The sequence below is a fragment of the Ruminococcus sp. RTP21358st1_G6_RTP21358_211008 genome (assembly GCF_040908885.1).
Lineage (GTDB): Bacteria > Bacillota > Clostridia > Lachnospirales > Lachnospiraceae > Blautia_A > Blautia_A faecis.
On record NZ_JBDGDM010000019.1, the window covers coordinates 1 to 57,671 of the forward strand.

The 57,671-nt window shown below is 43.5% G+C and carries 46 protein-coding genes, 1 tRNA gene, 4 pseudogenes, 1 riboswitch and 1 other annotated feature (1 of these 53 running past the window's edge); of the genes and pseudogenes, 20 read left to right on the top strand and 31 right to left on the bottom strand.

Going from position 1 to position 57,671, the window contains the following annotated elements:
• Positions 1-222: 222 nt before the first annotated feature.
• Positions 223-295: transfer RNA gene (locus AB5Z12_RS09220), tRNA-Lys, on the top strand.
• Positions 296-705: 410 nt separating this feature from the next.
• Here the strand turns inward: AB5Z12_RS09220 and AB5Z12_RS09225 are convergent.
• Positions 706-792 (bottom strand): hypothetical protein, encoded by an 87-nt coding sequence (locus AB5Z12_RS09225; RefSeq protein ID WP_368357037.1) that lies wholly within the window; start codon positions 790-792, stop codon positions 706-708.
• Here AB5Z12_RS09225 and AB5Z12_RS09230 point away from each other — a divergent pair.
• Together AB5Z12_RS09230 and AB5Z12_RS09235 are read left to right on the top strand one after the other, a co-directional pair.
• Positions 762-1,034: a hypothetical protein gene (locus AB5Z12_RS09230; protein ID WP_173735395.1), complete on the top strand. Its 273-nt coding sequence runs from the start codon at positions 762-764 to the stop codon at positions 1,032-1,034. The genes AB5Z12_RS09225 and AB5Z12_RS09230 overlap by 31 nt on opposite strands.
• Entirely contained in the window at positions 1,007-2,167 is a 1,161-nt protein-coding gene (locus tag AB5Z12_RS09235; RefSeq protein ID WP_148463727.1) for a transglutaminase domain-containing protein, read from the top strand. Before AB5Z12_RS09230 ends, AB5Z12_RS09235 begins: the two co-directional genes overlap by 28 nt.
• Positions 2,168-3,020: 853 nt before the next feature.
• Here AB5Z12_RS09235 and AB5Z12_RS09240 read toward each other — a convergent pair.
• Positions 3,021-3,578: a C40 family peptidase gene (locus AB5Z12_RS09240; protein WP_148463726.1), complete on the bottom strand. Its 558-nt coding sequence runs from the start codon at positions 3,576-3,578 to the stop codon at positions 3,021-3,023.
• A gap of 304 nt (positions 3,579-3,882) precedes the next feature.
• Here AB5Z12_RS09240 and AB5Z12_RS09245 point away from each other — a divergent pair, with 304 nt between their 5' ends.
• From AB5Z12_RS09245 to AB5Z12_RS09265, 5 genes are all read left to right on the top strand, one after another.
• Positions 3,883-5,652 carry a DUF885 domain-containing protein gene (locus tag AB5Z12_RS09245; RefSeq protein WP_148463725.1) on the top strand — a complete coding sequence of 590 codons (1,770 nt, stop codon included), beginning with the start codon at positions 3,883-3,885 and terminating at the stop codon, positions 5,650-5,652.
• 230 nt (positions 5,653-5,882) lie between these two features.
• Positions 5,883-7,448: a CapA family protein gene (locus AB5Z12_RS09250; RefSeq protein ID WP_148463724.1), complete on the top strand. Its 1,566-nt coding sequence runs from the start codon at positions 5,883-5,885 to the stop codon at positions 7,446-7,448.
• A gap of 727 nt (positions 7,449-8,175) precedes the next feature.
• Positions 8,176-9,549, top strand: coding sequence for an SPFH domain-containing protein (locus AB5Z12_RS09255; protein ID WP_148463723.1), 1,374 nt, complete (start codon positions 8,176-8,178; stop codon positions 9,547-9,549).
• A 26-nt stretch (positions 9,550-9,575) separates the two neighbouring features.
• Positions 9,576-10,664: a hypothetical protein gene (locus AB5Z12_RS09260; RefSeq protein ID WP_118579330.1), complete on the top strand. Its 1,089-nt coding sequence runs from the start codon at positions 9,576-9,578 to the stop codon at positions 10,662-10,664.
• 13 nt (positions 10,665-10,677) lie between these two features.
• The gene (locus tag AB5Z12_RS09265; protein WP_148463722.1) at positions 10,678-11,568 is read left to right on the top strand and encodes a TPM domain-containing protein; all 891 of its coding nucleotides are present in this window, start codon (positions 10,678-10,680) and stop codon (positions 11,566-11,568) included.
• Positions 11,569-11,846: 278 nt separating this feature from the next.
• On the opposite strand, the pseudogene AB5Z12_RS09270 reads toward AB5Z12_RS09265, so the two are convergent.
• Positions 11,847-13,319: pseudogene (locus AB5Z12_RS09270) on the bottom strand (solute carrier family 23 protein); the annotation flags it as partial.
• On the opposite strand from AB5Z12_RS09270, the pseudogene AB5Z12_RS09275 reads away from it, so the two are divergent.
• A pseudogene (locus tag AB5Z12_RS09275) lies at positions 13,257-13,415 on the top strand (DUF6783 domain-containing protein). The pseudogenes AB5Z12_RS09270 and AB5Z12_RS09275 sit on opposite strands and share 63 nt — an antisense overlap.
• Positions 13,416-13,871: 456 nt before the next feature.
• A complete protein-coding gene (upp, locus tag AB5Z12_RS09280; protein ID WP_118579383.1) occupies positions 13,872-14,501 on the top strand; it encodes a uracil phosphoribosyltransferase in 630 nt (209 codons plus the stop codon).
• A gap of 79 nt (positions 14,502-14,580) precedes the next feature.
• Here the strand turns inward: upp and AB5Z12_RS09285 are convergent, their stop codons facing one another.
• From AB5Z12_RS09285 to AB5Z12_RS09300, 4 genes are read right to left on the bottom strand one after another with little or no spacing between them, the layout of a single operon-like run.
• Entirely contained in the window at positions 14,581-16,218 is a 1,638-nt protein-coding gene (locus AB5Z12_RS09285) for a SpoIIE family protein phosphatase (protein ID WP_243271365.1), read from the bottom strand.
• A complete protein-coding gene (locus tag AB5Z12_RS09290; protein ID WP_195409632.1) occupies positions 16,215-16,832 on the bottom strand; it encodes a GNAT family N-acetyltransferase in 618 nt (205 codons plus the stop codon). The genes AB5Z12_RS09285 and AB5Z12_RS09290 overlap by 4 nt, the downstream gene beginning before the upstream one ends.
• Entirely contained in the window at positions 16,829-17,689 is an 861-nt protein-coding gene (locus AB5Z12_RS09295) for a class I SAM-dependent methyltransferase (protein WP_368357036.1), read from the bottom strand. The genes AB5Z12_RS09290 and AB5Z12_RS09295 overlap by 4 nt, the downstream gene beginning before the upstream one ends.
• A 25-nt stretch (positions 17,690-17,714) precedes the next feature.
• Complete coding sequence (locus tag AB5Z12_RS09300; RefSeq protein WP_368357035.1) at positions 17,715-18,491, bottom strand: TatD family hydrolase; 777 nt, start codon at positions 18,489-18,491, stop codon at positions 17,715-17,717.
• 191 nt (positions 18,492-18,682) lie between these two features.
• Between AB5Z12_RS09300 and AB5Z12_RS09305 the strand changes: the two genes are divergently transcribed.
• Together AB5Z12_RS09305 and AB5Z12_RS09310 are read left to right on the top strand one after the other, a co-directional pair.
• Positions 18,683-19,075, top strand: a complete 393-nt coding sequence (locus tag AB5Z12_RS09305; protein WP_173769705.1) for a M20/M25/M40 family metallo-hydrolase — start codon at positions 18,683-18,685, stop codon at positions 19,073-19,075.
• A gap of 42 nt (positions 19,076-19,117) precedes the next feature.
• On the top strand, positions 19,118-19,927 hold the full coding sequence (locus AB5Z12_RS09310) for a peptidase dimerization domain-containing protein (protein WP_173769704.1): 810 nt from the start codon (positions 19,118-19,120) through the stop codon (positions 19,925-19,927).
• Here AB5Z12_RS09310 and AB5Z12_RS09315 read toward each other — a convergent pair.
• Complete coding sequence (locus AB5Z12_RS09315; protein WP_306797120.1) at positions 19,813-20,067, bottom strand: DUF6783 domain-containing protein; 255 nt, start codon at positions 20,065-20,067, stop codon at positions 19,813-19,815. The genes AB5Z12_RS09310 and AB5Z12_RS09315 overlap by 115 nt on opposite strands.
• Here AB5Z12_RS09315 and AB5Z12_RS09320 point away from each other — a divergent pair.
• On the top strand, positions 19,966-20,214 hold the full coding sequence (locus AB5Z12_RS09320; RefSeq protein ID WP_173769703.1) for a DUF6783 domain-containing protein: 249 nt from the start codon (positions 19,966-19,968) through the stop codon (positions 20,212-20,214). The genes AB5Z12_RS09315 and AB5Z12_RS09320 overlap by 102 nt on opposite strands.
• Positions 20,215-20,310: 96 nt before the next feature.
• On the opposite strand, the gene AB5Z12_RS09325 is transcribed toward AB5Z12_RS09320, so the two are convergent.
• The 3 genes from AB5Z12_RS09325 to metG all read right to left on the bottom strand — a co-directional run bounded on the left by AB5Z12_RS09325 (position 20,311) and on the right by metG (position 23,341).
• The gene (locus AB5Z12_RS09325) at positions 20,311-20,802 is read right to left on the bottom strand and encodes a molybdenum cofactor biosynthesis protein B (protein ID WP_195478498.1); all 492 of its coding nucleotides are present in this window, start codon (positions 20,800-20,802) and stop codon (positions 20,311-20,313) included.
• Positions 20,799-21,305 carry a cyclic pyranopterin monophosphate synthase MoaC gene (gene moaC, locus AB5Z12_RS09330; protein WP_118577929.1) on the bottom strand — a complete coding sequence of 169 codons (507 nt, stop codon included), beginning with the start codon at positions 21,303-21,305 and terminating at the stop codon, positions 20,799-20,801. The genes AB5Z12_RS09325 and moaC overlap by 4 nt, the downstream gene beginning before the upstream one ends.
• A 77-nt stretch (positions 21,306-21,382) precedes the next feature.
• Complete coding sequence (metG, locus tag AB5Z12_RS09335) at positions 21,383-23,341, bottom strand: methionine--tRNA ligase (RefSeq protein ID WP_368357034.1); 1,959 nt, start codon at positions 23,339-23,341, stop codon at positions 21,383-21,385.
• An 88-nt stretch (positions 23,342-23,429) separates the two neighbouring features.
• Positions 23,430-23,715 (bottom strand) — a binding site (T-box leader).
• Between the two features lie 188 nt (positions 23,716-23,903).
• Here metG and AB5Z12_RS09340 point away from each other — a divergent pair.
• Both AB5Z12_RS09340 and AB5Z12_RS09345 read left to right on the top strand, forming a co-directional pair.
• A complete protein-coding gene (locus AB5Z12_RS09340) occupies positions 23,904-24,302 on the top strand; it encodes a transcriptional repressor (RefSeq protein ID WP_118577930.1) in 399 nt (132 codons plus the stop codon).
• 228 nt (positions 24,303-24,530) lie between these two features.
• Entirely contained in the window at positions 24,531-25,076 is a 546-nt protein-coding gene (locus AB5Z12_RS09345) for an NADH peroxidase (protein WP_148463755.1), read from the top strand.
• 217 nt (positions 25,077-25,293) lie between these two features.
• On the opposite strand, the gene AB5Z12_RS09350 is transcribed toward AB5Z12_RS09345, so the two are convergent.
• From AB5Z12_RS09350 to AB5Z12_RS09360, 3 genes are all read right to left on the bottom strand, one after another.
• Positions 25,294-26,514: a hypothetical protein gene (locus tag AB5Z12_RS09350; protein WP_173718528.1), complete on the bottom strand. Its 1,221-nt coding sequence runs from the start codon at positions 26,512-26,514 to the stop codon at positions 25,294-25,296.
• A 317-nt stretch (positions 26,515-26,831) separates the two neighbouring features.
• Positions 26,832-28,091, bottom strand: coding sequence for a zinc ribbon domain-containing protein (locus AB5Z12_RS09355; protein ID WP_368357033.1), 1,260 nt, complete (start codon positions 28,089-28,091; stop codon positions 26,832-26,834).
• A 278-nt stretch (positions 28,092-28,369) separates the two neighbouring features.
• On the bottom strand, positions 28,370-29,074 hold the full coding sequence (locus AB5Z12_RS09360) for a serine/threonine-protein kinase (protein ID WP_148463804.1): 705 nt from the start codon (positions 29,072-29,074) through the stop codon (positions 28,370-28,372).
• A gap of 219 nt (positions 29,075-29,293) precedes the next feature.
• Here AB5Z12_RS09360 and AB5Z12_RS09365 point away from each other — a divergent pair, with 219 nt between their 5' ends.
• Positions 29,294-29,719, top strand: coding sequence for a helix-turn-helix domain-containing protein (locus AB5Z12_RS09365; protein WP_148463803.1), 426 nt, complete (start codon positions 29,294-29,296; stop codon positions 29,717-29,719).
• Between the two features lie 313 nt (positions 29,720-30,032).
• Positions 30,033-30,105, top strand: a riboswitch (Fluoride riboswitch).
• A 53-nt stretch (positions 30,106-30,158) separates the two neighbouring features.
• Positions 30,159-31,382 carry a sodium:proton antiporter gene (locus AB5Z12_RS09370; RefSeq protein ID WP_148463492.1) on the top strand — a complete coding sequence of 408 codons (1,224 nt, stop codon included), beginning with the start codon at positions 30,159-30,161 and terminating at the stop codon, positions 31,380-31,382.
• Positions 31,383-31,450: 68 nt separating this feature from the next.
• Here the strand turns inward: AB5Z12_RS09370 and AB5Z12_RS09375 are convergent, their stop codons facing one another.
• A complete protein-coding gene (locus AB5Z12_RS09375) occupies positions 31,451-32,392 on the bottom strand; it encodes an Rpn family recombination-promoting nuclease/putative transposase (protein ID WP_368357032.1) in 942 nt (313 codons plus the stop codon).
• A gap of 276 nt (positions 32,393-32,668) precedes the next feature.
• Between AB5Z12_RS09375 and AB5Z12_RS09380 the strand changes: the two genes are divergently transcribed.
• Entirely contained in the window at positions 32,669-33,865 is a 1,197-nt protein-coding gene (locus AB5Z12_RS09380; protein WP_173718532.1) for an iron-containing alcohol dehydrogenase, read from the top strand.
• A 66-nt stretch (positions 33,866-33,931) separates the two neighbouring features.
• On the opposite strand, the gene AB5Z12_RS09385 is transcribed toward AB5Z12_RS09380, so the two are convergent.
• From AB5Z12_RS09385 to AB5Z12_RS09405, 5 genes are all read right to left on the bottom strand, one after another.
• A complete protein-coding gene (locus AB5Z12_RS09385) occupies positions 33,932-34,927 on the bottom strand; it encodes a D-alanyl-D-alanine carboxypeptidase family protein (protein WP_226821653.1) in 996 nt (331 codons plus the stop codon).
• A 255-nt stretch (positions 34,928-35,182) separates the two neighbouring features.
• Complete coding sequence (locus AB5Z12_RS09390) at positions 35,183-37,690, bottom strand: glycoside hydrolase family 3 N-terminal domain-containing protein (protein WP_173718533.1); 2,508 nt, start codon at positions 37,688-37,690, stop codon at positions 35,183-35,185.
• Entirely contained in the window at positions 37,690-38,535 is an 846-nt protein-coding gene (locus AB5Z12_RS09395; protein WP_148463496.1) for a carbohydrate ABC transporter permease, read from the bottom strand. The genes AB5Z12_RS09390 and AB5Z12_RS09395 overlap by 1 nt, the downstream gene beginning before the upstream one ends.
• Positions 38,532-39,494 (bottom strand): carbohydrate ABC transporter permease, encoded by a 963-nt coding sequence (locus tag AB5Z12_RS09400; RefSeq protein WP_148463497.1) that lies wholly within the window; start codon positions 39,492-39,494, stop codon positions 38,532-38,534. Before AB5Z12_RS09400 ends, AB5Z12_RS09395 begins: the two co-directional genes overlap by 4 nt.
• A 163-nt stretch (positions 39,495-39,657) precedes the next feature.
• On the bottom strand, positions 39,658-41,025 hold the full coding sequence (locus tag AB5Z12_RS09405; RefSeq protein ID WP_173718534.1) for an ABC transporter substrate-binding protein: 1,368 nt from the start codon (positions 41,023-41,025) through the stop codon (positions 39,658-39,660).
• Positions 41,026-41,186: 161 nt separating this feature from the next.
• Between AB5Z12_RS09405 and AB5Z12_RS09410 the strand changes: the two genes are divergently transcribed.
• Positions 41,187-41,927 (top strand): helix-turn-helix domain-containing protein, encoded by a 741-nt coding sequence (locus AB5Z12_RS09410; RefSeq protein WP_148463499.1) that lies wholly within the window; start codon positions 41,187-41,189, stop codon positions 41,925-41,927.
• On the opposite strand, the pseudogene AB5Z12_RS09415 reads toward AB5Z12_RS09410, so the two are convergent.
• Positions 41,909-42,028: pseudogene (locus AB5Z12_RS09415) on the bottom strand (DUF6783 domain-containing protein); the annotation flags it as partial. The gene AB5Z12_RS09410 and the pseudogene AB5Z12_RS09415 overlap by 19 nt on opposite strands.
• Between AB5Z12_RS09415 and AB5Z12_RS09420 the strand changes: the two are divergent.
• Positions 41,978-42,106 (top strand): annotated as a pseudogene (locus AB5Z12_RS09420) (DUF6783 domain-containing protein). The pseudogenes AB5Z12_RS09415 and AB5Z12_RS09420 sit on opposite strands and share 51 nt — an antisense overlap.
• 118 nt (positions 42,107-42,224) lie before the next feature.
• Here AB5Z12_RS09420 and AB5Z12_RS09425 read toward each other — a convergent pair.
• The 10 genes from AB5Z12_RS09425 to AB5Z12_RS09470 all read right to left on the bottom strand — a co-directional run.
• Positions 42,225-45,068, bottom strand: coding sequence for a cellobiose phosphorylase (locus AB5Z12_RS09425; protein WP_173718535.1), 2,844 nt, complete (start codon positions 45,066-45,068; stop codon positions 42,225-42,227).
• Positions 45,069-45,118: 50 nt separating this feature from the next.
• On the bottom strand, positions 45,119-47,536 hold the full coding sequence (locus tag AB5Z12_RS09430; RefSeq protein ID WP_173718536.1) for a N,N'-diacetylchitobiose phosphorylase: 2,418 nt from the start codon (positions 47,534-47,536) through the stop codon (positions 45,119-45,121).
• Between the two features lie 155 nt (positions 47,537-47,691).
• The gene (gene rplA, locus AB5Z12_RS09435) at positions 47,692-48,384 is read right to left on the bottom strand and encodes a 50S ribosomal protein L1 (protein WP_118577943.1); all 693 of its coding nucleotides are present in this window, start codon (positions 48,382-48,384) and stop codon (positions 47,692-47,694) included.
• A 56-nt stretch (positions 48,385-48,440) separates the two neighbouring features.
• A complete protein-coding gene (gene rplK, locus AB5Z12_RS09440; protein WP_117852954.1) occupies positions 48,441-48,866 on the bottom strand; it encodes a 50S ribosomal protein L11 in 426 nt (141 codons plus the stop codon).
• A 68-nt stretch (positions 48,867-48,934) separates the two neighbouring features.
• Positions 48,935-49,450 carry a transcription termination/antitermination protein NusG gene (gene nusG, locus AB5Z12_RS09445; protein ID WP_173718537.1) on the bottom strand — a complete coding sequence of 172 codons (516 nt, stop codon included), beginning with the start codon at positions 49,448-49,450 and terminating at the stop codon, positions 48,935-48,937.
• Positions 49,451-49,466: 16 nt separating this feature from the next.
• Positions 49,467-49,691, bottom strand: coding sequence for a preprotein translocase subunit SecE (gene secE / locus AB5Z12_RS09450; RefSeq protein ID WP_173718538.1), 225 nt, complete (start codon positions 49,689-49,691; stop codon positions 49,467-49,469).
• Positions 49,692-49,716: 25 nt separating this feature from the next.
• Entirely contained in the window at positions 49,717-49,866 is a 150-nt protein-coding gene (gene rpmG, locus AB5Z12_RS09455) for a 50S ribosomal protein L33 (protein WP_117853039.1), read from the bottom strand.
• 222 nt (positions 49,867-50,088) lie between these two features.
• Positions 50,089-50,724, bottom strand: a complete 636-nt coding sequence (locus AB5Z12_RS09460) for a 4'-phosphopantetheinyl transferase superfamily protein (protein WP_173718539.1) — start codon at positions 50,722-50,724, stop codon at positions 50,089-50,091.
• Positions 50,725-50,952: 228 nt separating this feature from the next.
• Positions 50,953-51,255, bottom strand: a complete 303-nt coding sequence (locus AB5Z12_RS09465; RefSeq protein WP_118577945.1) for an STAS domain-containing protein — start codon at positions 51,253-51,255, stop codon at positions 50,953-50,955.
• A gap of 28 nt (positions 51,256-51,283) precedes the next feature.
• Positions 51,284-57,671, bottom strand: the 3' portion of a protein-coding gene (locus AB5Z12_RS09470; RefSeq protein WP_368357030.1) for an amino acid adenylation domain-containing protein. Its footprint extends 2,603 nt past the window's final position; only the last 6,388 of its 8,991 coding nucleotides appear in the window; its start codon lies off the right edge, out of view — the gene reads right to left on this strand; its stop codon occupies positions 51,284-51,286.

Consider the following 57,671-nt stretch of genomic DNA (forward strand, 5'->3'; position numbering starts at 1 on the left):
TTAGTCGCAGTTAGTCATTAGCTTGCCGGAACGTTGCGACGCGCGGCGGTGAATATACATTGTGAAATCGCGTCCGGAATAATGACCAACACACTAAATAGCAATCGTAAAAGTTTTCGAAAAAATTTAAAAAAATTATAAAATTCCTATTGACTTTTGTCCTACACTTGATATATAATACATCTTGCGTTGAGGAAATAACAAATCAACGAAATAGGAAATGCGCCTTTAGCTCAGTTGGTAGAGCACCTGACTCTTAATCAGGGTGTCCAGGGTTCGAACCCCTGAAGGCGCACTGAAAGCACTGTTTTTGCGGACAAAGCGATTGCCGCGGGGACGGTGTTTTTTTGTGCCCTTAAAGCCAGTAAAATCAACTCTTGCCGCTTCACATCCTTCTCTAATCAATCTCTCCAATCGTTCCGACTCCAGTTCCAATACCTGTCCACCCATAATCTCACCAATTCCTTTCTTCACCCGGAAGGATTCCTTGAAAATATAATCTGCAATTCTGTCAATCAATTCAATCAGATCTCGATAGTGTTTCTCTTTTCCCACATCCAGAAGTTCTTTCTCCAGTCTTTCCCCGATAAGTCTATATTCCTCCATCAATTGCTGAAATATGCTATCGTCTTCATCAATTTCTTTAACTCGGAAAACTCCGATATTTATCTTTTGTAAAGTAAAAAATCTCTTCCTCCTTATGCCCTATTTTACATGAAAACATTTTATTTTTCTATCCCAATTTTTCAGAAACCTAGAGCGTGTTTGAAAAATCATCCCAGCAATCTGCACGCCCCACTTTGTGGGAGATTTTGCCGAAAGCCTTTTTCAAACACGCTCTAATGCAAAATATTACTTTAAGCTTGAATCTCTTAAATAAAACCAATATACTCATATTAGAATTTTTCTGTATCGTCCAAGAGGTCGAAGCTGCTTCTGCAAAAATGAACAAACTTCAGGTTATACAAAAAATTAAGGAAGATCAGAAAACAAAGGAGGAGAAGAAATGCTTGAAAAAGGAAAAAAATTTTTAAACATCTGCTTAAGCACGTTCCTGTTGCTGTCAATAATATTCCTGTTCAGTGTACAGAATGTAAAAGCAGAGGAAGAAACGGATACGATCAATCCAGATGAAATCCAGATGTCAGTAGACAGCCTGCTCACAGGCATCAGCTCCAAAGGATTTCATCCAAGCAAAAGAAACTATCTTTCCATTCGTGCTGGAGTATCATTTAACACCGAACAGGACCTTGAGGGCACAGCCATCAATGTACGTCTTAGGATTCTAAACAAATCTGGTAAATATGTTTATGAAAAAACATACAAAAACATTGGCGGAACAAATTTCTGGGGCGATCCGGTCACTTCTTTTGAACATAAAACCATTCGCCTTGACTGGAACGGAAAACCCTCAAAAGGAAATGAAGCTGGGAAAAAGCCCACAGCCTACGCATCAAATGGCACTTACAAAGTTGAGCTTTTCTATTATGTAGAAAAAGACCAGATCTGCATAAAATCTGTCACCAAAACCAAAAGTTTTAAAGTATCTTCCAAAGCCCCATCCGGAAGCAAAGGTCTCGCAGCTTCCACCACAATTCCAGAATACACCGGAGTCGATACTGTAGACTACATGGCAGAAAAAATGATCCAGTCAGCCAAAATAAAGCTCACTATGAGCCAGGATGAAAAAGTTCGACGTATCTACCACTGGATGACTGTAAACTTCAAGCATAAACACGCCGATGAATTTGTAAAAGCCAAAAATTACTACGATCTCACCAGCACCAAAGCCCAGAAGCGGATTAAAAACTACAAGAAAAAGACTCTCCAGAACTACCAAAACGGCAAACTTATTTTCGGTGGCTCCTCCTGGTCATCCTTTATGGCTCCTTATATGCAGAAACGCGGCGGAGTCTGCAGCGACCAGGCCGCAATCTTTGTCATCCTCTGCAACCACGTAGGCGTAGATGCCGGTGTCTGCAACGGCTACTATAAGAATCTGGATGGCACCAGAGCCGGCCACAGTTGGAACTATGCCATCGTAGATGGTAAAAAATATTACTACGATGTAGACGTAGAAATCCAGAACTACAGTAAAGGTCAGGGCGATTACTACTGGTATAAAAAAACCTTAAAACAGGCAAAGAAAAATCATATCTTCCAGTAACGCCAAAATAATATCAAAAACATTATAAAGAAAGCCCTTTGCAGAGGAAATTTTCTCCGCAAAGGGCTTCTTAATATAATTCCATATTTTACCAGAATCTCATTGTAACTTCTCTATAGTTTTTCGGAGCTTCAGACAAAATATGCCCTGTAATGAACAATTTATTTTGTCAGACATTTTATGTTTTTTATCTCTAATTGTAATATTTTCCGCGAATATTCTATAATATTTTGATTTTGTAAAAGTCAATACCTTTTTGCCGATTTCTGTCGAATTTTACATTTTCATAACAATAACCAAAACATTTGTTTCGATTCCCATTATGTAAATCAACTCATCCACATGCTTTTCCATGTGGATAATGTGGATAACTTTGTGCATAACTTGATTTTTCAACATTTTTTCATATTTTTGAAAGTGGAAAACTTTCTACCTATTAATTCACCTATCCACATTTTTTTTAAGTCTTTGTGCAATCTGCTAATTTCAACACTTTTCGACATTTTCCCTTGCAAAATATCGTATTTACAATACCTTACAAAATACACACAAATCAATTTTATTCTCTCACCATTCCCCTTTGTATTGTGGCATGGTTACCGTTCGCAACCTTCACAGTAACAAGCTTCGCAATGCACAAAAATCATGCTTTGCATGATTTCGCGCCGCAATTCTCGGGTTTTCTGCGAACCTTGTTCAAAAAAGCACCTCGCGGAATGTTATCAGCGAATAACAACGTGGCAGACTCCCGTCACTGTACAAAAAGGCCGGGGAAACCTTCCCCGGCTGTAAATGTCAGAACAGGATAACCGGATTTCATATCCGTTTTATCAAATGCTCCGCTCCCTCACTCTTATTCACTAAAGAAGCCGTCCGCTTCAATGTAAGTTCCTACTCCCACAGGCGCCTCATAATCATAGTTGGAAATCTTGATTCCAGACGCAGATGTACTTGCATGGATAATCTGTCCAGTTCCAATGTACAGTGCCACATGGCTGATTCCGCTTCCATAGAAAATCAGATCTCCTGGCTCCAGATCTTCCACGCTTTTTTTCGCTGATTGATTATACTGATCTGCTGCTACTCTGGGCAGTGAATAGCCAAACTGTGCAAACACAGACATTACAAACCCGGAACAGTCTGCTCCGTTTGTCAGACTTGTCCCACCGTAAACATAAGGATTTCCCTCAAACTGCAGCGCAAAATCCACGATTTGCTGACGAAGCTCTTCCTCAGAAAGTACCTCCTCTGCCTCTGCAGTCTCTGTCATCCCAGCTACAAATGCCTCGCCCGCCTTTTCCACAGCAGCCTTAGTCGCTGCAAACGCAGTCTGTGGAAAAATCATCTGAGAACAGACCGTTATACACATTGTCATTCCGCAGATCAGTTTTTTCATTTTATTTTTTAACATTCATACACCTCTCAATTTATATAAAATCGCCCTTCAAAATGTTACATTTATATTAAGCATATGTAACAATTACGCATAATATCACAACAATCTGTTACCGTCAATTTTGCTCCCACAAATAAAAAAATCGCCTTTTCCGTGAAATCCAACAACTTCCCCATGACATCCCCAACTAATTTCGTCATTCCCGTCAGTCTTGTACACAAAATACACATAACCTTAAAGCCATGGAACCAAATATTTCGCATACTACACTGAAATTCTCAATAATATAGTAGAAATCCCCCAGAGCAGAGGGCATCCTATGTCAAACAGACCAAAATTCACCGCCGCTATTCTGGCTTTTTTTCTTATTATCTGCTTCACATTTTCCTGGCTTTTCAGTCATGTCTTCTCCGAAAATGCCCGCTTCGAAAACTTCGCGGAGTCCATATTTGAAAAAGAGGTTTCCGGAAACGCCCTGAATCTTCATTATTCCCTGGCTTATCCGGAAAAACAGGGCATCTCACGCCCCCGCGCTACCCTTGGCACAATACATCCCAACAATGAAAAAGCCTCTGCCCAGTGCCAGGAATATGTAAAAAAGCTGAAAAAATTTTCCCAGTCAAAGCTCAGTACTTCCAATCGCCTGACCCTTGATCTGCTCCTCCTTTACTACCACACCGAAGCCTCTCTGGGCGACAATTATCTTTTGGAAGAGCCGCTTAGCCCAAGCCTCGGGATCCAGGCGCAGCTGCCTGTACTGCTGGCGGAATACTCCTTCTACACCAATCAGGACATCACCGACTACCTGAATCTGCTCTGCAGCACAAAAGAATATTTCCAGAGCATTCTCGCCTTTGAACAGACAAAATCTGATGCCGGATTTTTTATGTGCGACGAAACTCTGGAACGCATTCAGGACCAATGCCGTGCTTTTATTCAAAACCCGGATTCCAATTATATGCTGGAAATTTTTTCTCAGAAACTAAAAGCCTATGGAAAGCTTTCCGAAAAGGACCAGGAACAGCTGAACCTGACCCATAAACAGATTCTGAAGGAAAAGGTTCTCCCCGCATATCAAACGCTGATAGAAGGTCTGGAGCAACTTCGGGGAACAGGCAAAAATACCGGAGGCCTGGTCAATTTTTCCGGTGGAAAGGAATATTACCAATATCTTCTAAAAAGCCAGGTGGGAATCTACATACCTGTGGAAAAACTGGAAAAGCGCCTCACCCAGCAGCTTTCCACCGATTCTCAGGAAATTTCAGAACTTTTGAAACAGCATCCACAACTTCTCACATTGCTAAATGAGAAAATGGATTTGCCAGATATGGAGCCCACACGGGTCATGGAGCTTCTGGAAAAAAATATTCAGCAGGATTTCCCCTCCACTGCTTCTGTAGATTTCGAAATCCGGTCTGTACATAAATCCATGGAAGAATTTCTCAGCCCGGCGTTTTACCTGACACCGCCAATGGACACAGGAGCGCCAAATGTTATTTACATCAATCATGGACGGCAAATTTCCAATCTGGAGCTTTTTACCACGCTGGCGCACGAAGGCTTCCCCGGTCATCTTTACCAGACCGTTTATTTCGGACGACAAAGTCCATCCCATATCCGGTATCTCATCGATTACAGCGGATACGTGGAAGGCTGGGCCACTTATGTGGAAAGTTATGCGTATGATTATGCCGCAGATTATCTGTCTGCCGGCACCTTATCCTCACAGGAAGCTTCTGCCTGCACGCGACTTTCCTGGCTGAACCGCAGCGTGAATCTGTGCATTTACTCCCTACTGGATGTGGGAATCCATTACCACGGCTGGACTCCTGCGCAAGCCGCCCGCTTCCTGAATCTTTTCGGAATCCGTGATGCTGCTGTCACGGCCGAGATTTACCGATATATCACCGAAACACCTGCTAATTATCTGAAATACTATGTGGGATATCTGAATTTTCTGGATCTGAAAGAAGAACAGCAATCCCTCCTTGGCGAAAACTTTGATCTGAAAAGTTTTCATCAGAAGATACTGGAAATCGGCCCTGTGCAGTTTCCGGTTTTGCGAAAATACATGAACGAGAAATTATGATTGCCTCTGAAGCTGCAGTATTTTCGCCCGGCTTCTGCCTGCCAGATCCACGCGCAATATTACCCGAAAATTCCCGAAATGCTGTAACATTTTTTTAAATATTTATGTAATAACTTCTTTCTTTGAGCACAATAATTTGCTATAATGAACTCACATTGAAAATATGCAGGAGCAATCTGATTTTCTGATCCTGCTGGTCATATTTTCCTACATTAGAGAAGGGCAAAATCATGAAAAAACGAGATAATCTCCCATTAAATTATAAAGAACGACTGAATTCCAGAACCAGCTTTCTGGTATCCGTCGCGGTTCTGGTGGTTCTCTGCCTGGTGTTTAACCAGATGGACTACACCATGATCCGCCAGCCAGCTGCCCAGGCGAAAAAGGCAGCTGACTTACAAAAACAGAAGGAAGAAGAGGCAGCTGCCACCACCCAGGAAGTCACTACAGCCACAGTTCTTGCAGTTGGGGATAACCTGGTTCAGCCAAGTCTTCTTGCATCCGGTCAGTCAGAAACCGGCGCCTGGAATTATGACAGTGTTTATGCTAATCTGAAATCCGATATACAGGCTGCCGACATTGCTATGGTCAATCAGGAAACACCTTTCACCACAGACCACAGCGCAGTCAGCGGTACCGCGCCTTACGCCACTCCTACAGAGGTTGGCGACGCACTTATAAATGCCGGATTTAATGTAATCACATCTGCCACAGCACTGATCGATGACAATGGTTCTTCCATGATCAACGAAACTTTAAATTACTGGGAAACCAGCCATCCGGATGTCACTCTGGTTGGTATTCATAAAAACCAGTCCGGTATAGACGCTCCGAAGATTGTAGAAATTAACGGAATCAAGATTGCGTTCCTTAACTATACCTTCCCGTCATATGGAAGCCAGACTGTAAGCTCCGGCGACAGCACCGATAATTCTGATGGTTCTGCAAACGACTCTGCCAGCTCGGATACTTCCGACAGTTCAACAGGAGATGCAGACAGTTCTGGAAGTACAGATACATCCACTTCCGGAAAAGGCTCTATGATTGACACGTTCAGCACTGCCGATGTTGCAGCCGCCATCAAACAGGCCAAAGCTTCCGCAGACTGTGTGATTTTCTCTGCAAACTGGGGCAAGACCGAAGAACCAATGCCTACCGAATACGAAAAAGAATGGGCCAACTTCCTTATGGAGCAGGGTGTTGACGTTGTGATCGGAACCAATCCGAATGTGCTCCAGCCATATGGCTACCTTACAGATGACTCTGGTCACAACATGCTGATCTACTACTCCCTTGGCAACTTCGTTACCGGTCAGGAAACACTGAAGCAGCTTCTTGGCGGAATGGCAGCCTTTACCATTCAGAAGACTGTAGACGGCGACCAGACCAGCATCCAGATCCAAGATGCCACACTGACACCGCTGGTTATGCATTACAGCTACGATACCCTGGAATATGCACCATATAAGCTGGACGATTATACAGACGCTCTAGCATCTGCACACAGCGTCCGCCAGTCCATCGGAGATGAGTTTTCCCTGGAAAACCTTCAGACAAAATATGATGAAATCATGTCCATGAACGTCACACCATCTACTAAGACGGATCTTCTGGATGTCACATTTGATTCCGACGGAAATATGCTGGATTCCAACGGAAATTACGTGGAGGATAATGATTCCATCACCTCCTCCTGGTACTATCAGACACTTGCCACCCAAAGCAGTTCCAGTTCTGACGGCTCTGGATCAGACAATTCCGGAGCAGACGCATCTGATGACAATTCAGAAGGTTAAATGTCACTGTTCACCGGTAACGTTCCGCGAGGTGTTTGTGTGAACAAAGTTCATACAAAACCCGAAACCTTTGACGCGAAATCATGCGAATGCATGATTTCTATGCATTACGAAGAGCGTTTCTGTGAACAGAGTTAGCAGAACCAAAAATAAATTACGCCCCATACCAGGTTCAATATTACTAATGACAAAATCTGCAGTACTATTATATATAGGCTGCAGATTTTTGTTATTCCGGCATTCCAAACATTTTTTTGTCATCAAATGGCTGGTATACAATTCCTATTTACTGCAAATCAGATAGTATCTATGTCTTATTGTCACGAAAACCAGTCATTTATCACATATAGGTTGTTTTTTCAGACAAAATCAGATAAAATTTATAGTAGAGTAGTAACGATTCCGCACATTCACAGTGATATCCTTCTGGATACACAGAAATCATGTTTTATACGATTTCGCGCCGCATTTCTCGTTTTTTCTGTGAACTTCGTTCACAAAAACACCTCGCGGAATAATGTCTGCTGAATCGTTATGTAGAATAATTAATAAAATCATTCTCGGACAATGACTGTACAAATTAACGAAACCGCTATGTCTGCTCACACAGACAGCGCCAGATATGAACCCCATGGTTTCTGCGCTAGAACCTGCTATTGGAATCAGGTGGCATTCGTTTACATAATTTTTCCAGTCATTGACCGGTCAAAAAGAAAGGAGTTACAATATGGGACTTATTAAAGCAGCACTTGGCGCCGCAGGCGGTACACTTGCAGATCAGTGGAAAGAATTTTTCTACTGTGATGCCATCGACAATGACGTTCTGGCAGTAAAGGGTCAGAAGCGCACATCCAAACGTTCCTCCAATACCAAGGGAAGCGACAACATTATCACCACCGGATCCGGAATCGCAGTCGCAGACGGACAGTGTATGATGATCGTAGAGCAGGGCAAGATCGTTGATATCTGCGCGGAACCAGGCGAATACACCTACGATGCTTCTACCGAGCCAAGTATTTTCTCCGGAAATCTGGGCGACGCCATCATGAACACTTTCCACACCATTGGCAAGCGTTTCACATTCGGCGGTGACACTGGCAAAGACCAGCGTGTTTACTATTTCAATACCAAAGAACTGGTGGACAATAAATTCGGAACTCCGAACCCGATTCCATTCCGTGTTGTAGACCAGAACATCGGACTGGACATTGATGTTTCTGTCCGCTGCAGCGGTGTTTATTCCTACCGCATTGCAGACCCGCTTCTCTTCTATTCCAACGTCTGCGGAAACTTTGAACAGCAGTACGACAGAGAACAGATCGAGGGACAGCTGAAAACAGAATTTATCTCAGCTCTTCAGCCGGCATTTGCCAGCATTTCCCAGCAGGGAATCCGTCCAAGCGCACTTCCGGCTCATGCAATGGAGCTCTGTGATGCCATGAACCAGGCTCTCACCCAGAAATGGAGTCAGCTTCGTGGTCTCGTGATCGTATCTGTTGCCATGAATCCAATCACTCTTCCTGAGGAAGACGCTCAGATGATCAAAGAAGCTCAGCGTATGGCTATCCTCCGCAATCCTGCCATGGCAGCTGCTACTCTTGCAGGAGCACAGGCAGACGCCATGAAGACAGCAGCAGGCAACGCCGGCGGTGCCATGACCGGTTTCATGGGCATGAACATGGCAGGCATGACAGGCGGTTTTAACGCACAGAATCTTTACGCTATGGGACAGCAGCAGGCAGCTCAGGCACAGCAGATGGCCCAGCCACAGCCAAATCCGGCCGTATCCCAGGCTCAGGCAGGCGGTTCTGCTCCGGCAGCTGACCAGTGGAAATGCTCCTGCGGTGCTATGGTTTCCGGTAATTTCTGCCCGGAATGCGGCGCGAAAAAGCCTCAGACACCTGCAGCAAATGCAAGCTGGACCTGTTCCTGCGGCGCTGTAAATACAGGCAAATTCTGCACCAACTGCGGTTCTCCTAAACCGGCTATGAAGCCTCGGTACCGCTGTGACAAGTGCGGCTGGGAACCGGAAGATCCAACCAATCCACCAAAATTCTGTCCGAACTGTGGCGATCCATTTAATGAAAACGATACCCAGTAAAAAAGCAGCATAAAAGGAGATGAACTATGTCCGATTTACTTGAATATAAATGCCCCTGCTGCGGCGGAGCAATCGAATTCAACAGTACGCTCCAGAAGATGAAATGTCCTTACTGCGACACTGAATTTGATATGGAAACCGTCAAAGAATTTAACGAAGCAGCAGCTAACCAGCAATCTGATGAATTGAACTGGGAGAGTGCTTCAGACAACTCCTGGAAGGAAGATGAAGCCAGCGGAATGTCCGTTTACATATGCCAGTCCTGCGGCGGAGAAATCGTTGCCGATGAAAGCACAGGTGCTTCCTCCTGCCCATTCTGCGGCAATCCGGTAGTAATGTCCGGCAAATTTTCCGGTACCCTGCGTCCGGATTTTATCATTCCGTTTAAGCTGGACAAAAAGGCAGCCAAAGAAGGTCTGACCAAACATCTTCACGGCAAGATCCTTTTACCCAAAGTATTTAAAAAGGAAAATCACATTGACGAGATCAAAGGTGTTTATGTGCCTTTCTGGCTTTTTGACACCGACGCTTCTGCAGATATCCGCTATCATGCCACCAAGACCCGTTTCTGGAGTGACAGCGACTATGATTATACGGAAACCAGCCATTACTCTGTTTTCCGTGCTGGAAACATCGGGTTCGACCAGATTCCGGTAGACGGTTCTTCCAAAATTGACAATGATTTAACAGAGTCTCTGGAGCCTTACGTAATTTCCGAGGCTGTGGACTTTGCCACTCCTTACCTGGCAGGATACGTTGCGGACAAATATGATGTATCCGCAGAAGAATCTGCTGAGCGCGCCAACCAGCGTGTAAGAAAAGCCGCTGAGGATGCTTTTCGCGATACGGTCATCGGTTATGACAGCGTTACCCCTGAAGATACCCGTATTCAGTTAAAAGGCGGTAAAACCCACTATGCCCTTTTCCCGGTATGGCTTCTTTCCACCACCTGGAAGGGCAACCACTATCTGTTCGGCATGAACGGACAGACTGGTAAATTTGTAGGAAATCTGCCTGTAGATAAAGGTATTTTCACTAAATGGTTCCTTGGACTTACTGCAGGTTTTTCCGTTGCTGCTTACGCCATTGCATGGCTGATTCACACATTTTGTTAAGGAGGAACATGCCATGAAAAAACAATCATTTGGAATTATTCTGGCGGCAGTGCTGGGAGCAGGAAGCCTTTTCAGTGCAGTTATTCCAGGCACGGATGCGCTTTTTACTACTGCTTTGCCAGGTACGGGAGCTGTTACGGTACAGGCCGAAGCTTCCAACAGCTTTGGCGGATCCGGCAGTGAGGAAGATGACTCTTATCAGGACTTTGCAGCCTCCGAATTTTCCCTTGTCCTGGACGAGGCGGATCTTCTCACAGATGAAGAAGAATCCCAGCTTCTGGATAAGCTGGAAGCCATCACCGGGGAATACAATCTGGAAGTGGCAGTTGCCACAGTAGAGTCGAAAGACGGCAATGAGATGAACTACTTTACAGATCATTTCTTCGATGAGAATGGTTACGGAACCGGCGAAAACCACGACGGAATCCTGTTCATGGTCAGCATTGGCGACCGTGAATGGCACATTACCACCCACGGATATGGTATGACTGCGTTTAACGATGACGGACTTGCTTATCTGAAGGAAAATGTAGAGCCTCTGTTAAAGGATGAAAACTTCTACGGCGCTTTCGATACCTACGCAGATCTGTGTCAGGATCTGTTGGAAATGGCTGCTAACGGGGAGCCTTATACAGAGCCCTTTTCTCCCATATGGATTCTCATTTCCCTGGGAATCGGTCTTGTGCTTGCGTTTCTGTGCACCATGGGCATGAGAGCCCAGCTGAAAAGCGTACGGACACAGGACAGCGCAGTGGATTATGTGCGCCAGGGAAGTATGGCACTGACAAGATCAAACGATATTTTCCTGTATCACACAGTTACCAAAACAGCGAAACCGAAGGATAGTGACAGTTCCTCCGGCGGCTCAGACAGCGATCACGGAGGTACAGGCGGAAGCTTCTAAAAAGATTCCTTCTTGCAGAATTGCACTGCGGCAGGTCGCCTCGAACGACACCTCCCCTTCCGCCGCAGTGCAATCCTGCCCGGTAATAGGAAATTCCAACAACATTTCCTATTACAACATAAAAAAGAACTCGATTCATACATGGCAAATAAATGTACTTAGAGCCTCTTTGAAAAAGACTCCCGCATTTATTTACTTTGAATCGAGTTCTTTTTATATATCAGCTAAACGGACATTTCACCTGCCGGCAGCATCACCATATAGGAAAGCCAGCCGGATCAGTCGTCTTCCATCTCCTCTTTCTTCTTTGCAGTCTCAAACACATAGTCATTTCCCGGAAGAACGGCGTTCAGCAGGATTCCTACAATTGCAGCAAGTGCAAGTCCTGTAAGAGTAATATGTGCGCCTGCGATGGTAAATGTAAGTCCATCGGAAATGCCAAGACCACAAACCAGGATAACCGCTGTAATAACCAGGTTACGAGAACGTGTCAGGTCTACTTTGTTCTCAACTACATTACGGACACCAACAGCAGAGATCATTCCATAAAGAATAAAACTGATACCACCGATGATCGCAGACGGAAGGGAACTGATCACCTCAGCCATCTTCGGGATAAAGCTGAGGATAACTGCATAAATAGCAGCCAGACGGATTACCTTCGGGTCGTAAACACGGCTCAGAGCAAGAACACTGGTGTTCTCTCCGTAAGTTGTATTTGCAGGTCCACCGATCAGTGCTGACAGAGAGGTTGCAAGTCCGTCACCCAGAAGTGTACGGTGAAGCCCCGGGTCTTCGATGAAATTGCGGTCAACCGTTGCGGAAATAGCAGAAATATCGCCAATGTGCTCCATCATGGAAGCAATTGCGATCGGTGCCATTGCAAGGATTGCAGTAATGTTAAATTTGCAGAGGAAGAATTTCGGAACACCTACGATCGGCGCACTTGCTACTCCTGCAAAGCTGAGGATAGCACTTCCATCTGCGTTTGTCATACCCAAGGCATTCATGATCAGGGCAACCACATAAGAAACAACAATACCCATCAGAATCGGAATAATACGGAACATTCCAACGCCCCAGATGTTGAAGAAAATAACAGTTCCAAGTGCGATCAAAGCAAGGATCCAGTTCTGGGATGCGTTGCTGATTGCAGACGGTGCAAGGCTAAGACCAATACAGATAATAATCGGACCAGTTACAACCGGAGGCAGATAACGCATGACGCGCTTTACGCCAATTACCTTAACGATCATTGCAAGTACCAGATACAGAAGTCCTGCTACAAACACACCACCGCATGCATATGGAAGCTTCTCTCCATAAGACATGTTGGCAAAAATTCCGGTGTCAAGCTCTGCAACGGTGGCAAATCCGCCAAGAAATGCAAATGATGATCCTAGGAATGCAGGTACCTTCAGCTTAGTCAGTACATGGAACAGAAGTGTTCCAAATCCGGCACAGAACAGGGTTACCTGAATGGATAAGCCCTCGCCGTGAAAATAGTTGTTTACCAGGATCGGCACCAGAATGGTAGCGCCAAACATGGCGAACATATGCTGGAGCCCCAGAATCAGCATCTGTGGGATTCCCAGCTTTTTGGCATCATAAATGCCCTCAACTCTGAATTTCATAAATATAGTTCCTCCTTTTCCCTTAGAGCGTGTTTGAAAAAGGCTTTCTGCAAGATGTGCGTCACAATTTGTGGGAGATTTTGTCCGGATGAAGGCGCCGTAGCGGGCTACGGCAACTGAATTCGGGCAAAATATACCGCAAAGTGGGGCGTGCAGATTGCGGGAATGATTTTTCAAACACGCTCTAGCGCCTGTTCACGACCTGACTGGTAACGCGCTTCACAATGCACAGAAATCATACATTCGCATGATTTCTTCCAATACGGTCTATACTGTGAACAGCAATCTTGTTATAGTATAAAGTATGCGACAATTTTTTACAATTATTGACTTTCTATAGAAAGTGCGATATGATTTTTACAGTATTCCCATAAAGCATTTTCAATACGCTATAGAGCCTATTTGAAAAAAGTTCTGAAGGGATTGTTAGTTCCTGTTCACTGGTAACGTACCGCGAGGTGTTTTTTGTGAACAAAGTTCACTGAAAACCCGAGAATGAAGTTTGCGCAGCAAACGCTACTTCTTGTGCTTGTCACAAGAAGGTTCGTCTTTCTGTGCATCGCGAAGCGTATTACTGGTCACGGAGTGAACAGTAACGATTGTTGTTGCATAGGGCAATGGCAACTTTATCACACTACGGAGGTTTTTATCATGTCAAATTTTTCAGATATGGACAATGTTTTTATTATGGACCACCCGCTGATCCAGCATAAGATTTCCATTCTTCGTAATAAGGAGACCGGAACAAACGAATTCCGCAAACTTATTGAGGAGATTGCAGTTCTTATGGGTTTTGAAGCTCTTCGCGATCTTCCTCTTGAGGATGTTGAAGTTGAGACTCCTATTGAGACTTGCAGAACTCCTATGATTTCTGGTAAGAAGCTTGCTGTTGTTCCTGTACTTCGTGCAGGTCTGGGTATGGTAAATGGTATCACCACTCTGGTTCCGTCTGCCAAGATCGGTCATATTGGTCTTTACCGTGACCCGGTTACTCATGAGCCTCATGAGTACTATTGTAAGCTTCCGGATCCTATCGACCAGCGTCTCATCGTTATGGTTGACCCCATGCTTGCAACTGGCGGCTCTGCTATCTCCGCTGTTAACTTTATCAAACAGCATGGTGGAAAGAGCATTAAATGCATGTTCGTTATCGCTGCTCCGGAAGGTCTGAAACGACTTCACGAGGTGCACCCGGATGTGCAGATCTATGTAGGCCATCTGGACAGAGAACTGAACGACCGCGCCTATATCTGCCCGGGACTTGGCGACGCAGGCGACAGAATTTTTGGTACTAAATAGATTTTTGACCAGAGCATATTTTAAAAAGGCTGAATTCCGGAAATTATCTCATTTCCAGAATTCAGCCTTTTTTGCCCGATCATGCTTTTTCCATCTTCGCCTTATACTCTACGCAAAGCATGGTAATATCATCAAACTGCGGTGCCTCTCCCACAAAAGCATCAATATCTTTTTTCACTTCAGGCAGAATTTCTGATGGTACTCTGTCTTTTACACGGTTCAGAACCTGCTCCAGACGCTCCATTCCATAAAGCTGATTTTCTACATTTGTAGCCTCAGTCACACCATCTGTATACTGGAAGATCATATCTCCCACATCCAGCGTCATACTGCCAGCTTTATAGTTCATATCTTCAAATCCGGCGAGTACAAAGCCCGGACGGATCTTATATGCCTCAAAACTGCCGCCTGATTTACAGATAAATGGCATTTCATGGCCAGCATTTACGAAACAGAACTCTCCTGTCACCAGATCCAGAACACCTTCAAAAGCAGTGATAAACAAACCTTCACTATTCGCCTCACAAAGAAGATTATTTACCGTAGAGAAAACCTCCCCCAAATCTCTTCCTGATGTGGTATGATCCTTGATAAGCGTTTTTCCAATGACCATAAAGAGCGCTGCCGGAACACCTTTTCCAGATACATCGGCCATAACAATTGCCAGATGTGTCTCATCCACCATGAAGAAATCGTAAAAATCACCGCCAACTTCCTTTGCAGGTGTCATAGTTGCATAAATATCAAATTCCTTACGATCCGGAAAAGCCGGGAAAATACATGGCAGCATGGATGCCTGAATATTCCTGGCGATATCCAGCTCAGTGCCGATTCGCTCCTTCTCAGCAGTCACTTTGGACAGATTGGCAATATAATTTTCAAGCTCTTCCATCATAAAGTTGAAAGAGTCACTTAGTGCCTCGATCTCATCACCAGTTTTCATGGTAATTCTCTGATTCTCAAACTTTCCGCTCTCTGTAATCTCCTGGGTAAAATCAGCCAGCCTGCTAATCGGTCTGGTGATTGTCTTTCGCACAAAGACAATATACGCAGCCATCGTCACTACGATAATGCAAAAAGAAATCAGAAACATATTGATAAGAAAGGAATTCAGATAATTCCTGACCTCTTTCATATCCAGAATATACTGAATTTCTGCCAGAGCCTCTCCATTCTCATCCAGGATCACCGAAATGCCCGTGTAATTATAGCCATAGCTGTTGTCCGTCACAAGCGGATGATCCACACCTTTATTCTGCTGATACTGGTTCCATATGGTAATATATTTCTCCATGTCAGCAGGATCATCAGGATTTGCAGCATCCGTGTACAAAATGTCACTTCCATAGGCGATCTGATTCGCAGGATCATCTCCCATTTCCTCCACCAGGGCATCTATGTAGAAATGAACACTGTCTTCATCCGGAACAACCAGAGACAGATATGTAACATCGCCGTCCTTTTTCAGCTTGTTGAACAGCGTAACCATTTCCGAGTATTCTTCTGTCTTGTCCCCGCCTTCTGCCAGGATTTTCTTCACATCCGGAACAGACATCATATCTGCAATACTGTTGCTGTTCGTCATTACCCTCTGTGCATATAGATTTTCCAGATAGGATCTGGAGCTTCTATAGCTGAAAAGAGAAATGGAAATGGTAAGGATCACACCGATCACGCCAAGTGAAAGTATAAATTTAGGAAGAAGTTTTATTTTCATTTGCAATTCCTTTCCTTAATTTTCTTAAAATAAACCTCTGCATCACACTTGCAGCGTCCTTTGCAATATGGACAATAAAGTTCCTTTTTATTATACCAGATCATCTTTGCAGAAAAAAGATGAACAAACTTACATTCCTGAAGTGCCTTTTCCAGAGGAACTTTACCGCCTGCATTCCAGCAAATGATAAACACTTCCCCTATGCCCTTCTCCGCAAACTGATTCAATGCATAGTTCATAAGCCCAACTGCCAGACCCTGTCTGCGAAATGCTTCTTTTATTCCTACTGACTGGATCTTGCCAACAGGTGCCAAAGTATCCTGCTGGCATACCTGTTGGATTTTCTGTTCCGTAAGCCTGGTATCCTCTGCAATCTGCTTCTCATTGGTAAGATAGTAATAAATATATCCTGCAAGTTCTCCTTCTGCAGTTCTCAGCAGAAGAAATGCCCGTTCACTGCTTCCAATGGCCTGCTCAAGTTCTTCTTTCTGATACAGATTTTCGCCTACGCACCGGTCCATAAGCTGCAGTGCTTCCTCAATATCCTCTTTTTCCAATGAACACAGACAAAATTCTCTGCCAGAAGCCCCAAGCCTCCCTGTCTTTTGTGTCATAAGCTTCCCTTCTCACAGGACATAATCTGCATGCCCATTGTAATCTCCGATTCCTCACTCAGAATCAGCTGCTGAAGCTCTTCATAATTCTTCTTCAGCCAGTTCTGCCAGTCCTGATATTTTCTGTTATCCGGTTCTTCTGCCAGCAAAATTTCCACATCCTCGGGCAAATAGGAAAAAAAGGTCTGGAAAATATCTTCTTTTTGCTGCTGTTCACCTTCGGCAGCGGAAATCCCCTTGCACCAGACATGGATATGATCGTATCCGCAGTTGGTCAACCAGCCGGGAACGGCCTGGCCGGTTTCTCTTTTTCCTGCGTATTTGTCCTCTTTTAAGATATCCAGAAACTGTCCAAGAAGATTCTTTTCATCTGGAGCCAGAGTGGATATACGGTCATTGCTTTCTGTGATAAAAATCACTCCGCCTTTTTTCAAAAAATTCTCCAATGTGCGAAGCAGCTTTTCCCCATCATATAAATGCATTAATACAAAAGAAAGACAGATCAGATCAAATTCTCTGTCTTCCGGTTCTGCGCAGAGCTTCTGAAAATCCGCTGAAAACGAATCCCGATCCACATCCATCTGATAAAAAGAAAATTTAGTATTTCCGAACTGACTGTTGGCTCTTTCCACAAGCTGCTGATTATACTCCAGGCCAATCACCCTGGAAATCCTGTCATCTGAAAAGCGGTGAAAGGTTCTGGTGCCATCATTGCAGCCAATATCCAGAACAGAAAGTTCTGATTTCCCCTTAAAAAAATGCTCTAACGCAGGTTTCTCTGCCTGTGACAACAGCAAATTCTGTCTTCTCAGTCGTTCCCTCTCTTTTTCTTCCTGAAATACTAACTGACTTTGCACTACTTGTCTCCTTGTCCGTCAAAATTTACGCTCTGAATAATAACCGCTTCGCATTCTCTTCCGTCACTGCAATTACTTCTTCTGCAGTAATTCCCTTGATCTGAGCCAGGGCTTCTGCAACATAGGGCAGATTCAAGGAAGAATTTCTCCTGCCTCGGTTGGGCTCCGGTGCCATGTAAGGGCAGTCCGTTTCCAGAACGATCTGGGACAGCGGCGCTATGGCAGCTACTTCTTTCAGCTTCTTTGCATTTTTGAAAGTAAGCACGCCGCCAATGCCAAGATAAAGTCCCATTTTCAAATATTCCGCCGCAATCTCCTTACTGTAGGAAAAACAGTGAATGATTCCGCCGGACATATCTTTTTTCATATATTCCTTTACAATCTCCAGAGTGTCCTCGGCTGCATCCCGGCTGTGGATCATAAATGGCAGCTTCTCCTCCCTAGCAATGTCCATCTGCGCCCGGAACATCTCCTGCTGCTGTTTATGCTCTGCCTCTTCCTTATGCCAGTAGTAATCCAGACCGATTTCTCCGATGGCGACCATTTTCTCCATATGGGAAAGACGCCGGATCTCATCCAGAGTATCCTGTGTCATAATTCCTGCATCGTCGGGATGAACCCCCACTGCGCCATACACAAAAGGATACGCTTTCATCAATTCCAAGGTCCCGCCAAATCCCCCGACGGACGCGCACACATTTACAATACAGCCCACTCCCCCGTCTTTCATGGAAGAAAGGATCTGATCTCTGTCTTCGTCAAATGCCTCATCATCATAATGTGCATGTGTATCAAATATCATTTTTCTGCCTCATTTTTCTTTGCGATACAACAATTATAGCATACTAAAATCATACCAGTAAAGTGTTATAAACCTCTTTTTGGAAGTTCTATTTTAGTTGTTACTGTGAATAGAACGAACATCGAACTATTTTAAACACAATTTCAAAAAAGCAAAAAATACTTGATAATTCAGAAGATTCGACAGATAATGTGGAGCTTGAAAAAATTGATATTCCTTATGTCCAGGTACCAGGCGGTGGCATTTTTGCATATATAAACGGAGACAGTACCGGAAAAACAGTTCTTCTCAGATCCGACATCGATGCACTTCCCATACTGGAATCCGAGACCAATCTTAAGAATAAAAAAATATGTATTTCAAAAAATCCTGGTGTTATGCATGGCTGCGGCCATGACGGCCACATTGCCATGCTTCTTACCGCCGCAAAAATACTGAAGAATATGGAAGCTTCCCTAAATGGACGCGTTGTCCTTATATTTGAGGAAGGAGAAGAAGGACATCGGAATATAGAAAAGCTTCTGGCTTATATGGCAGAAAAGGACATGAAGTTTGACACCTGCTACGCCTCTCATGTGCGTTAGGACATTCCCACAGGAAAACTTTCCTGCTGCCAGGGTTCTGCCATGTCAGGCCTTTACCACTTCGTACTTGAAATAAACGGAAAAGGCGGACACGGTTCCAGACCGGATCTTGCTCACAGTGTAATTGACTGTTTCCATGACATATATTCCAACCTTGATACACTCCGGTTAAAATACATAAAACCCAACACCGTTCTGACCTGGTCTCTGGGCTCTGTCAATGCAGGAGCAACCTTTAACCTGATCCCCGACAAGCTTACCTGCGAGGGAAGCATCCGAATGATGGATCGAAGCAGCGGAGAAGAATTTATCAAAGAATTTGAACGAATTGTTGCTGCAATTTGTCCTCTTAATTACTGTACCTACCAGTTTAAATTGCTGGAACAGCTTTTACCTACAGAGAACTATCCTGCATGCAGAAAAACCTATATTGATTCTATCAAGAAACAGATCGGCGAAGATGTCATATATGATTGTGAGCCATGGATGGCATCTGAAACCTTCAGTTATATGTGCAGCCTGTTTCCAGGTGTAGAAACCTTCGTGGGAATAAAAAATGACGAATTAGGTTCCGGCGCTAATCACCATACCCCGGAATTTGATCTGGACGAGGACGGACTTACCTATGGTACTGCCGCTGCCGTCAGCTACGTTTTGGAATACTTTGAAAACACGCCTGATACTTCTGCTTTTGAACCTGCATACAACAGCATCAGCGAACTGATCGCCACATTTGGTCAACAGCCAGGAAGTACCGAATATATGGATTTGATGCTGAACAGCAACAATTTCGGAATTGACGGTACTGCAGAGCTGCTTGCAAATGTAATTCGTAAAAATTTCGGATTATAGATCTTCCTAGAGCGTGTTTGAAAAAGGCTTTCTGCAAGATGTGCGTCACAATTTGTGGGAGATTTTGTCCGGATGAGGGCGCCGTAGCGGGCTACGGCAACCGAATTCGGGCAAAATATACCGCAAAGTGGGGCGTGCAGATTGCGGGAATGATTTTTCAAACAGGCTCTAATGTACTTATGCTGACTCACGCCGCATATTTTACAGATCAGGCACTGGAAGATATGGTGCACAACTCTCTGATTGTAACAAGCCAATATTTTAAAACTATGAAAGAGCAGCCATAAGCAGTCTTCGTCAGCCCAAAAACTAAGAATCCCCTCCACAAAAGCAACTGCTGCATAGTGGAGGGGATTCTCATTTACTATAAAATTTATGGATATTTACTGCCTTGCACAATTTCCAGCTTCCCCGGTCATAATCTCAATACCATGGTCAAGAGCTCCAATAATGTATTCCAGACTCTCCTTTACTGCTTTCGGACTGCCTGGAAGATTAATGATCAGAGTCTTTTTCCGGATTCCGGCTGTGGCGCGGCTGAGCATGGCGCGTTTTGTGATCGTCATGCTGTAGGCGCGGATGGCTTCCGGGATTCCCGGAACCTTACGTTCTGTGATATCTTCGGTGGCCTCCGGCATAACATCCCGCGGGGAAAAACCTGTTCCACCAGTAGTCAAAATCAGTTCTGCCTGATTCTCATCTGCGATTTCCGCCATTCGTCTGGAAAGCATGGCACGATCATCCGGAAGAATATCCATAGATACTACCTGATAGCCTTCTCTTTCTGCGATTTCCTTAATTGCCGGACCGCTTAAATCTTCCCGCTTACCCTGAAATCCCATATCACTGGATGTGATAATTGCTACTCGTTTCATTTTTCTCCCCCCTTCGTTTTTATTTCTTTGAATAAAAAATCTCCACTCTTACCGCCAGTTTTCTCTACCAGGTGAATATCCGTCATCACCATATGCTTGTCGATTGCCTTGCACATATCATAAATTGTAAGAAGAGTCACCTGCACACCGGTAAGTGCTTCCATTTCCACGCCTGTTTTACCGTCTGTCTTCACAGTGCAAAAAGTGCGGATAATTCCATTTTCTTTTTCAATTTCGAAATCAATGGTACATTTGGTAACCGGCAAAGGATGGCACATAGGTACCAGATCCGAGGTGTGCTTCACAGACATGATCCCGGCAACTCTGGCAACGCCAAGAACGTCTCCCTTTGCCACAGTGCCTGCAGTAAGATGCTCCATGATTTCTGCTCCAACCTGGATAGAACCTGTTGCAATTGCAGTTCTGTGGGTAATCGGTTTATCCGAGACATCCACCATAACAGCATTACCATTTTTATCAAAATGGCTTAATTTATTACACATAATTCGTCCCTTTTTATAACAATATTAACCTATTGTATTATATTCCGGCTATATCAGATGGACGCTTCCGGTCAAAATCAGCAGATTTCAGATCCTGCCGGCATATTTTTTTCAGGGCTGACTACGCATACATTTCCCTCAGCATCCTCTGCGCAAAGGATCATTCCCTCACTAAGAATTCCTGCAAGTTTCGCTGGTTTTAAGTTGGTTACTACCATAACCTTTTTGCCAACCATTTCCTCTGGTGTATAGTAAGCCTTGATTCCAGATACGATCTGGCGAACCTGGCTTCCGATCTTAACCTGAGAGCAAAGAAGTTTCTTGGATTTCTTCACTGCCTCACAGGCAATAACCTCACCAACCTGGAACTGAAGTTTTGCGAAATCATCAAATGTGATCTCTGGCTTCGCCTCAATATCTACAACCTTCTCCTCTGGCTTTTCTTCCTTCGGCTCTTCTTTCGGTGGATGAAGCTCGTTTACTTTTTCCATAACTTCTTTGATGTCCATACGGGCAAAAAGGATCTCCGGTTTATCTGTTACCTTGTTTCCTGACGGATACAGTCCAAATGTCTTCAGATCCTCAAGAGTTCTCTCTGAAGCATTTAACTGACCAAGGATTCTCTTTGTTGTGTCCGGCATAAAGGACCCAAGAAGAGTGGTTCCAATGCAAATGCCCTCAACCAGATTGTAAAGAACGGTTGCAAGACGATCCTGTTTGGATTCGTCCTTTGCAAGTGCCCATGGCATTGTCTCATCAATATATTTGTTGCAGCGTTTGAAAATAGTGAACACTTCTGTGATGGCATCTGCTACACGAAGTTTCTCCATCTTTGCATCAACCTTTGCAGGAACAGAAAGAATGAAGCTCTTCAGATCATCGTCAACAGGTTCTGTTACGCCTTTATTCTCTACCACGCCGCCAAAGTATTTGTTTGACATGGAGATGGTACGGTTTACCAGGTTTCCAAGAGTATTTGCCAGCTCGGAATTCATACGCTCTACCATCAGCTCCCAGGTGATCACACCATCGTTGTCAAACGGCATTTCATGAAGTACGAAATAACGGACAGCATCAACGCCGAAGAAATCAACCAGCTCGTCTGCGTAGATAACGTTTCCTTTGGATTTGCTCATTTTTCCATCGCCCTGGAGAAGCCACGGATGACCGAATACCTGCTTCGGAAGAGGCAGATCCAGTGACATCAGGAAGATTGGCCAGTAAATAGTATGGAAACGGATGATATCTTTTCCAATAAGATGAAGGTCGGCAGGCCACATCTTGTTAAACAGTTCAGAATTGTCTCCATCGCAATCATAACCGATTCCGGTAATATAGTTGGTTAGGGCATCCAGCCATACATATACAACATGCTTCGGATCAAAGTCTACCGGAATTCCCCATTTGAAAGAAGTTCTGGATACGCACAGATCCTGAAGTCCCGGAAGAAGGAAGTTGTTCATCATCTCGTTCTTACGGGATTCCGGCTGAATGAATTCCGGATGTGTCTTAATGTGCTCAATCAGACGGTCTGCGTATTTGCTCATTTTGAAGAAATAAGCCTCTTCTTTGGCTGGTACGCATGGGCGTCCGCAGTCCGGACATTTTCCATCTACAAGCTGGGATTCTGTGAAGAAGGACTCACATGGAGTACAGTACATTCCCTCGTACTCTCCCTTGTAGATGTCCCCTTTTGCATACATTTTCTTGAAAATCTTCTGAACCTGTTTCTCATGGTCTTCATCTGTGGTACGGATGAATTTGTCATAGGATGTGTTCATCAGATCCCAGATGCTCTTGATCTGACCGGATACGTTATCAACGAATTCCTTAGATGTAACACCTGCTTCTTCTGCTTTCAGCTCAATCTTCTGGCCATGCTCGTCAGTTCCGGTCTGGAAAAATACGTCGTAGCCCTGCTGTCTTTTATAACGCGCAATGGCGTCTGCCAGAACCGCCTCGTAGGTATTGCCAATGTGCGGCTTGCCGGATGTATAGGCAATGGCTGTGGTGATGTAATATTTTGGTTTACTCATTGTATTTCCTCCTTTTCTGTGTAACAAAAAGAGCTGGTTAAACTTCTCCTTCCTGTCACAACATAAAAAAACGTCTTCTCAAATATACTGAGAAGACGAGTTATCCCGTGTTACCACTTCTATTCATTCCCGCCTCACGGTACAGATGGAAAAACCATCTTCGGGAATCTCACCGGGTACCTTCATACCCTTACGCTATAACAGGCGTTCCTGTCGCAGCCTAAATTACTTCAACTGCGCCCCTCCAAAGCCATCTTCCATCTGTTCCATACACACCCCCTCTCAGCCTGGAAAAGCAACTCTTAACTGCTCATCTCCCGGGGGATTCTCTGTAATGCGGTACGCAAATGTACTCTCTTTTTCTATGGGTTTGGCTTATAAATTCATATAAAAGAGCGTATCACATTTTAATGGGTTTGTAAACCCAAATTTATCATTTTACAGCGATGCAATATTTATAATTTTAGTGTAAATTTAGCCAAATTACTATTGACAAATTTGCAATTATCTTGTATATTAATATCAGTAACAATTACTATTATTGAGAGAAAGGAGGAATCAGATGGCCACATTGAAATACAGCCGCCAGAGAGAATCTATTAAGGAGTTTCTTACTGGCAGAACCGACCATCCCACCGCTGATTTTGTTTATGAGAATATGAAGCAGATTTATCCAAACATCAGCCTTGGAACTGTATACCGAAACCTCTCTCTTCTCGCTGATCTGGGTGAAATACAGAAGCTTTCCAGCTTTGGCGGAGCAGACCGATTCGATGCCCGCACCGTTCCCCATTGTCACTTTATGTGCACCCGCTGCGGCAGAGTGATGGACGTATTCAGCGAACATATTGATAAAAGCCTTGAGAGTATTGCAGCTGACTTTAAGGACGGTCAGATTTCCGATTATAAAGCAAGATTTTTCGGAATTTGCAAGGAATGCCTGAAGGAAGAGTCTCACTAATCAGTTGAATAAATTTTTCATTTTCTGATCATAGCTATTCTGTAGGGAATTACAGCCGCTCGACAAGCAATGGCCACAGCACCAAACTTTAAGTGAACATTCGATCCTGTTAGAAAAAAGTTTCAATAACTCTTGACAAGCAAGAAACAATATGTTACCATAAAACAGTAATGATTACTATTATTAAAGACAAAATAAAATTTTATATAAGAAAAGGAGAATTTAATTATGGCTAAATGGGTATGTAGTGTATGTGGTTATGTTCATGAAGGTGACACAGCTCCGGAAGTATGTCCAATCTGCAAGGCTCCGGCTGAGAAATTTACGAAACAGGATGATGAAATGGCATGGGCAGCTGAGCATGTTGTGGGCGTTGCTAAAGGTGTCAGCGAAGACATCCTTGCTGATTTAAGAGCAAACTTCGAGGGCGAGTGCTCTGAGGTTGGTATGTATCTTGCTATGGCACGTGTTGCTCACAGAGAAGGATATCCGGAAGTTGGTATGTATTATGAGAAAGCTGCTTATGAAGAAGCAGAGCACGCAGCTAAATTCGCTGAGTTATTAGGTGAAGTTGTTACAGACAGCACCAAGAAGAACCTTGAGATGCGTGTAGCAGCTGAGAACGGTGCAACAGCTGGTAAGACTGATCTTGCGAAACGTGCTAAAGCAGCTAACCTTGACGCAATCCATGATACAGTTCATGAAATGGCAAGAGACGAGGCTAGACACGGCAAAGCATTCGCAGGTCTTCTTAAGAGATACTTTGGAGAATAATTTTTACCGGGGAATCGCATAAAATAAAGCTTTTTATAAAAGGGAATCACTTTCGTGATTCCCTTTTTGGGCAGACTTCCGTCATTTTTAATATGTAAATCAGGTGTCCCTAACCCATTTTTCACTCTTAAAAACTCTCAAAATGTGTCTCTCCCGTTTCGTTTAATTTGTGCGGACCACAGCCCCTCCCAGCATAGCTTTTCTCTCTATTTTTTACTTAATTTTCTGTAAATTCATACAACGGCATATTGTTCTCATCATATAAAACAATCATCATAACCGCATTCACCTCGCCGGTTGCACTTTCAAAGCATAATAAATAATAGCCGTCACGGTCTAATGATTTCACAATATAACGTTTTTCCTGATTTCCAGATGTAATTGTTCGGATCAGTTTTCCATCTTCGATTCGCCAGCTTCCATTAATCTCAGGCCAGTTGGGATTTATTTCTTCTCTTGTGCGATAGCTGTCATCTGTTCCAAAGCTTCCAAGCTGTTTTGTATTACCATCTGCGTCATATTCATAAAGGTCTCCGGCACCAGTGGTTCCGCCAATTGCCCAGTTGACCGTATAATACCGGAATCTGCATGGAAAAATGGAGGATAATTCCTCTTCTGTTAAAGTCTCAAACTCGTCTGCATGAGCTTTGAAGTAATAAAATCCACTTTCATAGTCATTATCCGCATCTGTATGATTCACATATGCAGCAATAAAATCATCTTTGGATTTTATAACCTTCTCCGCCTGTGCAAGCTCTGCTTCCTGTTTTTTCCTGCTGCTTTCCTGCGCTTCTTCTATTTCATGTTTACTTTTTCTTTCCTTCCTGCCTTCCTCATCTAACGGCGCACCATATCCGCCTTCATCAATTAGCTCTGCGATATTGCCTGCTTCCAATGCAAAGCTATATTTAGATGAACCAAGATTCAGTACACAACGTATATCATTTCCTTCATATAAACATTTCACAATATCTTCTCCTGAAGATCCGCTGACATAAACATTGCCATTGGGTTCCTCACCTAGCAAACCATATTCATATACCGTATTTATACTTCCAACTTTTATTTTCAATTCTTTAGAATCAGAAGAAAAATAAGTAGCAGGGGTATCCTTATACTCTAAAAGTTTAAAAGATAAATCATAACAATAATCAAATTCATCAAAATTAATATATGCTGTGACAAGCAGATCACTACCGGTTGTTGCCGTGTTGCTAAAGGTTCCGGAAACAACCGTACTTATAACAGATTGCCCCGTTGCATCCCCGAAGTCATCTACTACCGCAACTTTTCCCCAGGAGTTATTGTTTCCTTCATCCGTACTGGAATCCTCTTCTATTTCTGAAACTACCTCTGCATTCTCTTCCCCATAGGAAAGCGTTGGAGACATAAATACACACCCCAATGCCAACGCCAGCGCTAATGTTCTTTTCTTCATCCTTTGACCCTCATTTTTTGTAATTTTATTTGAGACTGATAAGTTATCATATAATAATAGGAGGAAGGAAAGCAATTACCTGAAAGCATAGTACAAGAAGAAATTATTACTGTTCACGACCTTCACAGCAACACGCTTCGCGATGCACAGAAATCATACTTTGCAGGATTCTGCTACTGCAGCAGGGAGTCTCGGCGGCATCTGCCATTGTGCCGTAATATAAAAAGAGTTACAGACCGCAAAATGATTAATCTGTAACCCTAAAACTCTTATTAAAATATTACTTGAACGCTATATAAAAAAGCCCTCACAGAGCATTACTCCGAAGCAGTCTCAAAATTTGCCTTCGCCGTATCCACCGAATGCTCTGCTTTATTATCAATGTCCACATCATTTTCTGAGAAAGTACTTCCCGCGAAATCAAGGACTTCATTCCCAGGTAGATTCTCAATGCAGACCGCCGTTCCATTTCCGGTAAATGTATTATTCAGATAGTTGGGCGCTGTACCATAAGCCATGCTGCTGTTAAACTTCAGTGCAATTTTATTATTGGTAAAAGTACAGTCCATTGCATTTACCCAGGCTTCATTATTGGCAATTGCAGCCGTATCCCAACCATTAAAACTGCATTTGGAAAGTAAAGTAAGACAATACGCGTTCACCCCAATTCCAGAATTCCCTTTAAACTGGATTCCTGACATTTCCGCGTAATTTCCATTCAATCCGCGCAAGCTGACGGTTCCTGTGAAAGTAGTCACGTCATCTCCGTCTGAGCTGCCATAAATTCCCCACACATGATTTCCAAAAACAATATCACCATCATAAGTTACTGCCGGAAGATGAAGGTAAACCGGAGTTTCCGATGACACCTCTTCCTCAATGGAAGCCAGCAATGCATTCAGTTCCTCTGTGGTCTCCATAGGCGTATCCTCTGAAAAATAGGTAACTGCTGCTTGCTTTTCAATGGTAAGCCGTGTGCTAAGAGAAATCGTATCTCCGTTTTTCATCGTCAGGTTCCACAAGATATCGTTAGTACCGCTGTCTGAGGTATAAATAATATCAGAAACATATGCTGCATTTGGAAAACTCTCGTTATGAACCGGTTCTACATAATCTACCTTCCGGGAATTTTCTCCAGGTTTTGTATCCACCTTACAGGAAACTACCTTTTCTGTAAATTCTTCCCACGCCAGTTCTCCAGTCTCCTGATCCAGAACATACAGCTGACATGGAAGGGCACTCTCCATTCCCTGTGCCAGTGTATCAGTACGTTCACCCTGGGCATGTCCTGTTACTCCATCATCTTCGGAAAAATTCAACAGCATTTTATAAGATTTTCCTTTGTCTGTATAAACCACCTGCGCCCCTCCCTCATAGGACTTCGGACGGTGATGCAGGGAAAAAGCTGCTCCAACAGCTGCCAGAAGCACTACCACAGCAGCTGCTCCAAAAGCCGCCTTTCTCCATCGTTTCGGTGCTTTTATCTCCTGTTTTTCCTTCTGGACTGCTGTACAATGAGGACAAAAAGAAGCATTGTCCGGAAGAGGCTGTCCGCATTTTATACATTTTTTACTCATATTTTTCTCCTATTACGATATATTTATGGTTAACATACCTTATAGCTGGTACATCGTTTTCGAAATAACTATACCACTCACTTGTCTGTGAATCCGATTGCACAGGTATAAAAGCCTCGGCGTAGCCCGCTACGCCTGCGTTTTTATACCTGCACACTCGAATCCACATCCTACGCGATTGGTATAGTTATTTACGAAACGATGTACTAGTAAGTAATTATCCATCTTGTATTATAAATTTACAGGCTTTTTTCCAGAGACCATAAGCTTTTTATGCTTTACAAAACCTCCATCAGATGAAGGATATTCTTGTATCTTTTCTCCGGATTTACCATGGTACAACGCTGGACGATCCTGCCCATTCTTCCGCTGGCAAGCTTCCTGGAGGGATGTTCCCCAGTCAGCATAATGTTCAGCAGAACTCCCAGTGCATAAATATCCGCACGCCCATCAGACTGGGAGAGCCCATACTGTTCCGGTGCTGCAAAGCCTGTGGTTCCAAGAATCTGTGTATCTTCTCTGTTTTCATTTTTATAAATTCTGGAAGCATCAAAATCGATAAGAACCGCTTCGGTTCCACGTATGATCACATTATCTGGCTTTACATCTCTATGTACAACTCCCAGGGAATGAAGCACCCACAAAGCCATGCACAGCTGGCGGGTGATCTGCTTTGCCTGTGCCGCTGTCAAAAGTCCGCCCTGTAAAATCTCCCCCAGCGTATCACCTTGCACATATTCTTCCAGAAGAGCTGTTTTTCCCTCCTTTTCCCCCACCTCCATGATCTGGGGCAGATTGGGACAGGATACCGTAAGAAGCTTCCGGTACACTTCACTGCTGCCGGAAAAATGTCTGAAAATATAGCGGTTTCCGCTTGCCCTGTGGCGTATCAAGGTTACTTCGCCCCGCTCGCTTTTTTTGATCAATGTGACCCTGTCATATTCGTCACAAACTGCGCCTAAAAGACTGTCATAAATTTCCATATTTCTCCTTATCACCAACTATCATTCCCCAAATGGACATATCACCTGCACGCTATGAAAATCAGATGTTCCTCGCCAATGGCACTCCCTACTGCCAGAGGGCAGCAACCACTATGCTGACTGCATATTGTTTTTCAGAATTTTTTATAGTATAGTTTTATTTGATTGTATTGTTAAAATTATTTTAACTTATTGACAAATTATTGTAAAGGCGCGAATATGAAAAAGAAAAATACAGATGGTTTACAGCAGGAGCTTATGGATTCCCCGGATCTGAGCCAGTTTCTGTCCCAGAACCAGGAGCAATTTGAAAATAAGAGTGTGGCAGAATTATTAAACCGTCTGTTCGAAAAGAAGCATATCTCTAAGGCAGCGCTTGCCAAACAGGCCGGTATGAGCGAAATATATCTCCATCAGATTTTCGCAGGCCGCCGTAATCCATCGCGGAATCGTCTTCTGTGCCTGTGTTATGGGCTTGAAGCGACGGTTGACGAAACCCAGGAACTGCTGAAGCTTTGTGGAATGGCACAGCTTTATCCGAAATTAAAGAGAGATGCCATTATTTATTATGGATTGCTTCATAGGCTTAAGTTGTTTGAAATTAATGATAAACTATTTGAGGAGAATGAAGAGACGTTGTTTTAATTCTCTTCCCCCAACGCCTAATGATACAAAACTTAGATTCTACATGTTACAAAGCACGTTGTTGTGCACAGGTTACTGTTCCCTGGTAACATTCCGCGAGGTGTTTTTCGTGAACAAAGTTCACAGAAAACCCGAGAATTAAGTTTGCGCAGCAAACGCTACTTCTTGTGCTTGTCACAAGAAGGTTCGTCTTTCTGTGCATCGCGGAGCGGTTACTGGTCACAGAGTGAGCAGTAACGTGCACAGCAGAAGTTGTTATTTGATTTATAATTTCTTCTTGCCACCACTTTTATAATGTGCTATTATACCACCAGAAACAAAGGGGAATGAATGTCTCCCCGGGATCATCCCGAACCGCTTATTAAGCTGATGACTTCTGTGATAACAATTGTCGCAGGAAGCATCAGCTTTTCTGCGTAAAAAGGAGGAATTTATAACAATGTTAACATCTCTGGCTTTTATTTTTCTTGTGGGACTTTCCTTGGCTGCTATTTGCCAGGCACTGAAACTGCCACGTATTATCGGTATGTTGATCACCGGTATTTTACTGGGACCTTATGTGCTGAACGTATTGGATCCGTCGATTCTGTCCATCTCATCGGAGCTGCGGCAGATCGCGTTGATCATTATCCTGCTGAAAGCGGGACTTTCCCTGAATCTTGCCGATCTGAAGAAAGTGGGACGTCCTGCCATCATGATGGCCTGCATTCCTGCAACTTTCGAAATCCTGGCTTACTTTTTGCTGGCACCGTATTTTCTGGGAATTACCAGACTGGAAGCGGCTGTGATGGGCGCTGTAATGGGTGCGGTATCCCCGGCTGTAGTTGTCCCAAGAATGGTACAGTTGATGGATGAAAAATACGGCACAGCCAAAAGCATTCCCCAGATGATCCTGGCAGGCGCTTCCTGTGATGATATTTATGTGATCGTGCTGTTTTCCACATTTTCTACTATGGCACAGGGCGGCAGCGCACATTTGAAAGATTTTATCAACATTCCGGTTTCCATTATCCTGGGTATTGCACTTGGAAGTGTGGCTGGTTATCTTCTTTCCTTGTTTTTCGAAACTGCTTATGCGCACAGTCATATGGTGCGAAACAGCATGAAAGTGATCGTAGTAATGGGCGTGGCTTTCCTGCTTATGTCCATTGAGACATGGCTGAAGCCTGTGGTTTCCGTCTCCGGACTTCTGGCTGTGATAAGCATGGCTTGTGTTTTGAAGCTAAAATGCACCGCCTCCGTTTCTGCCCGCCTTTCCCAGAAATTCGGGAAACTATGGCTGGCTGCTGAAGTCCTGCTTTTTGTACTTGTAGGTGCTTCTGTAGATATCCGCTATACCTTAAAAGCCGGTCCTGCTGCCCTGGCCATGATCTTTGCAGCACTTCTGATCCGTACCCTGGGCGTTTCTCTTTGTGTTACCGGAACAAACCTAACATGGCGGGAAAGACTGTTCTGTTCCATTGCCTACCTTCCGAAAGCAACCGTACAGGCAGCGATTGGGTCTGTTCCAATGGCTATGGGACTTTCCTGCGGGCAGATCGTGCTTTCTGTGGCTGTACTGGGAATTCTGATCACTGCACCACTTGGAGCAATCGGGATGGATTGCAGTTATAAGAAGCTGCTTTCCAGGGAAATCGATAAAAGCCAAATATTCTCTAGCTAACATATAACGATACAGGAAAAGTGGAACATTCTGTTTATTAATTTTAAAGAATGTTCCACTTTTATTTTTTACTCTATTCCAAATTCTTCCATCAGATGTTGACAAAATTCTGGGTCTTTTGCTATTCTTTTACAATCTTCTATGCGATTTTCTTCTAATAATTTATCTATCAATCGTGCCATAGAACTTCTTCCCTCTGCTCTTCCCTCCGCTCTTCCCTCCGCTCTTCCCTCCGCTCTTCCCTCCGCTCTTCCCTCCGCTCTTCCCTCCGCAAGACCCTGGGTTCTGCCCTCAGTAAGTCCCTGGGTTCTGCCCTCTGCGAGTCCTAATTCACGTGCCGCCTCTTTTTCCATTTCCATTTCTTCCCATCTCTGCATATATCTCACACTCACTTCCTCACTGGATTTGATACTGCATATACGCTTCTGCATCTTATGTATTCTTTCGCTTTTACAGCCATCTGCCATGTCCTGAGTGGTATGTTCAATATAATGAAGCAATTCTACCAGCTCCGGACTTACTTCATCTGGATTTTCCCCATGGGTATTCAGAAAAATGCGGGTAGCGCCATCCTCAAGCGATACAGATGGATCCTCTTTACAGGTCATCTCAAATGTATACATATATTTTCTCTTCCCAAACAAATCAAACGGAGCTATCAGAATAATATAGATATCATTCATTTTGTTAAAATCACGTTCACCGGGTTTTAATAATTTCGCATCAATAATACTTTCGTAATATCTGCTTCTTTTGGGAAGATTCTTCGTATTCGTCCCCTGTACCTCTGTATCATATACAACTTCATCTGTATCCTTTGCCCACACATCCACTTTAGCAAAACGATACGCTGGTGAAATCCGTGCTTCTTTTTCTGTCTGGGGTAGGTGCTTCAAAACTACATCTTTTCCAAGAATAATTTCCAATACATCCCGCATATTCTGCGGATCTTCCATCGCCTCAGCAAACAGAAAACGGTCCAGCAGGTTCAAATCCTTTAGATCTTTCATCCATCAGTTCTCCTTTTATTATATAGTTTTCTATATTGGAAGTAAAGAATAACTGTGCACCGTTTTTCTGTTTTTCCTCTATAACCATACCTTACAAAATCACAGCTTAAAAGTAAAGTTTTATCGTTCGAAAAATTATCCCATAAAATTACAAAATCCGCTCTGGTCATTTACATTTCCAGCATATATAATGATGTCAGATGCATAAGACCGCTCACAGAACACTTTTTGCAAAGAATCGCAAATTTATTTTCATATTTTACGGAGGCATTTCCCATGATAAATTTTGATTTTTACACTCCTACCAGAGTTCTTTTCGGTGCAGACCGGGAAAACGAGGCTGGCAAACAGGTTGCCGCATTTGGTGGGCATAAAGTTATGATCATTTATGGAAAAAAAGGAGGACATGTTGAATCATCAGGATTATTGGAACGTGTACATCAGAATCTGAATGGAGCCGGACTTTCCTATATAGACTTTAGTGGCGTGGTTCCCAATCCTCGCCTTTCCCTGGTAAAAGAAGGGATCCGCATTGGACGGTCGGAAGGTGTTGACTTCCTTCTGCCAATTGGAGGCGGCAGCGTAATTGATACAGCAAAGGGAATCGGTTACGGAATCGCCAATGATTTTGAAATAGAAGATCTGCTTTACGGTCGTGTAAAAACAGATAAAAATCTGCCAATCGGTGTTATCCTTACAATTGCAGCTGCCGGTTCTGAGATGTCTTCCTCCATGGTTCTCACCATTGAAGACGGTATGATGAAACGTTCCTATGGGCACGACTGCTCACGCCCCAGATTTGCTATTATGAATCCTGAGCTGACTTACAGCCTTCCGGCGTATCAGACAGCCAGCGGCGCAGCTGATATTATGATGCACACTATGGAGCGTTATTTTACCCCTACAGACACAGATACCAGCCTTACTGACCGGATTGCAGAGGGACTGATGATTTCCGTTCGTGATGCCGCCCAGGTTGCTGTAAAAGATCCTGAAAACTATGAAGCCCGGGCTACTCTCATGTGGGCCGGAAGCCTTTCCCATAACGGTCTGACCGGTGCCGGAAGGGTATCTGATTTCGCCACACATAAGATTGAGCATGAACTCGGCGGTATGTTTGATGTAGCTCACGGAGCCGGACTTGCATCTGTCTGGGGAAGCTGGGCGAGATATGTGTATAAGACAAATCCGGGAAGATTTGCACAGTTTGGTGAGAAGGTTTTCGGAATTGATGCTTCCCAGACCAGCGATTCTGATATTACGGATACTGTTCTCGCATCCATCACTGCCTGGGAGACTTGGTGCCACTCTATAGACATGCCAACCACCCTCACTGAACTTGGCATTTATCCAACCGATGCCCAAATCGAGGAAATGGCTGAGAAATGCGTTTTCGGCAGAAACGGACACATTGGCTTCTTCCAGCCGTTGACGAAAGAAGATATTGTGGCAATCCTGCAAATGGCGAAATAACACCAGCCTGACTCGAAACACAGCATAGAAAAAGAGCATTCACTTCCTCACTGGATTTGTCATTTCTTATTTCTGTGCCACCGCTTCGCCCAGCCGGTTATATATTGTTTTCGCGTCCAGAATATGTGGTACTCCCGTAGCGTCCGCCGCGGCGCCTGCAGTTACCAGAATGTACTCCCTGCCATATATCTGTGCAAAGCTTGCCAGACAATGCCCTGCCTCAGAGGTATACCCGGTTTTGCCACCTAGAATTTCCCCGCCGGTTACCGATGTATCCGACATATTTTTAAACATGGTACTGTAATAGGTAATTCCATCCGGATGTACATTGGTAGCTGGCGTAGAATGGAAATGGCTTTCTGCCACTTCACGGAAAGTATCATTATGTAACGCATACTTAAGTAGCAGCGCAATATCATATGCTGTACTATAATGCTCTGGATCATGTAATCCCGTACAATCCATAAAATGGGTATCCTTCATCCCAATGGACTTGGCCTTCTTATTCATCTTTTCCACAAATGCTTCTTCTGAGCCGGATGCTTCATCTGCCAAAGCCAGACAACATTCTGCTCCGGAAGGCAGCATTACGCCGTAGACCAGATCACGCACTCTCACGCTCTCCCCTGGCTGAAAGCCTGCCTGTGTGGCATCCTGTCCATCCAGAGCATAAAAAATATTCTCACTTAAAGTAATCTCATGATCCAGATCTGAAAATGCTTCCAGCGCCACAATTGCAGTCATGATCTTCGTCATGGATGCCGGATAAATCCGCTCTTCCCCATTTAGATTTCCAATGACCTTTCCGCTTTTTACATCCATTAAAAGCACATTTGAGCTGTTCACTCCCGACACATCCAGTTCCGTCGCAGGCGGTCTGTCGAAAATCCCGAGCACTCCCGACACTTTAGCACTAAGTCCTCTATCCCAACAAAACGCCAAAGCCAACACTGCCAGAATCAAAACTTCCACCAGCGCACTAATCAAAACCCGACGTCTCTGTTTCTTTCTACGAATTCTCCTCTTCCGCTCCATCTGCGCCCGTTTGCTTCGCTCATCCATTTAGACTCTCCTTCCATTTTCCACTGCTTTTATACGCTCTTCTTACTTTCGTCTATTTCTATACTCTGCCACAGCAAAGCACCATCTTTCACCTCAAGCTCCATTCCAGATTTTCTTTTTGTATCGCTGGTATTTTCCATACTACCACATCTCTCTTTATAATTTCTATAAAAATGAAAAAAAATAAGAGCAAAGTACACATACGCATACCTTGCTCAGTCCTTTTAGTCAAGCGAATATTCGCAATCCGCTTCACTACTTGCTCATAACCAAATAACTGCTTCGCAGTTTATCAATTAGTTTCAATACCCTTCTGGCACAGATACGAATTTCTTCTTCTGAAAGCTTCCCACTTCTGTAACCATCCAGAATACTTTTATGATCATTCTCACTTCCTGGCATGATAATATCATTTCCGGCAGCTGTGCACTTCCATGGAATACTTCCGTCCTCGGGTTCCGTAGTATTCCAGTCCGACATGATCACGCCCTCAAATCCCCACTCATCACGCACAATTCTGGTACACAGATCCTTGCTGTTTGCGGCATGTACCCCATTTACCAGATTATAGGAGGACATAATTGCCGCAGGTTTACTCTCCTTTATGGCAATCTCAAATCCACGACAATAAATCTCACGAAGGGCCCTTTCAGAAAGATGAACATCTACTCCCATACGATTATCTTCCTGATTATTGCATGCAAAATGCTTAATCGTTACCCCGCATCCTGCTTTACTCTGAACCCCTTTGGTAACTGCTGCGGCCAGACTTCCTGCAAGCAGCGGGTCCTCTGAATAGTATTCAAAGTTTCGTCCGCACAGGGGATTTCTGTGAATATTCATTCCCGGTGCCAACCAGAGATTGACGCCAAATTTCTCCATTTCCTCAGCTATCATTTCTCCAAACTCTTTCAACAGCTGCCGATTCCAGGACTGCGCCAAAGCTGTACCAACCGGAAAAGCAGTACAGTACTGATAATACGTATCTGCATTTTGGTGAGGCTTTTCTGTTACCAGAAATCCATTTTCCAAAGAACCAAGAACACCGATTCCATAAACAGAATCATTCTCGCGATTTACCTCATAACTTCTTTGCAGTCTGATACCAGCTGGTCCGTCTGCCATGATCAATACCGGAACTCCATATTTTTCATAAAGAGCTTCTGAAGTTTCGCCAGCTGAACCAGGCACTTTAATCCCTGCTGCTCCAAGATTGCTGCTAATACCACCAGTATTTCCGTATAAAAGTGGGATCAATTCTTCTACAGGCAGCTCTTCTGCCAGAATTTCCAGCGAGTTTCCCATGACCAGAGACTCTCGGTCAACATTTCCAGCCTTTTGTTTTCTCTGCAATGCTTCAAACTGTATGGTGGGAAAATCAGCATTTCTACTTTTCTCCAGCTGCTTTTCTGCAGCCTTTACATTCTTTGAAGCTTCCAGTTTTTCAGATAATTCAACCAATGCTTCCAGTTTCTGCGTCTGCTCCAGAACTACATCCTGGTTCACATTTATAAAAGCCTCCAGCTTCAGATTGGCTGAATTATTTCCAATCCAGAGACCATACTTTCCTGTTTCCACGATCCAGGCATTTGCATCCTCAAAAAAGCTTGCAATAGTTTTTCCATCAAACAGGATCTTTAACTCCTGTTTTTCTCCCGGCTTTAATACATTTGTCTTTGCATATCCAACCAGGCGATGGTATTCTTTCTCTATCCTGCCCCGGGGAAGTGATACATACACCTGTACAACTTCTCTTCCTGCAAAAGTATTTCCAATATTCTCTACAGATACATTTACTGCAATCTTATCCTTGTCAATTTCAATACTGCAAAACTGAATCTTAAAATCTGTATAAGAAAGACCGAAGCCAAAAGGAAAAAGTGGCTTTACACCAAAACTATCGAAATACCGATAGCCCACATAAATTCCTTCTTTATATTCTTCCAATTCCAGATTTCCATTCAGATAACTAAAATTCTCTGCAAATGGCACATCCGCATATTTTTTTGCCCAGGTTGTTGTAAGCTTTCCGCTTGGAACAGCTTCTCCAAGAAGGATCCTTGCAACCGCACGTCCCCCCTCCTGTCCAAGCTGGGAAATATTGAGGATACCTTTTATCCACTGCGCTTTTTCCAGAATATCTGTAAGCTCCACAGGACCACCGGCATTTATAAGCAGAACAATAGGCACACTTCTGCTGTTTAGAAAAAGAATATCTTTCTCTTCTCGTTCACTAAGATAATAGTCACCTTTTTCAAGACGACGATCTTTTCCTTCACCAGAAATACGGCTGATTACATAAACAACAATTTCAGCTTCCTGGATATCCATTTCAGAAACAGGACGCCCCTCCGGCATGATAAATGGATTGGATGCATAGGCATCAAAAGGATTATTTACATGCTTTGCTTCTTCAAGAATTTTCTCTTTCCATATAAGTCTCGCTTTCTGATAGCGATGTTCATAATCATCCAGCCAGTCCCTGCTGGTGATCCGAATTCCGGATTCTTCCATTCCTTCGTAAATGGTAATATTCTGCCTGTTATTTACATCTCCGGAACCAATCCCCCCTTTTACAGTTTTATCCGCACCGATGCCCAGAAGGGCAACCGATGCAGATAATGAAATGGGAAGAATATTTTCATTTTTCAATAGAACAATGCCTTCCTCTGCCGCTTTTTCTGCAAAAGAGCTATGCTTTTTCTCGCAGACAGATATTTCCGGATTCAAAGTCCCACTGTGCTTAAACTGTGTAAACGCCATTACTCTTTGACACCACCAAGGGTAACACCTGCAATAATATACTTGGAAAGAAGCAGGTACACAACAATGATCGGCACGATCGCAACTGTGATCATCATGTAAATTTTACCCATATCAAAATTCATATAATCAGCACCACGAAGAGTAGCGATCAGAATCGGCACCGTCATTTTACTCTTGGACTGGATGATCAGGGCCGGTACAAAGTAGTTGTTCCAGGAACCAACAAATGTAAAAATCGCCTGAACTGCAATTGCAGGCTTCATAATTGGAATCACAATGCGATTAAAGGTATGGAATTCTCCGGAACCATCGATTCTGGCAGCCTCCACAAGAGAAAGCGGCAGAGACGACTGCAGATAACTGTACATAAAATAAAATACAGCTGGAGATGCAATGGAGGGAATGATCAGCGGCAGAAGGGAATCATATAATCCCATCTTCGTAACCAGACGAAGGAATCCCATTGCAGTAACCTGCGTTGGCATTACAAGAATTGCCATGATAAATGTAAAAGCAACCTTTCTTGCCTTAAACTCATAAGCATAAAGACCATATGCCGTAAGGGATGAAAAATATGTACAAAGTGCGGCACTACAGGAAGATACGATCACACTGTTCAAAATTCCCCGAAACATTGGAAAGCTTCCGTCGTTTGCCACGTTTTTCAGATTCTCAAGGAAATATTTTCCTGGAAGTGCTGAGAAACCTTTCTGCAGATCCCCATGAGATCTGGTTGCATTAATTATCAATACGTAAAAGAAGAACAGGCACATAAAAGACAGAAGAATCAGTACGATATGTGCGAAAACTGTTCTGAATTGGCTTCCTGCTTTCTTCTTCATCTTCTTAATCTTCTCCTTTCTTCCTTAGCACGTTTTTTTGCAGCCTTTTTGGAACCATCCGGATCATTATCATTGGTCATGCGATATACGATGAAGCATAAAATACCACTGATAATAAACAGGTAAACAGATAATGCACCAGCCATACCATAGTTCTTACTCTTCAGATGACTGTTCAGGAACATGATCAGCGTCATAGACGTTCTATCTGGATTACCCTGTCCATTTGTCAGGATCTGTGGTACATCAAACATCTGAAGACCACCAATTATAGATGTGATCAATGTATATGCAAGAATCGGTCTGATCAGCGGCAATGTAATATAATAGAAACGTTGAATACTATTGCAGCCATCCAGGTCAGAAGCCTCAAAAATATCCATACTGATACCCATAACAGCCGCCATCAGCATAATCGTTGTATTTCCAAACCACATAAGGAAGTTCATAAAGCCAATTAATGATCTTGTTCCAACTACAGATCCCATAAAATCAATAGGGTCTTTAATCCATCCAAGAGACATCAGAATAGAATTTATTGGTCCGTTTGTAGAAAACATAGTAAAAAATAAAAGTGCAAATGCAGATGCCATAATCAGGTTCGGCAGATATATTACCACTTTAAAAAACTGTTTTCCTCTTATTTTCAAACGGGCATCTGTAAACCAGGCTGCCAGAACTAACGCAACCACAATCTGCGGCACAAATCCGATCAGCCACAGAATCAATGTGTTTGCTCCATATTTAAACATATCGGATTTCAGCAGACTGATGTAATTTGCCATTCCAATAAAATTGGGTCCGATTTCTTTAATTCCAGAACGGAAATATTCAAAAAAGCTGTAACGGACCGTATCAACCAATGGAATCAAAGAAAAAATCAAATAGATTATAAAAAAAGGAAGGATAAACAGGTAGCCCCATTTTCCATAATTAATGCTTTTCTTGTTTTTCTTCATAACAGTTCTCCTTTACACACATCTTACAGAACAGGAGAGAATCCTATGTTACAGGATCCTCTCCACGTTCCTTATACCAATTTTCAAATGTCACATGGACATTATTTTTTTAATAGTATTCTGCAAGATGTTTTTGCAAACAAAATCCTCAGAACTATCTACATTATTCCGGCCATTTAACCTCAGAGATCTCAGGATAACGCTCTTTAATAGCAGTCTCGAAGTTTGCTTTTGCTTTATCAAAGTCAACATTTCCCTGGAAATAATCACTGAAGGAATTCTGGATCAGTTCTACGCATCCCTGGTCATAGGCAGAAAGCGGAGCAATCTTAATGTTCTCTGCAACAGGTGCGAAATATGTAAATGGATTCTGTCCGCCAAGGAACTCAGAAGAGAAGTTTGCATCATCTGTAGCAGCCTCTGCCATACCACTCTTTGTATTTGTGAAATCTGAATAATCCTTAGAAATCTTTAACAGGTTGTCTTTGTCTGCAGTCATAGCAAGGATAATGTCTTTTGCATGCTCTGGATTATCAGTACCTGTTGCTGCATGAATGTAAGAACCGCCCCAATTGTATTCCTGTGGAGGATTTGTAACTGCCCATGAACCTGCATCGCCATCCCAGTTTGGACTTAATGTAAAGTCGATTCCCCATGCCGGGAACAGAAATGCAAATACTTTTGACTGAGAGCCCATAGCTTTGTTCCAGTCATCGTTCCACTGTCCTTTTACAGTCGGGTTAAGGAAACCTGCATCCAGCCACTCTTTTGAATCATTTACCCAATCCATAATCTTCTGGTCAACTGTAATGGTTGTCTCACCAGGCTGTACCCAGGACTGTGTGATGCTGTTTCCATATAAACGGAAGGTATCTGCATAAGAAGCAAATGTGTAGTAACCTTTCTCCTTCAGTTGAGCAGCAGTCTCTTTCATTGTATCCCAGTCTTTTACTTTCTCGCCTACTTCTGCCGGATCATCTGTTCCAAAAACTTCTTTTGCAATATCACGACGGTATACCAGGGTTCCTGGGCAGCACTGCCATGTAGAACCTCTCTGTACTCCGTCAGAGTCAGAAGCAGTTGTTCTTGTGAAATCGTACTGATCTGCAAGATCTGTATCCGGGTCAATTCCAAGATCTGTAAGCGGCATTGCTACATCTGCATCTTTGTCTGTATATTTGAAAACATAATCGGTCTCAGTTAAGAAAATATCTACTTTATCATCATCAGATGCATCAGCCTGATTCAGAAGCGCCTCATCAAGCTTCTGCTGGTAAACACCATCCTGGTTTGGGTTGATGATCCAATGGATCTCAGTTCCGTCTTTTAAGGTTGTAACAGTTCCATCGCTGGAAGTGGACTCAACTTCTGGATAAATAGCCTCCAGACGTGTACGGAACTCATCGTTCCAGGAATAGATGTTAATAACCTTTCCCTCTTCTCCTTCTGCATGTGCTACGGTTGCTGTTGCAGCCATACCGGTAACTGCCATAACAGCTGTAAGTAACATAGATACTGCTCTCTTCTTCATATAAAAGATCCTCCTTTTTTGAGCATTTTCTTAATGCTGTATCTCTTTGGTGCAATAAATATACCATTTTTATTTTTGACATTATATTATTTCTCTTAACAAAATATCAGATTCATGTCATAATATAAAAAATGACACATTTTTGTTTTGGAGGGGATTACATGGCAATATCAAAAGACTGGTACAACACAGAATTTGAAGAAAACGAAACTGAATCCAAGCACAGGCCGCCTTCTGTTGAATATTCCTTTTATACGGCAGTAAAAACCGGAGATATGGAAACTGTCATACAGAACTGTAATGCAGATTCTTTTACGAATCTGGAGGGAACCGGAGTCCTTTCCAGAAACCCTGTCACGAATCTGAAATACCACTTTGTGGTTACAGCTGCGATGCTTACCAGATATTGCATTGACGGAGGAATGGAGGCAGAGCAGGCCTACCGGCTTAGTGACTTTTACATTTTAAAAATGGATTCCTGCACTTCCCTGCGACAGATTGCAGACCTTCACCACACTATGGCAAAGGATTTTACCGGAAAAATGATCCTGCAAAAAAAATTATCCGTACTTTCCAAGCCAGTTATGCAGTGCATTGATTACATCTATGCTCATATAAAGGACCGTATCACCATAGAAGACCTTGCCTGCCACACCGGTCTTTCCCAGAATTATCTATCCAGGGTATTCAAACAAAATCTTGGAATTTCCATCAGTGACTACATAAGGGAGAAAAAAATAGAAAAAGCCACACATCTTCTTCGCTACTCGGACAAAGCAGTAGTTGACATCGCCAATTACCTATCCTTCTCTTCCCAGAGTCACTTTATTCAAGTATTCGAAAATTTCACTGGTCTGACTCCAAAAAAATACAGGGATAGGTATTATAAATCCATGTGGTAAGCTGACCTAGAGCGTGTTTGAAAAAAGCTTTCTGCATGATGTGCGTTACAATTTGTGGAAGATTTTGTCCGGATGAAGGCGCCGTAGCGGGCTACGGCAACTGAATTCGGGCAAAATATACCGCAAAGTGGGGCGTGCAGATTGCGGGAATGATTTTTCAAACAGGCTCTAGCACGTAAGGCTCCTGCAATGCATAATTCTCCGCCTTACATAAAAAGACCGGATATTCAGGAATAACCTTTATTTATGCATTGTTATTCCTGAATATCTGGTCATTTTTCTAATTCTTTATCCAGATTAGTTCAAAATAATATTAATTTCATGTACTTTTTCCAAAGTCAGTTTTTCTATTTCAGAGCGCTTCAGGCGAGCCTGCCTGCCGCCTTCTGCCGACAGCAAAGTACCATCACAAAAGGCTTCTTTTATCTGCACTTTATTCCATTCTTTTTTCTCCCTGTTAAAAATATGAATGGAAAATTTCCTTCCGGCAAATTCTATTTTCAAGGAAGCTTTTCCTTCCTGATCGTACTGCTCAGGCATAAGTGCAGGTGCTATCACCATATCGCCCAGCTGGCCTTTTACTCCAAAAACTTCTGTTATCATGGTCAGCATATACCAGCTTGCAGCTCCGGTCAGATATGCGTATAAGCCTCTTCCCTGATTATCGAAATATTCCGGGATTCCCGGGTACATTTTGCTGCGTTCAAAATCCATTGCAGTATCAAGCAGAGTCTGAAGAACTTTGTATCCTTCTTTGGCGTGACCGGTTTTGTACAATGCATTGGCATACATAACTGCCATATGGGAAAAGACGGCACCATTTTCCTTTTCTCCATATGCAAATCCAAACATTCTTCCCAGGTCAAATTTTTCCTCTTTGAAATCTGTATTCAGGCGGTAGCCGCCGGCTTTCCTGTCATACAGATATGCATCTGCACTCCTGCAGATTGCCTGTATCTGTTCCTCTGTAGCGGTACCACTCATGACAGCAAATACCTGTCCGGTAAGCATCATTCGGGTGTTACACTCTGCACCAGCTTTATTGTCGGTTTCATCTGAAACCGCGCTATATTCTACTTTTCTTCCATGATTATCATAATATCCATTAAACCAGCCTTTATCCCCATCCTGGATCCATTCATTTTTCCGAATATTTTCCACGAGCCAGTCTGCTTTTTCTTCCAGATTGCTGCATACCATTTTCAGAGAAAGCACTACTTTATTTCCACTGAGATTATGGGCACTCAAATCAGTATATTGCTTCAAAACCTTCTGTTTTTTCTCAGGGTTTTCATATAACTGTTTTCCACAGGCAAACAGACATTCCATTTCTTCTGCAAGCTCAATCCTGTTAATTCCCTGAACACTCTCTATTTCTCTAAGCACATAAGCGATATCCTTCAAATTTCCGGCATAAGCACAGGTAAAGGCCACACTCTCACCTTTTTCCCAGGCCATGTCTAAGGCATCATTCCAGTCTGCTCCATGCAGACACATTTCATTATGATCTCCCACATCAAAAAATGCGCACAGATTTTGAAGAAGAATATGTTCCAGAACAGTTCCATGATATATTTCATTAGCATCTGTTTTCTGTAAATTACCATAACTGCTGTTCCATTCTTCATCATGAGCTGTTCCGCGTTTTGACTGAAGATCCTTAAAATATGGAATCTTCTCAAATAAAACATCAAGATCCCCGGTCTGATCCAAATAAAGCTTCGTAGTTACAAACGGCCAAAAGCTATGATCCATCCATACACGGGTAATATTATTCCTGTCTGCAATAAATTCTCCCTGACCACTTCCTATAATTGTGGCATTTGTTCCATCAATACGAACACCTCCATAATTATCAATGATCATCTGTCTTACCTCAGATGGCTCCATGATCAACAAGGCAAGGCAATCCTGCCATAAATCGCGCCAGCCGCGTCCCCCTTTTCCATAATCATGATAGGGGAGAAAAGAACATCCATAAATTCTTCTGAGGATTGGCTGGAAACAGATCCATTTCAGATAATTATCCGCATCTTCGCTTCCAGTTTCAAACGCTACATTAACCTTCCGAATCCAGTGTTCTTTTACTTCTTCCAGCATATTCCGTACCTGGGAGCGGGTCCTGCAGCCAGAAGTCAACGACTCTATCCATTTAGAAGCTTTTGCCGGATCTATTGCCTTTTTATCTGTATTCTCCTTTCTTGGGAACTGCTGCTCACCGGCATCTGCAATCCCACATAGTAAAATATAACCAGCTGTTTCCCTTGGTTTCAGTGTTTTCCGGCTGAATCGGATGCCTCCAACAGCCTCTTTTCCCTGAAGTTCTGTTCCAGAGGGTTTTCCGGGCTTATTAATTCTTACTGCCTCTGGATTCAGAAAGGTTCCGCCTTCTCCTATAAACTCCTCCACCGTAGGATAAAATGACTCCGGCTTCTCTCCGTTTTCATCTGAACCGTATACAAAATATGTAGTATTATTTTTCTGATGTCCCCGCTCGTCAAAGGACAAAACCGGGGTTACTTCCACACCATAATCGGTGGTCCGAATTCGGTGGAGAAGGGAGGTAACATGGCGGTGATCTCGAAGATTATCTGCACTTCTTCCATATACCGGAATTGCACCTGTTGGCACAATTTCCACTTTTTTTTCGGAAATATTTGTGATTTCCACATATTCTACTTCCATGTCCCCAGAAATTGTAACAAAAGATGTTACTTCTGCCTGAAGACCATATTTTTGTGATTTTCGGGAAATCTTCTGCCACATAAAACCAGCTTCCAGTGTGCTTTCGTCCTGCTTATCTGTAAATTTCTGAAATTCCTGTTCTGCAGAATTTCCACAGACAGACCAACAGCCCAGAAGCTTCGGATCTGCTCCAGACAGAGCAGTATCACATGCTTCTGTGCTTTTATATACCTGACACCAGAAATTTCTGGTATTTCGGTTGTTATGCAGGTTTTCAATACTTACAGGCTCAAGAAGGAAATGATTCTGATCCGTTTTGCTGTCACCTCCCAGATTAGGGGTGATACTGGATTTCAGTCCTTTTTCTCCCGCCATAGGCAGATACAGACCGCTATAATTTTCCGGATCATGTATAATAAAGCTTCCGTTTTTATCCTGAAATTCTATATGTTTCATCAATGTTTCTCGCTTTCTGCCTGCGTCCACCCACCAGGCCTACTAAATTTTTACGACAGATACAATTCAACCTCAGTTTCAGCAGTCAGCTTATCCTGTGGGATATAATTATCTTTTAACTCTTCACCGTTTACAGTAAGTTTCTTAAATCCACTCTCTGCATGTCCCGGATTTTGCACTTTAATGTGCAGGTGACAGCCGCGGAAATCTTTTTCGACTTCAAATCCATCCCATTCCTTCGGTATGGACGGTGCGATACGAAGACCATAGAAATCAGGACGCATTCCAAGAATACCTTCCACACATCCTACCATAACAGTAGACGCAGTTCCAGTAAGCCAGTGTACATGAGAACGGCCAAAATTCGGACTTGCTTTCCCCTCTGTAAACTGACCATAGCAATATGGCTCAAGTCTGCGGATCTCCGCCTTATCATTCTGTGCAGCCGGAGCATTTTCCATAAAGTAGCCAAATGCTCTTTCTCCATGTCCCATTAATGCTTCTGCCAGAATGATCCATCCCTGTGACTGAGAAAAAATCCCTGCATTTTCTTTTGTTCCTGCATTATAAATTACAGCCAGTGCACCGTCAAAAGCATGTGCGTGGTATGGGGGATCCATGAGAATAGCACCATACTCTGTATTCAGTCTTTTATAAACCTGCTCAAGTGCCAGTTCTGACTGCTCCTTTGTTGCAAGCCCACTGATCACAGCCCAGCTCTGGGGATTCAGCCACATATTTGCTTCCGGATCTGTACGCTGTCCGATTATTTCTCCTGCTTCTGTAAAACCGCGGATAAACCGGTCTTCATTCCAGCAAAGCTTTTCAATCAGTTTCCCAAGCTCTTCCTGGCTTTTTTCCAGATATGAGATATATTCTTCATCTTTTTCGTAAGCCGCAAACTCCTTCAAAATGGTCATTGCATAATAAAACTGCAAAGCTACAAAAGTAGATTCTCCATCTTTTCCAAGCCTCAGGCAGTCGTTCCAATCTGCATAAAGTCCCGCCGGCATTCCATGTTTTCCAAGATGTTCCATCGAGAACTGGATCGCACGTTTCAGATGCTCATATACTGTTCCTTCATCTTTATTTGCAAATGGGATTACCTCATCAATAAAATCTACATTTCCTGTCTCTGACACATACTTATATACAGTTGGAAAAAGCCATAAAGCATCGTCAGCGCGATATGCCGGATGCCCTGTTTCCTGTACATAGGAAGCATCGTCTGGCGTATCCTCATGTCCTGGATTATGGGTGAATTTAACAAGAGGCAGACCACCACCATTATCTACCTGGGCAGACAACATGAAACGGATCTTATCCGCTGCCATTTCAGGTGCCAGATGGATCACGCCCTGAATATCCTGCACAGTGTCGCGGTATCCATATCCATTGCGCAGACCGCAGTAAGTAAAGGATGCTGCTCTGGACCAGATAAAAGTCATAAAACAGTTGTAAGCGTTCCATGTGTTGATCATGGTATTAAATTCATTACTTGGAGTTTTTATCTGAAAATGTGAAAGCTGTCCATGCCAGTAACTGATCAGTTCTTCCAGTTCCCTTTCGCAAACCTGCTGGCAATTTTGGTCATAACGCGCAACAATCGCTTCTGCCTCGTCATTCTTTTTCATACCTACAAGAAAAGCCATCTCTTTCTTTTCTCCCGGGGCAAGCTTTAACACTGCTGTCAATGCACCACAGCTGTTTTCATTATAATTTCCCTCACAATTAAGCTTGCCGTCAATTACTCCTACCGGGTTTCCATAACCGTGATATCTCCCCAGAAATGCTTCTTTTTCACCGCACCAGGAATCCACTGGCACGCCGGCCAGACCCAGGAACCGATTTGTCACATCTTTGTTATCTACCTTTTCCCCTTCATCAAGACGATCCAGATTTGCATGGATCATCTGGCGTACACGGTTTCCTCTGAAAACAGTTTTGGTAATATACTGGGAATACTGCAGATTTACCTGATCCTGCTCATAGTTGCTGTTGTTGGTAAATTCCGCATATCCGGTTACATTAATTTCTCTTTCCTTATCAGAACAGTTCTCCACACAAAGGCTCCACACCTCATAAGACTGTCCCAGGGGTACATAATACCTAACCTCAGAATGAATACCGCTGTAATCTGCCATCATCCTGGTATAAGCAGTACCGTGGTGACATTCACTTTTATATTTTTCAAGATCCTTTCCTACAGGCTGCCATGACGCTGACCAAAAATCTTTCGTTTCATTGTCCCTCAGATAAATATATCTTCCCGGCTCGTCAAACTGATTAAAAACATAACGTAAAATTCTTCCGTTAGCCCCAGACTTTACAAAGCTGTATCCGCCTGCATTATTGGACACAATGGCACCATACTCAGGATCTCCCAGATAGTTTACCCAAGGCGCTGGTGTATCTGGTCTGGTAATCACATATTCTCGTTTCTTATCATCAAAATATCCATATTTCATCCCTGCACACTCCTCCTGGTCTTTATATTGACCCGATTTTCCCATATGATATCTCATATGATAAAAAACATATACCAAAACTCACTATAAAATATCAAAATTATGACATGAAAAAAAGCACCCACCTCGCGGTGAGTGCTCTTCATTTTCATCTATTAAGCTAACTTGATCGGGTTGATCTTCACTCCAGGACCCATTGTCGGAGCAATAACAACGCTCTTTAAATACTGTCCTTTCAGTGTGCTAGGTCTAGCCTTTACAATAGCTCCAATCAGCGTCTGGAAGTTGTCGCTTAACTGCTCCTCAGTAAAGGAAGCTTTACCGATCGGCACATGGATAATGTTTGATTTGTCAAGACGATACTCAATCTTACCAGCTTTGATATCATTGATAGCCTTTGTAACATCCATAGTTACAGTACCAGCCTTCGGGTTAGGCATTAAACCTTTCGGTCCAAGTACACGACCAAGACGTCCAACAACACCCATCATATCTGGAGTTGCAACAACAACGTCGAAGTCAAGCCATCCTTCATTCTGGATCTTCGGAATAAGGTCCTCAGCGCCTACGAAATCAGCACCTGCAGCCTTAGCTTCCTCAGCTTTTGCATCCTTAGCGAATACAAGAACGCGAACAGTTTTACCTGTACCGTGTGGCAGAACTACTGCACCACGGATCTGCTGATCTGCATGACGTCCATCGCAGCCTGTGCGGATATGAACTTCGATAGTCTCGTCAAATTTGGCAACAGCAGCTTTTTTAACTAAGCTGATAGCTTCATTAGTATCGTATAATGTTGCGCGGTCAACTGCCTTAGCAGCCTCCACGTATTTCTTTCCTCGTTTCATTTCTATAACCTCCTGTGGTATTTGCGGGGAAAAGCCCTCCCACTTACTATTTGTGATTAATCAACTACTTCAATTCCCATACTTCTTGCAGTACCAGCAATCATGCTTGCTGCTGCTTCGATGGATGCTGCATTTAAGTCTTTCATCTTAAGCTGAGCGATCTCCTCAACCTGAGCTTTTGTAACTTTAGCAACTTTTGTTTTGTTCGGTACGCCGGAACCGGATTTGATATTTGCAGCTTTCTTAAGAAGAACTGCAGCCGGCGGAGTTTTGGTTATGAAGCTGAAACTTCTATCTGCATAAACAGTGATTACTACAGGAATGATCATACCATCCTGATCTGCTGTTCTCGCATTGAACTCTTTTGTAAACTGAACGATATTTACACCGTGCTGTCCAAGAGCCGGACCTACAGGTGGTGCTGGAGTTGCTTTACCAGCGGGAATCTGTAATTTGATATATCCTGTTACTTTCTTTGCCATTTTCGGCACCTCCTATGTGGTATTGGCGGGGGTATGTCCCTCCCACGATATTGTGTTACCTTTGTCTGTTACATTTTCTGAACTTCTGCGAAACTGATTACAACCGGTGTTTCGCGTCCAAACATCTCTACATTGATCGTTACAAGCTGCTTCTGCGGATTGATGGCAGTCACAACACCTGTAGTCTCTTTCCAGGCTCCGCCTGTTACAACAACGGTATCGCCCTCGACGAAATCAACGCGGACAGTCTCATCTTTGATGCCCAGCGGCTTCATTTCTTCTTCTGTGAGCGGTACAGGCTTGGATCCCGGACCAACAAACCCAGTCACTCCACGGGTATTCCGGACAACATACCAGGTATCGTCGTTCATGACCATGTTGATAAGAACATAGCTTGGGAACATTTTTCTCTGGACCTGCTTGGAAACACCATTACGCATCTCCACAACGTCTTCCAGAGGAACCCGTACTTCCAGAATCTGATCCTCAAGATGTCGGTTTTCAATTGTCTTCTCAATGTTGGCCTTTACCTTGTTCTCATAACCGGAATAGGTATGGACAACGTACCATTTTGCTTCTGACATACAATCACCTTTGTCCTTATTTGATTAAAAGATTAATGCATTCCAGAATGCCTGCATCCATCACACTGATGATCACACCGAGAATTACGGTTATGACAATAACAACAACTGACTGTTTCATCAGTGTATCGCGGTCTGTCCAGACAATTTTGTTGAACTCTGCCTTCAGCCCCTGGAACCAGGATTTCTTCGGCTCCTTAGCCTTGGCGGTCTTGCCTGCAGATTTTTCTTTTTCTTGCATAGCCTAACCTCACAATCTAAAGTGACTATTTTGTTTCCTTGTGCATTGTGTGTCTCTGGCAGAACTTACAATATTTCTTGGTTTCCATTCTCTCAGGATGGTTCTTTTTCTCCTTGGTCATATTGTAGTTACGCTGCTTGCACTCTGTACATGCTAATGTAATCCTAACGCGCACAACTTCCACCTCCAGTGTTTTCATTTGCATGGTCTTAAATCAGCCTTTTCGGTGTATCCGCCACCGTTTTTCGGCATAAAAAAAAGACCTAACTTCCATGTCGCTTGTACAGTTTACCACACAGCGGACATATCCGTCAAGTCTTTTGCATATAATTCTTAAGGATTTTTTGACTAAAAATAAGCTCCAATCCATGCTGGATAGCAGCAAAAGGCAGTAGTGTCACAGAAGCTCTGTAAAGCCCTTGGGCGGCAAAGAAAAATCACTTTCCATGCACACTGAGAAAATATAATTCTCAAATTCCATTGTCCTGAAAAAGCCTGGTCTTTTCGGTGATTTTCCCAGAACAAAGCCCTGATCTTTTCGAATGATCTCGAAAGAATCAAGCGGAAGGCTCATCCCCCTGCCTGTCATTTTCATATAACTTTCCTTTAAGGTCCAAAGTGTAAAAAAAGCTTTGCCCGGGTCAGAAGCAGCTTCTATATATTCCCGCTCTGTCGAATGGAAATAATGCTCCGCAATTTCCAGAGGCGCATTGACATTCCGCTCAATGTCGCATCCCACTTCACCATCCGACACTACTCCTACCACATATTCTCCAGCATGGGAGATATTAAAATGGAAATGGTCCGCCAAAGGCTTCCCATTTTCGGAATATTTCAGGCTGCTTTCGGAAAGTCCGTTCCCATTCAGGATCTTTCGGATCATAATTCCTGCTCCCAGACTCCTTTTGCGGTCATCCGGCTGAAGATACCGGATGACCTTCTTTCTTCTCTCTGGTCCAACTTGTTCCAAAAGGCTTTCATTCTGCAAGGGATCCTCAAGAGTATTGATATTGATTCTATATAATTTTATCATTTCTTACTATAAAAGAACCGGATAGTAACCGTGGATTCCCTATGTCTACTCCAGACAGATTACTGTTCACTCTAATCACAGCAATACGCTTCGCCATGCACAGAAATCATGCATTCACATGATTTCGCGCCGCAATTCTCGGGTTTTCTGTGAACTTTGTTTACAAAAACACCTCGCGGAATGTTACCTGTGACCCGCAATACGTTTCGCCATGCACGAATTCAACCTTTATTTTTTCTCAATATTGATCTTCTGGTCAAATCCGGTAAGACTGAAAACATCGTACACTTCATCAGAAACATTTACAATCCGGAAGCCTTCCTTGCCTGCCATCTTCTTATAAGCGGCGATTACCAGACGAAGTCCGGCGGAAGAGATATATTCCAGGTTTGCAAAGTCAAATACCAGGCTGGTTGTACCAGGATCAAGTGCTGACAGCTCCTTTTCCAGCTGCGGTGCAGTCTGGGTGTCAAGCCATCCTGTGATCTCCATAGTTACCTTGCTGCCCTCTGTCTTACTTACAATTTCCATTACAATTTCCTCCTTTAAGTTGCGTAAATCAATCAAAGAATGCAAGTCTGTCAAGTGCCTCAATAGCGCTTTCCAGATATCTGTCATCTGTAACCGGCCATTTGTAATCCAGTCTGTAAAGAACCTGTGCTGTAAACCGGTTGCTGTAATCCAGGGTATAGATCTCATTTTCATTATGAGCCGTATACGCGATCAGTCCGGAAACAACATCCGAATCATCACTGTTCTTTGCAAATTCTTTTACTGCAGCCTCAAACTCTTCATCACTTACAATGTCAATGTCAAATCCATGGCTCCGCATTGCATAGATCAGATCCGCCATATAGATATGATGGCTGTTGCAGGCGTGGAATACGGTAAATCTCCGGTCTGTCTGCACCAGTTTCAACACTGCAAGTGCAGTAGAATCAATTGGTGAAAATTCTGTAACTTCGTGCATAGCCCCAATTGGGAATTTACCAACTGCCTCATATCCTCTCAGGCTTCGCAGGAATCCGTTTGTAATAAAGTTGATCTGGAATTCACCATCTGAATTTCGGCTCATCAGATTTCCTACACGGATAACCTTTCCGTCAAGCCCACTGGAAACAGCTTCCAGTACAGCTCTCTCTGCAAGGAATTTTGTGCGGATATATTCATTTGTGATGTTCTGTCCAATATACAGATCGTTTTCATTAAAGACTCTGGACATTGGCGGAACACCATCGGAACCTTCTCCGGCAACAGAAACAGTAGAAATCTGGATCAGTCTGCGTCCACTATTTTTACAGAATTCAATCAGATTTTCCACTCCGTGTACATTTATCTTCTCCAGTACATCACCAGCTGCAAAATGCTTTACGCAGGCTGCGCAGTTAATAATGGTGTTAAATTTGTAATCTGCAAATTTCTCCACCTGTTCTTTCGAGGTAATATCGCCATCCACACAGATAATACGCTCTCCAAACAGTTCCTGGCATGGATTATCGAAGTAATACATCAACATATGCATCATTCGTTTCTCCATGGACTCATATTTCCCTTTACGTACCAGGCAGTAAACCTTGCCGTCATAATTATCCAGATAGGCCTTCAGAACATGAATTCCCAGGAAGCCGGTTGCACCTGTGATCATGATATCACCAATTTCTTCCTTTGTCACCTGGTTTACGTTTTCTTCTACATTTCCGCTGATCACGCTCTGGATCCGGTTATAATTGTATCTGGAGAATTCATTCTCGCTCTGCGGATTTTCAAATGCTTCACTGTTATCCACGATTGCAGAAAGCTCACGGATAGTCGGATATTTGAAAATGTCCGCATATACAATGGAAATATTCTTAGAAAGGCACATAACAGCAACTTTCGATGCAGTAAGTGAGGAGCCTCCAAGTTCGAAGAAGTTGTCCTCAATTCCTACTTTTTCAATGCCAAGTGCTTTTTCAAATATCTCGCAAAGTGCAATCTGGACAGCGGTAACAGGCTCCACATAGGCTGTGCTGGCTGTGGTGGTTACTTCTGGTACCGGAAGTGCCTTTTTGTCGATCTTTCCGCCAGGAGTCACCGGCATTTTCTCAAGATGGACAAAGAAGGACGGCATCATGTAATCCGGAATCAGCGGGTTCAGGAACAGTTTCAGCTCATCTTCCGGAATGGTTTCTCCAGTATAATAAGCTGTGATATATTTGTTTCCACCTTTTTCAATCACAATAACAGCTGCATTCTTCACCAGATCATGCTTCAGAAGGGCACCCTCGATCTCACCAAGCTCAATACGATATCCTCTTATCTTTACCTGGGAGTCGATTCTTCCGATATATTCAATATTTCCATCGCCCTTCATGCGGACCATATCACCGGTTCTGTAAAGACGTTTGTCCTCGTCACATACGGAGAACGGATTTTCCACAAATACGGAAGCCGTCTTCTCAGGAAGATTGTGATATCCTCTTGCAATCTGACGTCCGGCATGGCAAAGCTCACCAGAAGCGCCTACCGGAAGCCGTTTCATATTTTCGTCCACAATGTAGCTGCGGATATTCCGCTGTGACTTACCGATCGGGATGTTGTCGTACTGTTTGTCAACCCAGAACTCTGTGGAGGAAACAGTATTCTCCGTTGGACCGTAGCCATTGATCATCTGGTAAGTTCTATCCCGGTAATATTTGAACTTCTCACCACCCAGGGTGACAAATTTCAGGCTCGGAGCATCGTCAAGAAGCTCTGCAACCAACTCGCCCATCTGAGTTGGGAAGGTAGCTGTGGTAATTTTTTCTTCTTTTATGAATTTTCCAACAGCAACCGCATCTTTTCGTATGCTCTCTGGCAAAATGTACAGTACTGCGCCTGCAGTAAGCGGAGCAAACAGGTCGATCACGGATGCATCGAAGCAGAAGCTTGCAAACTCTGCCACAATATCATCTGGTGTCAGTTTTCTTGTCATAAGGATATACTCGATCAGGTTCAGCAGGTTCCGCTGTTCAAGCATAACACCTTTTGGTTTTCCGGTGGAACCGGATGTGTAGATCATATAAGCCAGGTTCTCTGGTTTCGGAGCTGTGAGCTCTACAGAAAGTGCAAAGTCTTTGGATTCTGCTGCCACGTCATCCAGGCTGATCACATTCTGGTCGTAGAAGCCTACCAGACTGCGGTAACGGTCTATTACAAGCAGGTTTTCTGCCTCGGAATCCTTCAGCATGTACTCAATTCTACTCTGCGGATATTCCGGATCCAATGGAACATACGCACCGCCGGCTTTCATAACACCGATATAAGCTACGGCATATTCCTTTGTTCTTCCGCACAGAATACCTGCAACCTTTTCCCTGCCAAAGCCATTTTCCGTAAGCTTCTGAGCAACATAATCTGACATATGGTCCAGTTCTTTATAGGTAAGCTCGCCCATTCCGTCTTTTACCGCCGGTCTGTCCGGATATTTTGCAACAGCTTCCCTGAACAGGTCTACAAAGGTCTTTCCGGCATGGGAAGGATCATCTTCCATTTTGGTTTCTTCCTCAAACATCAGTCTGATGTCTGCCGGCTCGTATTCTCTCAGGATTCCATCTGCCGTTGTTTCCAGGTTATCTGCAAGGTATTTGATGGTTTCCTCGTTGTACATGTCGCCTCTGTACTCAATCTCAAAGACAAACTTATTTCTCTCAATTGAAATACTGATGGAAACAGGTGCCTTTGCCGCATTCAGCTGAACAGGTTCTTCCTGCGCATATTCCCCGCCGATATTATCAAAGGCGAAGTTGTCGCCCTGATAGATCACCATGGCATCTGCCTTGATGTTGAACTCATGGCTGATCTGGGAGAACGGATAAATATCGTTGTTCATGGAATTAATCAGCTGCTGCTGGACAGCATTCAGGCAATCCGCAGTGCTTCCTGAGAAATCACAGTAAACGGGAAGAGTCTTTACCAGCATACCCACGGTATCGGAAAGTCTGGAATCGTTTCTGCCGTGGTAAATAGTGGTAAATACCGCATCCTTCCTGAAATTGTATTTTCCAAGAGTAATACCAAAAGCAGAGATAAAGAATACATTCTCTGTAATTCCGTGCTTCTTACAGAATGCCTTCACGTCCTGTACGGAGAACTCACTGGTCTCACGATGATACATCTCTGCGGTTGGAGCTGCTCCGCTCTTGTCTGGATAGAAGTTGATGCTTCCGCCCGCATTTTCAAAAACGGATTTATAGTAGTTCTCTGCATTCTTATAAGCATCACTTGCCAGAGCATCCCTGTTATCAAGGGCCAGATCATAGGAAGTATACTCTTCCACTTCCAGCTTTTCTCCGCTGTAAGCCCTGTTAATGTCGTTCAGGATAATGCCCAGGGAGGTACCATCTGCAACAATATGATGAATGTCAAGGAACAGATAATTTCCATCACAGGTTCTGTGAATCTCAAAGCGGAAAAGCTGTTCATTAAACAGCATGTACGGACGAACCAGAGTTTCCCGGTTCATTCCATTTATAATCTGCGTCTTATAAGTGAAAGCATCATTACGTTTCTGAAGGACTTCTCCTTCGTCGCTCATAAAGAGACGGGTTTTCAGGTAAGGATGAGCTGCAACGGTGCTGTCAATTGCTTCTGCCAGCTTATCCAGGTCAACCTTTTTGTCAAGCTTCAGAAGATATGGAATGTTGTAAATGGTGGATCCCATATTGGCTGTACACTCGATGAAAATTCCCTCCTGAGTATTGGTGAGAGGATAATTTTCCTGGATTTCCCTCTTGGTTTCTTTTCCGGCAGTCTTCACAAAGCTCTCTAACATCTGAATGGTTGGGTGATCCTTGATGTCAGATGTTTTTATCACAATGTCAAAAGCTTTGGAAATAAGGATATTCAGCTTAATAGCAGTGATAGAGGTCAGTCCTGCCTCGTAAATATCTGTGGTAATGCCGAATTCGGTATAGCCAAGAACCTCAGCAATACAGTCAAACAGCTTCTGCTGAGTCTCATTCTCCGGTTTCACGATTTCTTCCACTTTTCGCTCTGGCAGTGGAAGGGCTTTTTTGTTTACCTTCTGATTCTGGTTCAGCGGGATCTTGTCGATCTGCATGGTAACTGCCGGAACCATGTATGGAGGCTTGGTTTCTTTGATGAAATCATTTAACTTATTTATGTCAACCTGACTGTCAGATACTACATAAGCTGCAATGTATTTTCCACCGCCATTAGGATCATCAAAAGCTACTACGGTCGCATCCTTTATACCTTCATATCTTCTTATGACCTCCTCAACCTCGGAAAGCTCAATTCGAAAGCCTCTGACCTTAACCTGGGAGTCTTTTCTTCCAATGATCTGGATATTTCCATCTGGAAGATATCTGGCAACATCACCGGAATGATACAGGACTTCATAGCCTTCTGCATCGTCATAAACATTTTTTGTATAAACTTCCGAAGTTTTCTCCGGTTTATTCAGATAGCCTCTGGAAACCTGCCATCCGGATATCATCAGTTCACCGCAAGCACCGTATGGAAGCAAATGGCCAAACTTATCGGCTATATAAAGCTTAAAGTTATCAAGTGCCTTTCCAATTGGAATGTTGGAGTAGTACTTATCTACTTCAAATATAGTTGTAAAAATTGTACACTCTGTAGGGCCATAAGCATTAAAGAATCTATAATCCTTCGGCGGCTCCATAGGAACAAGCTTCTCTCCGCCTATGGAAAGATATTGCAGGCTCTCGCAGCTCATTTCCATTGCAAACTGTCTTCCCACCTGTGTAGTCATAAAGGAATGGGTAACGCCATTCTCTTCAAAATAACGCTGAAGTGCAATGAAATCAAGGCGGATTTCTTCCGGAATAATGTGAAGCTCTGCACCGTTTGCAATTGCACCGTAAATGTCCATCATGGAAGCATCAAAACCAAAGGACGCATAAGCTGCTATTTTGGAGCTGTGATCTACCTGGTAATACTTTTTGTACCAGTGGCAGAATGCAGTGATATTTCCATATTCCAGCATACAGCCTTTCGGCACGCCGGTGGAGCCGGAAGTGTACAGTAAAATAAACAGATCATGAAGCTCTGGCTTCTTAAGTTCCACATCACGCTCTTCCAGCTGTGGGATCTCATCTGTAAATAAAACAGGTCCCTGATAGCCGTCTACCAGCGGCAGAAGCTCTCTGTCTGCGATCAAAAGCTTAGCAGCAGAATCCTCCAGCATGTACATCAGGCGGTCTTTCGGGTAAGTAGGGTCAAGAGGCTGGTATGCCGCACCGGCTTTGATCACGCCCATTGGTGCGATGGCCATGTATTCGCAGCGGGGGATCAGAATGGAGACTACATCCTCCCTGCCGATTCCCTGGGATGCAATATATTTTCCAAGTCTGTTGCTGAGCTCGTCCAGTTCTTTGTATGTATATTTCCGGTCTTTAAATACCACTGCGGTGTGGTCTGGAATGGTCTCTGCCAATTCAGCGAACATGTCAGAAATGGTTTTGCTTCTGTCAAATTCGTTTTCTGTATGATTGAATTCTGCGATCTTGTTTACCCCACTCTGAGAGATCACAGAGATTTCAGAAACATATTTTGTTTTCAGCATGGAGCTCATGGCAGCTTCATAGGAATCCAGGATTCCGTCAATAAAGGCCTGGCTGTACATGTCGCTGCGGTATTCTGCTGTAAGCACATAAGTGTGGTTGTACTCTCTTACCTGGATCAGCAGAGGCATTTTGGCCATATCCAGGGAAAGGTCGTGGCCTCTGGCAATGGTGTCTCCAATTGGATAATCGTCGCTTAACTCTGCCTGGTATGCAAAGGTAAGATCCGAATTCAGCCCGTATTTTGCACAAATATCGGAAAATGGGAAAATATCGTTTGCCATGGAGGACAGCATCTGCTCGGAAAGCTCTGCCATATACGCCTGTACGGTGGTCTTCGGGTCGAATTTGCAATAAACAGGAAGGGTTTTTACCAGC

Excerpts from the sequence above, each read along its gene's own strand:
- AB5Z12_RS09235 (WP_148463727.1), top strand. The coding sequence starts at position 1,007 with ATGCTTGAAAAAGGAAAAAAATTTTTAAACATCTGCTTAAGCACGTTC.
- AB5Z12_RS09240 (WP_148463726.1), bottom strand. The coding sequence starts at position 3,578 with ATGTTAAAAAATAAAATGAAAAAACTGATCTGCGGAATGACAATGTGT.
- AB5Z12_RS09245 (WP_148463725.1), top strand. The coding sequence starts at position 3,883 with ATGTCAAACAGACCAAAATTCACCGCCGCTATTCTGGCTTTTTTTCTT.
- AB5Z12_RS09250 (WP_148463724.1), top strand. The coding sequence starts at position 5,883 with ATGAAAAAACGAGATAATCTCCCATTAAATTATAAAGAACGACTGAAT.
- AB5Z12_RS09255 (WP_148463723.1), top strand. The coding sequence starts at position 8,176 with ATGGGACTTATTAAAGCAGCACTTGGCGCCGCAGGCGGTACACTTGCA.
- AB5Z12_RS09260 (WP_118579330.1), top strand. The coding sequence starts at position 9,576 with ATGTCCGATTTACTTGAATATAAATGCCCCTGCTGCGGCGGAGCAATC.
- AB5Z12_RS09265 (WP_148463722.1), top strand. The coding sequence starts at position 10,678 with ATGAAAAAACAATCATTTGGAATTATTCTGGCGGCAGTGCTGGGAGCA.
- upp (WP_118579383.1), top strand. The coding sequence starts at position 13,872 with ATGGACAATGTTTTTATTATGGACCACCCGCTGATCCAGCATAAGATT.
- AB5Z12_RS09285 (WP_243271365.1), bottom strand. The coding sequence starts at position 16,218 with ATGAAAATAAAACTTCTTCCTAAATTTATACTTTCACTTGGCGTGATC.
- AB5Z12_RS09290 (WP_195409632.1), bottom strand. The coding sequence starts at position 16,832 with ATGACACAAAAGACAGGGAGGCTTGGGGCTTCTGGCAGAGAATTTTGT.
- AB5Z12_RS09300 (WP_368357035.1), bottom strand. The coding sequence starts at position 18,491 with ATGATATTTGATACACATGCACATTATGATGATGAGGCATTTGACGAA.
- AB5Z12_RS09310 (WP_173769704.1), top strand. The coding sequence starts at position 19,118 with ATGTCAGGCCTTTACCACTTCGTACTTGAAATAAACGGAAAAGGCGGA.
- AB5Z12_RS09320 (WP_173769703.1), top strand. The coding sequence starts at position 19,966 with ATGTGCGTCACAATTTGTGGGAGATTTTGTCCGGATGAGGGCGCCGTA.
- AB5Z12_RS09325 (WP_195478498.1), bottom strand. The coding sequence starts at position 20,802 with ATGAAACGAGTAGCAATTATCACATCCAGTGATATGGGATTTCAGGGT.
- moaC (WP_118577929.1), bottom strand. The coding sequence starts at position 21,305 with ATGTGTAATAAATTAAGCCATTTTGATAAAAATGGTAATGCTGTTATG.
- metG (WP_368357034.1), bottom strand. The coding sequence starts at position 23,341 with ATGAGTAAACCAAAATATTACATCACCACAGCCATTGCCTATACATCC.
- AB5Z12_RS09340 (WP_118577930.1), top strand. The coding sequence starts at position 23,904 with ATGGCCACATTGAAATACAGCCGCCAGAGAGAATCTATTAAGGAGTTT.
- AB5Z12_RS09345 (WP_148463755.1), top strand. The coding sequence starts at position 24,531 with ATGGCTAAATGGGTATGTAGTGTATGTGGTTATGTTCATGAAGGTGAC.
- AB5Z12_RS09350 (WP_173718528.1), bottom strand. The coding sequence starts at position 26,514 with ATGAAGAAAAGAACATTAGCGCTGGCGTTGGCATTGGGGTGTGTATTT.
- AB5Z12_RS09355 (WP_368357033.1), bottom strand. The coding sequence starts at position 28,091 with ATGAGTAAAAAATGTATAAAATGCGGACAGCCTCTTCCGGACAATGCT.
- AB5Z12_RS09360 (WP_148463804.1), bottom strand. The coding sequence starts at position 29,074 with ATGGAAATTTATGACAGTCTTTTAGGCGCAGTTTGTGACGAATATGAC.
- AB5Z12_RS09365 (WP_148463803.1), top strand. The coding sequence starts at position 29,294 with ATGAAAAAGAAAAATACAGATGGTTTACAGCAGGAGCTTATGGATTCC.
- AB5Z12_RS09370 (WP_148463492.1), top strand. The coding sequence starts at position 30,159 with ATGTTAACATCTCTGGCTTTTATTTTTCTTGTGGGACTTTCCTTGGCT.
- AB5Z12_RS09375 (WP_368357032.1), bottom strand. The coding sequence starts at position 32,392 with ATGAAAGATCTAAAGGATTTGAACCTGCTGGACCGTTTTCTGTTTGCT.
- AB5Z12_RS09380 (WP_173718532.1), top strand. The coding sequence starts at position 32,669 with ATGATAAATTTTGATTTTTACACTCCTACCAGAGTTCTTTTCGGTGCA.
- AB5Z12_RS09385 (WP_226821653.1), bottom strand. The coding sequence starts at position 34,927 with ATGGATGAGCGAAGCAAACGGGCGCAGATGGAGCGGAAGAGGAGAATT.
- AB5Z12_RS09390 (WP_173718533.1), bottom strand. The coding sequence starts at position 37,690 with ATGGCGTTTACACAGTTTAAGCACAGTGGGACTTTGAATCCGGAAATA.
- AB5Z12_RS09395 (WP_148463496.1), bottom strand. The coding sequence starts at position 38,535 with ATGAAGAAGAAAGCAGGAAGCCAATTCAGAACAGTTTTCGCACATATC.
- AB5Z12_RS09400 (WP_148463497.1), bottom strand. The coding sequence starts at position 39,494 with ATGAAGAAAAACAAGAAAAGCATTAATTATGGAAAATGGGGCTACCTG.
- AB5Z12_RS09405 (WP_173718534.1), bottom strand. The coding sequence starts at position 41,025 with ATGAAGAAGAGAGCAGTATCTATGTTACTTACAGCTGTTATGGCAGTT.
- AB5Z12_RS09410 (WP_148463499.1), top strand. The coding sequence starts at position 41,187 with ATGGCAATATCAAAAGACTGGTACAACACAGAATTTGAAGAAAACGAA.
- AB5Z12_RS09425 (WP_173718535.1), bottom strand. The coding sequence starts at position 45,068 with ATGAAACATATAGAATTTCAGGATAAAAACGGAAGCTTTATTATACAT.
- AB5Z12_RS09430 (WP_173718536.1), bottom strand. The coding sequence starts at position 47,536 with ATGAAATATGGATATTTTGATGATAAGAAACGAGAATATGTGATTACC.
- rplA (WP_118577943.1), bottom strand. The coding sequence starts at position 48,384 with ATGAAACGAGGAAAGAAATACGTGGAGGCTGCTAAGGCAGTTGACCGC.
- rplK (WP_117852954.1), bottom strand. The coding sequence starts at position 48,866 with ATGGCAAAGAAAGTAACAGGATATATCAAATTACAGATTCCCGCTGGT.
- nusG (WP_173718537.1), bottom strand. The coding sequence starts at position 49,450 with ATGTCAGAAGCAAAATGGTACGTTGTCCATACCTATTCCGGTTATGAG.
- secE (WP_173718538.1), bottom strand. The coding sequence starts at position 49,691 with ATGCAAGAAAAAGAAAAATCTGCAGGCAAGACCGCCAAGGCTAAGGAG.
- AB5Z12_RS09460 (WP_173718539.1), bottom strand. The coding sequence starts at position 50,724 with ATGATAAAATTATATAGAATCAATATCAATACTCTTGAGGATCCCTTG.
- AB5Z12_RS09465 (WP_118577945.1), bottom strand. The coding sequence starts at position 51,255 with ATGGAAATTGTAAGTAAGACAGAGGGCAGCAAGGTAACTATGGAGATC.